We start from the raw sequence: 57,671 nt of genomic DNA on the forward strand, positions 1-57,671 counted from the left end.
AACGGCAACAGCCCCTAGTTACCCAACTGATAATTGGGTAGTTCCCATATATCACCGAACAAAGGCTCATTTGTGCAATAGCCGATTGGTTAGCTGTATATCATCGGTGAGATCTGGTAACCGTTATATGGCCGTCATTGAATCACTTTAGTTGACAGGCAGCAACGGGTCGGATAGCAGCCCACCAAGATTACCAAATCAACCCGCTTGTTTACAAATGAACTCAGTGGCAACGGATAATCCGTAAGAGCCGGGCAATTCGGCGGCGAATACTGTAGCAGCCATGTTCCCGGACACGGCATAGCCGTTCCCAGCCGAAAATTGAACGCTTAACCCGGCGTCATCAACGCGGAAAACGGCTTTGGGAACGTTCATGGCGACGCTGGGGGTGTTTATTTTGGCGTTTGGGGAGTTCCCAAAGGCGGATGGGTAGACCCCAAGTGTTTTAGGAACCTTCCTGGGTTTTCCAGGCAGGTTCGCGGTGCGTCCGGGAATCTCCCTGGAAGTTCCGGGAATGACCCCGGCGACGTTTTAAGCATTTATTTTTCCGTCGGGAACGGTAAAAATGCCGGCTAGAGGACAACCAACGCCAAGACGCGCATCCGATTCGCGGCCGCGCGCACCCTCGGCCAGTCAGTCTCTTTCCCTTTCGGAGTGGCGAGCGCGTATGCGCCGAACCGGTGCAATTCATCGGCCGGGGCAGTTCGGTTCAGAATGTCTAGGACCGATCGATTAGGGACGTCGAGCTAAATTCCGATAGCCCTAACTGATCACTGATTTTAGAGCTGTAAGAAAATGGCGTGGTTTAATGGTAAGCGTCCTTTAAACAACGTCGTTGATTTTTTGAATAAAGCCGTACGAGCTTGATTAGACCGTTGGGTTGACGAGATGCCAAGGCAGCAGGGCTTCGAAGTCTTCGATGTTTTTTGCCAATGGCAATTGACGGAACAACGCGACAAGATAGATGCGCGGCTCGATGTCCACCTCATTATAAATGGGCACTATCGTCGCTTCTTTCGACCTATTGATATAGACGCTGTTAATAGACTGCTTACCAAACAGAGGCTAGAAATTTTGAATTTTAATTCAACGAGAATTTAGCGATCATATCTTGCTGGATGTTGCGGACTCGGGCATTGAACTGGTCGGAATTCAAATCAACGAATCTCAACGGATCGTTTTTACAAAGCACGAATTCGCGTATCGTGTCGCGATTCCAGCACTGATAATTATCATGCACGGCTCTTAATACCGACTTTAATTTATTCACCGCATACAGCATGTCATCTTCCCTATCCGCGAAAGAAAACGTCATTAACTCCGCGATGGCTGACCTGACTTGAGTAAACGCATTATTCGAGTCAAATTCGATACTTTGTTTCATTCGGTTTATCCCTCTAATCGTTAGAAAATTGAATTCGGTTCTATTAGAGAAAAATATCGCATCGGGCTCTTAACTCAAACTTAACGGCAAGCCATGCCTAGGTTGCTTGTTTTGCGGAAAACGGACTTGAGGAGGGGCTTGATTCGCCATCCAACCAGTCGGGCTGTCTCGACATTCTGGCTACCCCGAACCTACCCCTGTCTGAACCGCTCGCATTCGATCTGCTCGAACGGCTGTGCATTCACCGCCAAGAAGGCCGAATTCACTGCGCTCGGCCGCCGGGCCACCGGCCCAGCCGTTCGCGAAGCCCAATTTTTGAACGGCTCGAGAACAGCTTTAGCAACGCGGGCTTGGAAGCCGCTGGCAAGCGGCTTGGAATCGGTTTAGTATTCAAGCAACGGTGACGATCGCGCCAATCGTTTCAACCACGACAGTCTGCTCTGCACTGTAAACAGCAGCTGGACAAACCCGATTCGGAAGGTAGAAATGATCGCGCCCGACCTGATTTCCCAAACCGTATCAGGGTCGGACGGCCTTTTTACGATTCGCTCCGAACTATCCCGGTAAGATTCCGGCTCCGTTTTTTATGCATAAGGCGTACGCCATTTGCCATTTTCACCATCAGTCAGTTTCTAAACCAATTTTAAAATGGACGTAATTCCCTTGGACGACCTGGACCGCATCGACCGGGCGGTCTGGAACGAACTGACCGGCGACGGCTACCCGTTTTTATACCACGAGTTTCTGACGGCATTGGAACACAGCGGCTCGGTTAGCCCGCGCGGAGGCTGGCGGCCGCAGCATTTGTTGGCGCTGGAGAATGGCCGGCCGGTCGGCTTGTTGCCGCTGTATCGCAAATCGCATTCCTGGGGCGAATACGTATTCGACCAACAGTGGGCCGATGCCTATCGCCACCACGGGCTGGCCTATTATCCCAAATGGTTGACCTCGATTCCGTTCACGCCCTGTCAAGGGCCGCGTTGGGCCGTAGCGCCCGGTGTCGGAAACGAAACGGTGCTGACAAGCTGGATTGAATACCTGCAAGACCGAGCCGAACGGGAAGCCGTCTCCTCCTGGCATTGTTTGTTCCCTCGGCCCGACGAGGCCGAAACATTGCGTGCGTTGGGCATGAGCATTCGAGAAGGTGTGCAATTTCAGTGGTTCAATCGCGAGTACCGCGATTTCTCCGACTTTCTCGATACGATGACCGCCGCCAAGCGCAAGATGGTCAAACGCGAGCGCCGTAAGGTCGAAGAGCAAGGCATCGTCATGCAACGCGTCGCCGGCGCCGACATCACCGACGAGCAATGGCAAGCCTTTTACCGCTTCTACACGGCGACCTACATCAAGCACCACTCGCAACCCTATTTAAATCTGGATTTCTTTCGAGAAATCGCGCTGACCATGCCGCAGCGAATATTGCTGATCCTGGCGATCAACGGCGACCGCTATGTCGGCGCCGCGCTGAGCTTGATCGGTGCCGATACCTTATACGGCCGTTATTGGGGTTGCGACGAAGAATTCAGCGGACTGCATTTCGAAGCCTGCTATTACCAGGGCATCGACTATTGCATCGCCAACGGCCTGAGCCGTTTCGATTCCGGCGCCCAGGGCGAACACAAGATTGCCAGAGGCTTCGAACCGATTACCACCTATTCCGCCCATTGGCTGCGCGATCCCGGCTTCGCGGACGCGGTGGAACGTTTTCTGGAACGGGAGAAGATCGGCATGCAGCGCTACAAACTCACCGCCCAAGGCTATCTGCCGTTCAAACACGCTGGTCCGGATCGGCAGTAAACCTCCCCGCTGATCCAGCCTCGCTAGCCGAGCCATTGACCGCTTAGATTCGAATCGGCGATACTGCCTTTAACCGTGCAATTATTATGGGAAATAGGTGCGCCGAGTGCGTTTTCCGATGGTTGCACTCGATTCGATATCAACAGAGGCATTCAAACTATGACAGATAAACTGATAGCCATCGCCGTGGACACCGATGGCCGCGTCGCTTCTCACGCGGGCAGAGCGTCGCGCTGGCTGGTCTACGTCGTTACCAAGGAGTCCCGCGCCGACCTGGCCTGGACGCTGGATTTGACCGACATCGGCAGTCTGCACGAATGGCATGTGCGTGGCGACGGCAATCGCCATCCCTTGCATACTGTCGATATCGCGATTGCCGGATCGGCCGGTGACGGCGTGATCCGCAATCTGGCGACCCGCTCTACCGAGTTGCTTACCACCGGCGAGACGTCGCCCGATCAAGCCTTGGCAGCCTATCTGGCCGGCACGCTGAGCGAAGGCCCGGCCCATGATGAACAACATTGCCTGAAAGATAACCATTGAGCCGGCGATTGCAAACCGCCCCGCTGGCCGCCAGCACGCCGCGACTTGCAAAGCCATCGCGGAAAAAACATGGCTTATTGCATTCGCGGGCCGGGTCCGCATCACTCGAATCCGCCCGGATTGCCGGCGGCCGCTGGGGCTGGCGTCGCTAGCCCGCGCCGGAATCGCTCACCGTCAAACTTTGAATCGGTAGCCGACGCCCGATTCGGTTAACAGATGTTGCGGCTGAGTGGGATCGGCCTCCAGTTTTTGGCGCAATTGACTCATGTAGATCCGTAAGTAATGCGCGTTTTCTTGAGAGGACGGTCCCCAAACCTCTTTTAATATCTGCCGATGAGTCAGAACTTTACCGGCATGCTTGATCAATACCGCCAGTAAACGGTACTGAATAGGCGTCAGATGCACGTCCTCGTCCGCGACGCTAACCAGACGGTTTTGCAAATCCACCCGCAGGTTGCCGGCCGTAAACACTGCTTCGCCGGCACCTTCCGCGCCGCGATTAGCGTGTCTGAGCGCGACTCGAATCCTGGCCAGCAACTCGCCGAAACCGAAGGGTTTGGTCAGATAATCGTCGGCGCCGGCGTCCAACGCGTCGATCTTGTGTTGCTCGTTGCTGCGCGCCGACAATACGATGATAGGCACCGCCGACCAAGCCCGCAAAGAGCGAATCACGTCAACCCCGTCCATATCCGGCAGGCCCAGGTCCAAAATCAATAGATCCGGCTTGCGCACGCCAGCCTCGACCAGGCCTTGCTTGCCGGTCTCGGCCTCGAACACCGCGAAACCGTGCGTGGTCAAACCGGTGCGCAAAAACCGCCGTATCGACGGATCGTCCTCGACGACGATGATGACCGGCTCGATTTTAGCCATGCCGGCTTACGGTCGCTTCGACCATCATTCTTCTAACTCCAGGCTGGGCGGTGGTTGGTCCAGCGGCAGTATAAAGGTAAAAATCGCGCCGCCGCCAGACCGATTGCGGGCGAAAATCCGGCCGCCATGGACTTCGACGATGGCTCGACAAATCGCCAAACCCAAGCCGGCTCCGCTCTGGGCGGCTTCGTGGCGAACCTGGAAGAACTTTTCGAACAGCCGCTCTTCCTTGCCGGCCGGAATACCGGGCCCACGATCGGCGACGCTGAGCTCGACAGCCTGATCGCTGGTTTCCACGCGGATATCCAAATCGCTACCCACCGGCGTATAGCGCGCCGCGTTTTCCAGCAGATTGATCAACACTTGCTCGATCATCACCGCATCGGCGTAAACCATCGGAATACCGGCCGGCAGCGATACCCGCACCGGTCTGCCGGCCAGGCGTTTTTGCAGCACGGTCAATGCGGTGCCGACGACTTCCTCTAACGGATGCCATTGCCTGTTCAGTTCCAGTACGCCGGAATCCAGGCGCGCCATGTCCAGGATATTGTTAACCAAAGTCGACATCCGTTCGGCTTCGTCGACGATGGCCCGGCTTAATTCCAATTTATCCGACGGCTGCAACTGGCCGGCGTCTTCGGCCAATGTGGTCGCGGAGCCGATGATAGTCGCCAGCGGCGTGCGCAAATCGTGGGAAATCGCGCTCAGCAAGGAGTTGCGCAAACGTTCGGCCTCGACTTGCAACAGGGTCACGCGGGCCGTTTCCGCGAAGCGAATGCGGGCCACGGATTGGCCGATTTGGCGTAAAAAGGTTTCCAGCAACTTCTGCTGCTCCGGCAAAAACACCCGCCGCAGATTGACCGGCCGCATCGCCAGCACGCCGACGACTTTATCGTCGTTTTGAATCGGAAAATAAATCGCCTCGGCGCCGGCCAAGGTGTTGGTGCCCTGTCCGGCCATTTCGTTGTGATCGAAGACCCACTGCGCGATGCCCAGATCGGCGCCCGGCAGAGACTCCGCCAATGCCGCGCCGCGCGGATGCTCGATTCTATCCTCTGCGTTGGCAAACAAAATCGCGTTGCGGCTGCTGAATTCGGAATACAACTGGCGGACCGCGATTTTGACGACATCCGCTTCGTTCTGGGCGCCGGAGAGTTCCTTGCTCATCGCATATAAGGCCGCCGCCCGCCGTTCCCGGTGCGCCGCCACCTTAGCCTGCGAACGCACATTGACCATCAGATTGCTGATCACGATGCCGACCACCAGCATCGCCAGCAAAGTAATCAAATATTGGCTGTCCGATACCGAAAAACTGTAAAACGGTTGAACGAACAAAATATCGAATACGCCGACACCCAGCACCGACGCCAAAATCGATGGTCCCCGGCCGAAGCGCGTGGCAACGAACACTACCCCCAATAGAAACACCATGACCAAGTTTGCCAGTTCGACGCTGCCGAACAATAAATAACCGACCGCGGTACTGAACGCCGTCACGCCGACCGCCCAGGCGTAACCCAGATAGCGCCGGCGCGTCTTGGCCGGGATGCGCTGCTTGAGTCCCGGCAGCGGGCTTTTTCTGAACAGCGACGGTTCGGCTTCCGGCGCATCCATCTCGCCGCGACGCGGACTACCCAACAAATAAATATTGATATTGTGGGCTTGAGCGATCAACACATCGACAACCGAACCCAATAACCAGCGCCGCCAACCGCGCCGACTGGGCTTGCCCACCACGATTTTGTTGATATTGCGTTCCCGGGCAAAGCGGATGATCGCCTCGCTCATTGCCGGCGCACTGAGCGTGACGGTTTCCGCGCCCAACTGCTCGGCCAGTCGCAAGATCCGCAACACCCCGTCACGCTTGACCGCCGGCAGCCGGGCCAGCTCGGGCGTCTCGACGTAAGCGACGATCCATTCGGCTCGCAACCCGGCCGCGAGGCGCTTGCCGGCCCGTACCAGCCGTTCGGCCAACGGATTGGGCCCTATGCACACCAGCAAGCGCTCGCCAACCTGCCAGACTTCGCGGATCGCATTGTCTTCTCGGTAATCCAGCATCTGCGCATCGACTCGGCTCGCGGTCTGGCGGAGCGCCAGTTCGCGCAACGCAATCAAATTGCCTTTGCGGAAAAAATGCTGTATTGCCTGTTGCGCTTGTTGCGGCAGATAAATTTTGCCTTCCTTCAATCGGAGCAATAGCTCGTCCGGCGGTAAATCCACCAGTTCGACTTCGTCGGCATCTTCGAATACCGTGTCCGGCACGGTTTCCCAAACCCGAATCCCGGAAATCTGACCGATGTCGTCGTTCAGGCTTTCCAGATGCTGCACGTTCAACGCGGTGTAGACGTCGATGCCGGCTTCCAGCAATTCATGAATGTCCTGCCAACGTTTCGGATGGCGGGAACCGGGCGCGTTGGTGTGGGCCAGCTCGTCGACCAGAATGATGGCCGGTCGCCGCTTCAGGGCCGCGTCGATATCGAACTCGCGCAGAACCGCGCCCTTGTATGGTACCGGCCGGGTCGGCAAACACTCCAAGCCGTCCAGCAAGGCCTCGGTTTCCTTACGGCCGTGGCTTTCCACCAAGCCGACGATCACATCCAACTGCTCCGCGCGCCGCTCCCTGGCCGCCAACAGCATCGCGTAAGTCTTGCCAACTCCGGCCGCCGCGCCGAAGAATATCTTCAATCGGCCTCGCTTGGCCTTGGCCCGGTCCCGAGCAACGCGGGCCAGCAATTGGTCGGGATCCGGGCGTTCTGGATTCATTTGAAAATGTAGCGGATCTTGATTTGGGAGACAGCAATCAGTGTACGGACTAGCGGATAAAAATGCCGTAAAGATTCACGCGGTAAGCTGTGAACGGCGGGCCATCCGCGCAATCCCCACCCATATCGAAGCAGCGGCGGGAAAAGCGCGAACTAAATAGCGTTGCCTCAGCGCCCACGGAGCAAAATCAAGCCCATCTTCACCTTATCGCGCAGCGTCTTTTGACTAAGACAGGTATGTAGGCATAACTTCTGGCAAGCGATGGTTTCCTTCCGAATGTCACGGGCCGCCGGACCGCGCCAGATCTGCTCGGCGCTCTGTTGCGTCAAATTTCCGATCACCGGGAAGTAGAAGCAGGTTTGGACATCGCCATTGGTCCGAATAAAAAAGTCGCGCATACCGACTCGGCAAGGCATGGCCTCGGGTGGCGCTTTTTCCTCGCGAAAATGTTTGACCATCTGGTTGATGACCGTTTCGCTGTTCATGATCGGTTCTCCGGCACGCTTGAGCGCGATCAGCGTGTTCTGCACCCGCTCGAGTTCCGGCCAGTCTGATTCTTCGATCCACAGTTCGTCGTAGGTTTCCGGGGTCCAGCGATCCAAGGGCTGAAGGTTCAGCGCGGTTGCGCCGACTTCTTGGGTCCATTTCACCATTTCCGGCAACAAGCGGAAGTTTTTGGCATTCACCGTGGTTTTAATGACGATAGGAAAATTCAGCCCGGCCTTGTCGCGGGCATCGCGAACGTATCGAATACCGTTGACCAACCTCTCGAATAGCGAGGGATAGCCGCGCAAGTAGTCGTGCAGTTCCGCACTCGGCGCGTCGCAGGAGATATTCAAATTGAACGGCTGGGTTTCCACCAACCGGGCGGCGTTCTTCCGGTTCAGCGTCGATCCGTTAGTGGTTACGCCACTGTGAATCCCGTTTTTGCGGCAGAAATCCATCAAGTCCAGAAAGCCCGGCTTTAAGAAGGGTTCGCCGCCGCTGAAGTTGATGGAGTAGGTGCCGACGAACGCCCGAATACTCAGCAAGGCGGTTTGCCATTGTTCAATCGTCATTTCCGGTTTGTACTCGGGCAAACGCCAAAACTTGCAATAGCGACACTTCACGTTGCAGCGTTCGTTGATCAACGCGTAGAAGCTGACGGGCTTGGTCAAATCGGCGCCGCTGCTAAGGTACAAGGCCTCGGCCAAGTGGTTATAACCGTGTTTGACGGCCATATGGGCCAGCGAGGTCGTTTTCATCGTTCAAGCTCCAATTTGAACCGACCGGCAAATGGCACGAGCCGCCAGCGGGACCGAGAGATGCGTGTCGCCAAACGCGCATCTAACGCCCCAGCGGATTCACCACAGACTATAACTTGTTTAAGACAAACTCGCTATTTTCAGCCTACATCCGGCGTATCTCGCCCCCGCGATTAATGTCTGATTTTGTAGCCGCTCTTGAAGACCCACCAGACGAAGCTCAGACAAATCACCAGTAAACCGCAAATCATTCCGATACTGACGCCGACGTTAAGGTCGGCAACACCATAGAAACTCCAGCGAAAACCGCTGATCAAGTAGACCACGGGGTTGAACAAGGAAATCTTCTGCCACAGCGGCGGCAGCATGTTAATCGAGTAAAACGCGCCGCCCAGAAAGGTCAACGGCGTGACGACCAACATCGGCACCACTTGCAGTTTCTGAAAACTGTCGGCCCACAGACCGATGATAAAGCCGAACAAGCTAAAGGTAATCGCCGTCAGTAACAGAAATCCGACCATCCACAGCGGATGAGCGATGTCGTAAGGCACGAAACAACGGGCCGTCGCCAAAATCAGCAAACCCAGCATCACCGATTTGGTCGCTGCCGCGCCGACGTAGCCGAGCAATACTTCGATCCAGGACACCGGCGCCGACAGCAATTCGTAAATCGTACCCGCCCATTTAGGCATGAAAATACCGAATGAAGCGTTGGAAATGCTCTCGTTCAGCAAATTCAGCATCACCAGACCCGGAATGATGAAGGCAGCGTAACTGACGCTGTCGATGTCGCCCATCCGCGACGCGATCGCCTTGCCGAACACGATGAAGTACAGCGACGTGGTGAGCACCGGCGCGGCGACGCTCTGGGCCAGTGTGCGAAACGTGCGCGCCATTTCAAAACGGTAAATCGCGCGAATGCCGTAAACGTTCATGCGCTAGCCTCCTTGGGCTGGTGAACCAGACTGACGAAGATATCTTCCAGCGAGCTTTCGCTGGAGCGCAGATCCCTGAATTCGATGCCGTGCTCGGCCAACGCGTTGAGCAGTTCGGCAATCCCGGTCTCCTCGGTCTGACTATCGAAGCTGTAAACCAAAGCCAAGCCGCTCTCGGCGATTTCCAGCGGCCAGTGACTCAAGCCGGCGGGAAGCTCGTCTATCGGCAAGCGTAGCGTTAACGTCAATTGTTTTTTGCCGAGCTTGCGCATCAAGACGGCTTTATCCTCGACCACGATCAGTTCGCCCTTGCTGATAACACCAATGCGGTCGGCCATGTCTTCGGCCTCTTCGATGTAATGGGTGGTCAAAATGATAGTGGTGCCGCGCTCGCGCAATGCGCGCACCATGCGCCACATATCGTGCCTGAGCTCGACATCGACGCCAGCGCTAGGCTCGTCCAGAAACAGAATCGACGGTTCGTGGGACAGCGCCTTGGCGATCAGCACCCGCCGCTTCATGCCACCGGACAGGGCCATGATTTTTTCGTTGCGCTTATCCCACAACGACAGATCGCGCAAGATCTTTTCTATGTAGCCGGGGTCGGGCGGCTTGCCGAACAAGCCGCGACTGAAGGAGACCGTGGCCCACACCGACTCGAACGCATCGGTATGCAGTTCTTGCGGCACCAGGCCAATGCTGGCCCGCGCCGCCCGATAATCGCGGGCGATATCGTGACCGTCGGCGACGACGCTGCCGGCCGAGGCTTTAACGATACCGCAAATGATGCCGATCAGCGTGGTTTTGCCGGCCCCGTTCGGACCGAGCAACGCGAATATTTCGCCGCGGCGGATATCCAGATCGACATTCTTTAAGGCTTGAAAACCCCCGGCATAGACTTTATTGACGCCGCGCACGGCCACGATAACGTTGGTGGACTGGGCTTCCGGCGGCGGGATGTTGGGCAAGGTCCGTGGCATGGATCGGTTCGATGGAAAGTGGTTGGGAAGGCAATCGACCAGTGATTCCGCTTCCGGGTTCCGGCAATTTAGCGAAGCGGCGGTCTACCGATCAGATCGAAGGAAGAGGTTGCAGCTAATTCAACACCTTAGGCTGCCTGACGATTCGCACCGCAACCGGCGCGGCTTGGGAAGAAAACAGACCGCAACTCATCGAGAGACAAGCGGAACGATGATGTTGGCCGTCGAGCGGCGCTCGACAGCCAACGTTACGAATCAGAGTTTTTTGTCGATCAAGACTTGGTCGTCGATAATCAGCTTGGAAACGCCGCCCAGCGACAAGTGCAAGGTGCAGGACGCGGTTTTAAAATTGGAGTCTTTCTCGCCGACCCATTCCATCGTCACGTAAGTAGCCTTATCCGTGGAGGTCTTGGACGGAAAGAACACTTGCGTGCCGGTTTTGTTCTCGATCAGTTTCGGGCATTTTTGGTTGGCCATTTCCTGCATCGCCACCAGGGCGCGGATTTGCGCCGCCGCCTCTTTTTCTTCGTTGGATTGATCCTTGCTGACGCCGACCAATATGAAGCCGACCACGAATACGCCTACCATAGCGATCATCAATTTCTGTGTCTCACCCATTGTAGCTCTCCTCTCTCTATTGTAATTATTTTCGGCGAATCCGAAGTATTGCCCTTCGGATTCTATGCTAAATGGCTGGCAGCGGCAATCGAAGTCGACCGCCGTTATTGCGGGTCGACCTGTTCTATCCAATTGCCCAGGTTATAGTAGTTGGTGATACGGGCGACCTTACCGTCGCGAATGTCGAAAAATGCGCCGGCCGGCAAGCGATAGGTCTGGCCGTTGGCTTCCGGCAGACCTTCGTCGGTGTTCAGGTATTCGCCCAAAACGACGAACTCGGCCGCGCCGCGGGTACCCGTTTCATTGGCCATCACCACCATGTCCACCAGTTGCTCTTTATAGTGGTGATTCATTTTTTGCATGAACTGACCGAAGGCTTCCTTACCTGTTTCGCGATCGCCTTGGTTGATGTCATGCACGACATCGTCGGTCAGCAGGCTCAGAAAGCGGTCCATGTCGCCATTGTTGAACGCTTGGTAGTAGTTCTGAATCAATTCGATCGCTTGCTTTTGCATGGCATTACCCGTCGGGAAAGGTGTTGAAAAGCCGGCGATTCTGCCAGAAAACCGCTTTTTTTTCAGCTTAAAATTCGACGCCCTGCTCGGCTTTGATGCCGGTTTCGTAAGCATGCTTGATACGAGTCATTTCAGTGACGGTATTGGCGACCGCAATCACTTCCGGGGCCGCGTTGCGGCCGGTCAACACCAAATGCAGCCAAGCCGGTTTTTGGTTTTTTATGAAATCGGCGATTTCCGGGCCGCCGATCCAGCCGTAGCCGCAGCAATAATTGATTTCGTCGAGAATGACCAAATCGAACTCTTCCGAAAGGATTTTTTGCTTGGCGAATTCCCAAATGTCGCGGCTAGTCTTGATGTCCTGCTCCGGATTTTTGGTATCCCAGGTGAAGCCGTCGCCCAACGCGTGCCACTCGATATTGTCGAAACGTTCGGCCGCGCGTTGCTCTCCGGTCTGCCATTGGCCCTTGATGAATTGAATCACGCAAACCTTCATGCCCCAACCGGCCGCGCGGAACACCATCCCGAACGCGCTGGAGGATTTGCCCTTGCCCTCGCCGGTGTGGACCAACACCACACCCTGTCTTCTATCTCTGGTTTTCATGGTCTCTGCTTCGTGATCTCCCGGCGACGCCAGGGTTCACGTGCATTGTAACAATTAAACGGCGCGGGACGGACTAAGCTACCGGCTAACGCTTGAGCTGCTCACGAATGGAAACCGAACAAAACCAACGCCAAACATCCGACAGAGAAACCCATCTAGCCAGCGACCGCCGGCGCTCTAAAGTGCCTGGGTGACTCGTCGTTTGTCGCTGACCAAGGTTCCGAATAGCGCCAATCCGCCGGCAAACAGCCAAACCGCGGCCGGTAGCGGCACCGGCGCATAACCGTATCCGCTGTCGGTCAGCAACTGATAACGATTGTCGGCAATCCCCAAATACACCAATCCGGTGCTCCCGAAATTGGCGGACGATTGGGTCGCCGTGGGTTTGAAGTAGCTGCTGGCGCTCGCGCCCACTTCCAGGAAGGCATCCAGCGAAATCAACGTATTCACCGGCACCGAAAACGTCGCGACGCCGGTGCAAGACGGCGTCCAAGAGCAGTTGAAACTGCGCGGCGTGTATCCATTCTCGGAGAACGAGATGCTATCGCCGGTACCGAGTTGGACGCTGCCGCGAGCGGTCGCCGAACCGGACAATCCCCCGGATACCAGATACGTCAAGGTCAAATCGATATTGCGGCCGCTCGGTCCCGCCACGCTAAAGTGATCGGAAAACGATACCTTGCTGCTACCGCTGGCGACATTGGCGGCATACGCGGTCGCGCTGGCGTTGGCGGTGGCTTTCAAGATACCGGCGCTGACGAAGCCGCTGGCGGACGAGCGATACGTTTCAAGGTTCGAGCCTGGACCGCTCCTCGGATCGGGTACTTGATACAGCGCATCCACCGCGTACGCGGAGGGGCCGTTAACGTTATCTATCACCTTGAAGTCGGAATCGTAGGACGGGCTGCCATAGGCGGCGTTGGCGCTAGCCGTCACGGTTAACGAAGTGTTGTAGGCATTAGCGGCCGGCGCGTAAACGAATGGGGCGCACAACGGCAACAAAAGCACAAAGCGATTCATAAATTACCTCGGTATTGATGGTTAGTAATTGGAGATGGGATGGCCGACAAGGCGTATGCGAGTAAGGATTTCGGGTGCATCAAATCCGCACGGATGTTGAACGCTGCCGGAGACGAAGCCAGCCCGGCGCCAATAGTGCCGATCCGAACAACCAGGCCGAGGCCGGTAGCGGCACTTGAGAAACGCCCGAGACGTTCGCATAGGCGTGGCTAGTCACCTTAAAGGAGATGCGGCCGATACTCGTGGTCGGTAGGGTGACCGATAAGGTCCCCGACGCCTGGGTCGGCACTTGTCCGACCAGATTGGCGTTCAGGAATAGATCCTTACGGCTGGACATAGCCTGGTTGGGGTCGCCGAAATCGTTGACCACCAGCAACACCCAAGCCGCCGCTACGTCATTCATCTCGCTGCCCGGCACCAAGCCGATACTCATGCTGTAATCGACCGAAAAGGTGGTCGCCCCCGTTCCGGACCCGGTGAAACTGCCGGTGCGATAGCTCTCGGTCGTCACCGCGTCGCCATAGGCCGGATCGCTGTCCTGGGAATAGGCATGCAGCAAGTCCGGATCGACATCGGCTTTCGAGATCAGGGAACGAATCCCGCTCCCTGTTTGCAGGCTGGTTAACGGCGTCACCCAATCGGATGAATAGGTGCCATCGCCGTAAGGGGTGTCCAGGCGAGTATCGACGCGTGACGACCTGTCGTACCAAGCGATTCCGGCGTTGACATCGGTGCCGGACGTCACGCGAAAACTACGCCAGTCCACGCTTACCTCCGCGGTCGAGCTGGCGCTGCCGGCCGCGGCGCCGTGATTGAATGCCATCAAACTCAGGATGGAAATTGCGAGTACGGTCTGTTTGAGTCTCATCGTATTGCCCTTGGTATAACCGTTAACGGTTGAATGGAAGCGAAAAGCCACTACCGCGATCAAGCGCTACGAATTTGGCATATCGTCGCGACTTTATCACTCAATTTGGTATCTATTTTAGATACCATAGAAATACCAGTTACAAATTTCGGTGTCAATCGTGGATTATTGATTTCGATCCGGTAATATTTCATGGATTCTTTTGCTGCTGGGGAGTAAGCGTGTCCATCCTGGTGTTAGGCAGTTACGTCCAGGCCCATTGCCTGAACGTCGAACATTTGCCGGCGCCCGGCGAATCCCTGGCGGCCGAGAGCTTGCTTTCCGAACACGGCGGCAAGGGTTTCAACGTCGGCGTCGGCTTACATAGACTCGGCGCCGAAGTAAGTCTGCTACTGCCGCTAGGGCGCGACGCAGCAGCGGACAGCGCGTCGCGATGCTTGATGGCCGAAGGCATGAATGTGGACTGGCTATTGCGGATTGGTGACCAATCCGGATTTGGCGTGGGCTTTATCGGCCCGAGCGGCGAGAATTTTCTAGCGGTCTATCCCGGCGCCAACGCGCTGTTGGACGCCGGCCATGTCCGGCAAGCCATCGTCGCCCTGCCCGGTTTGGCGTTGATGTATGCCCAATTCGAAATTCAGGACGCGCCGATCCGCGCGGGATTCGAAATCGCCCGCCAACGCGGCATGGCAACGATGTTGAATCCGTCACCGTGGCGAGCGCTGGATCCTGAAATATTGGCGTTGACCGACATTCTGGTGCTGAACCAAACCGAAGCCGCCCATTTGTTTAATCTCAACAATGACGGGATAGAGCCGGCGCAATGCCTACTTGAATTGGCGACCAGGGCAAAACGAATCGGCTGGTCCGGCAAATTGCTGATCGTCACCTTAGGTGACCAGGGTTGCGTGGCTTTGAGTGACGGCCGCGTCTGCCGGCAAGCGGCCTGGCCTATCGTTGCAGCGGATACCACCGGAGCCGGCGACGCCTTCAATGCCGGATTGGCGATCGGTTGGTTGGAAACGCATCGGGCGGAGGACGCGCTGTTAAAGGCTAGCGCGTGCGGCGCTTGGGTCGCGGCCCGCCCAGGCGTCCTGAAGAGTTTGCCGACCGGCGCTCAGATCGAGCGCTTTATTGCGACCAATCCGATACCAATAAACCAATTAGTCCGGCCGAATTTTTAGATTGACCCGATAGGTGTAGGCGTCGCCGCGAAAAGTGCCTTCGACATATTCAACGATCTGGCCGTTGTCGGCGTGGGTTTTCCGTTTCAACAGCAAACAGGGTGCCGGCTCGGCGAACCCGAACACCGCTGCTTCGACGTCGTCGCAAAGCACCGCCTCAATGGTTTGCTCGGCATGCACCAAACCCAAATCGCAAACGGACTCCAAATACTGGTAGGCTGAACCTTCGCCATCCCAATCGGCCAGCGCCGGCGCCACGGTTAAATCGTACCAGGCCACTTCGCGCGACAGCGGCATGCCGTCGCCGAGGCGCACCCGTACCAAACGTAGAAACCGCGCCGATGCCGGCCGATTGAATAGCGAGGCGATGGTCCGATCGACAACGACCCGGTGCTCCAGGATTTGGGTGGATGGCGTGATCCCGAGCTCGCGCATTTCCTCGGTAAAGCCTTTCAACTTCCCCATCTCCGGATTGATGCGCGCCGGCGCCTTGACTTTGGCGCCGGAACGGCCGTGGCTGGCGATGCGATCCTGCGCCCGCAATTCTTCATAGCAGCGTCTGACCGTGGTCCGACTCAGCGCCAAGGCTTCGGCCAACGCGCGCTCGGACGGCAAACTGAAGCCGTCTTCCAATTCGCCGGACTGAATCATGTCGGCGATGCGTTTTTGCAATTGCTTGTATACCGGCTCCGATACGCCGGCATTCGGACGAATTTTCTCGATGAAGGCCGCACTGTCGTTGGCGGCCAAAGAACCGGTACTGATGCCGTCGGACGCGATTGCCACCGTTCGAGCCTCCCGATACTTAGCGTTTGCCTAGCAGGTTTTGCACTTTGACCAACAATATCGACGCCGCCAAGACTAAGGTCACCGCATTGGCGGCAATAATCGCCACATTGCGCAAGTACAAACCATAGATCAACCACATCAATACCCCCAGCGTGAACATACTGTACATGCCCAGCGATAGCGAACCGGTATCGCGGGTTTTGATCGTCATGATCGCTTGCGGTAAAAACGACAGCGTGGTTAGCATCGCGGCCAAATAGCCGATGAATTCGTAAGAAAATGCCATGGAAACTTACGGTTGAGAACTTAGTGGAGTGTTGGTTGGAAAACGCGGCTTGAATCCTTCGACGGACAGACAAACTCGGGCGTAAATTTAAACCGCGAACACTGCGGCCACGGTCTTGAATTTAAATGGGCGGCCGGAAAAGGAACTGAAAACCGGTCGTGCAAAATACTACAGATATTCCCGGAGATAATAAGCACCGGCCAGCAGCACCAGTAGCGAAAACGCCACCAACCAGAAATAGCCGAAAAACATCATGACTTTAACTGGGGTTTCGACGGATTTGCGCCGGACAATCAACCAGCCCGCCAAACCGGCAAAGCCGGCCACGCCCAGAAAGCCGGCGATGGCGGGACTCATCGCGGCGGCGGCGCCAGCACTTCGCGGCTACCGTTGGTTTCCGGCGGCGTCACCACGCCGGCGTTTTCCATCTCCTCGATAATCCGCGCCGCCCGGTTGTAACCGATTTTGAAGCGGCGTTGCACGCTGGAAATCGACGCCTTGCGCGAATCGGTAACGAAAGCCACCGCTTCGTCGTACAGCGGATCGGTTTCGCCGCCCTCGCCGCCCTCGCCGGCGATTTCGCCGCTGTCGGTGCGTTCCTGGGTGATTTCGTCCAGATAATTGGTCGGCCCGGTTTTCTTCAAAAACTCGACGACGGCATGGACTTCGTGGTCGTCGACGAAGGCGCCGTGCGCCCGCAGCGGAATGCTGGTACCCGACGGCAGGAACAGCATGTCGCCGTTACCCAGCAAGGCTTCGGCGCCGCCTTGGTCGATGATGGTCCGCGAATCGATCCGCGACGACACCTGGAACGAGATCCGGGTCGGCACGTTGGCCTTGATCAAGCCGGTCAACACGTCCACCGACGGCCTTTGAGTCGCCAGAATCAAATGAATACCGGCGGCCCGAGCTTTTTGCGCCAGCCTGGCGATCAATTCCTCGACCTTTTTACCGACCACCATCATCATATCGGCCAGCTCGTCAATGACGATGACGATGCTGGGCAAGGTGGTCAATAACGGATAATCGTCGGCCGGAATCGGCGTTTGCGGGTAAAACAGCGGATCGCGCAATGGTTGGCCGGCGGCATCGGCTTCCCGAACCGCATGGTTGTAGCCGGCCAAATTGCGCACGCCGACCTTGGACATCAATTTGTAACGGCGCTCCATCTCGGCCACGGCCCAACGCAATGCATTTTGGGCGTCCTTCATATCGGTGACGACCGGCGTCAACAAATGCGGAATGCCTTCGTAAACCGACAATTCCAGCATTTTCGGGTCGATCATAATCAAGCGCACATCTTCCGGCTTGGCTTTGTAGACCAGGCTCAAAATCATCGTATTGATCGCCACCGACTTACCGGAACCGGTGGTACCGGCCACCAGCGCATGCGGCATTTTGCCCAAATCGGCGACCACCGGCGTGCCGGAAATATCCTTACCCATCGCCAGCGTCAATTTGGATTTAGCTCGGTCGAATTCGTCGGACACCAGCAAATCGCGCAATGACACCATCTCGCGTTCCTGATTCGGAATCTCCAAGCCGATCACCGACTTGCCCTCGATCACTTCGACGATACGCACGCTGGTCACCGACAGGCCACGCGCCAAGTCCTTGGCCAGACTGCTGATCCGGCTGACCTTAACGCCGGCCGCCAAACGCAGTTCGAAACGGGTAATCACCGGGCCGGGCAACACGGCCTCGACCTCGGCGGCGATGCCGTAATCCTGCAATACATCTTCGACCTGGCGGGAAATTTCTTCCAACTCGACTTTGGAATAGCGCTTAACCTTGATGTCGCGTTTTTCCAGCAAGGATAGCGGCGGCAAGGCGTTCAAAAACTCGCTGGGTTCGTAATTCTCCAGCGGCTTGGCGTCCTTGCGGCGGGCCGGCTTGACGGCCGCTGGCGCGCTAGGCGGAGTTTCGACCACCTGAATCTGCGGTTTGCGGGCGGTACGTTCTTCGGCTTTGCCGGCGTCGGCTGGTTTGGCTTTGCGCTGAATTTCCGGACGCTCCGGACGCTCGGTCGCCGGCCGTTCGCCGCGATAACGGCCGGGCGCGGCCACCGCCTGACGGCCCACCACCGAACAAGCGGTCATCGCGCCCTTGCCGATCAAGGTCATCATCATCAGCCAGGACAAGCCGGTGAACAGGGTCACCCCGGTCATGAAGATCGCCAGCAACAACAAGGTCGAACCGGAATTGCCTAGCAGATGCACCAGCGCGTCGCCGATTTCCCTGCCCAGAATGCCGCCGGGACTTTCCGGCAGATCGACCTTGGTGCGCAGAAAATGTAGATGCAAGAATAAAATCGCCGAACCGGACAGCATTGTCGCCAGAAACCCGCTCCAGCGCATCGCAATCAGCCACTGGCCGCCCGGCTGCTGTTTGCCGCCGTGAAACAGTATGAATCCGTACCAAAAAATCATCACCGGAATCAGGTAGGCCATCAAGCCGAGAAAACTCAACACGAAATCGGCCAACCACGCGCCGAATAGGCCGCAGGCATTGGCGATTTGTTGATAAGACGTGCTGTGGCTCCAGCCGGGATCGTTGGAACTAAACGTCAATAGTGCAATCAGGAAAAACAACGCGCAACTGGTGCAGCCCAGCAAGGCGATTTCGCGATAACCTCGCGCGGCTTTTTCTTCAACAACGGCAACCATGACTAAAAGCTCTCAATAAAAGCGTCCCAAAACAGGATTATAGATGATAAACGTCGAGACCACATTAGATTGCCCGCAACCGCCCCAAGCAATCGGCCCCGAAACGGACTAACCACGCGGAAGTCTCTCCGAGCGATTTCAGTATACGCCGAGTTTCGCGAAAACCTAACGGCCGATAGCCGCCGCTGACCCCGCGTCGGTTCCGCCCGCCACAAACCCAGCAAAACCGCGGTTTCGCCACCTGCCAATAACCCTTATAATCCGATCATCCCTCACCCGACTCAATGGAGACCGTTAACATGGCCGAAGCCAAACATTGCAAATTGTTAATCCTGGGCTCAGGCCCCGCCGGCTACACCGCCGCCGTCTACGCCGCCCGCGCCAACCTGAATCCGGTGATGATCACCGGCATGCAACAAGGCGGCCAGCTAACCACGACCACCGAGGTCGACAACTGGCCCGGCGACGTAGACGGCGTGCAAGGACCGGAATTGATGGACCGGATGCTGCGCCATGCCGAACGCTTTAATACCGAAGTGATCTTCGACCACATCCACACCGCCGACCTGTCGAAAAAACCGTACACGCTGACCGGCGACTCCGGCGTTTACACCTGCGACGCACTGATCGTCGCCACCGGCGCCTCTGCAAAATATTTGGGCCTGCCGTCCGAGGAAGACTTCAAGGGCCGCGGCGTCTCGGCCTGCGCGACCTGCGACGGTTTCTTCTACCGCAACAAACCGGTCGCGGTGATCGGCGGCGGCAATACCGCGGTCGAGGAAGCCTTGTATCTGGCCAACATCGCCTCGGAAGTGATCGTGGTTCACCGTCGCGACAAGTTCCGCTCCGAGAAAATTCTGTCGGACAAACTGATCGAGAAATCCAAATCCGGCAACGTCAAAATCGAATGGAATTACCAGCTCGACGAAGTCCTGGGCGACGACATGGGCGTCACCGGCATTCGCATCAAAAGCACGGCCGACGGCAGCACCAAAGATATCGACGTACACGGCGTATTCATCGCGATCGGCCATACGCCGAATACCGACATCTTTACCGGTCAACTGGAGATGGACCACGGCTACATCGTCGTCAAGAGCGGCATCCACGGCAACGCCACCGCGACCAACGTGCCGGGCGTATTCGCGGCCGGCGACGTGATGGATTCGCACTACAAACAAGCAATCACCTCGGCCGGTGCCGGCTGCATGGCCGCGCTGGATGCCGAAAAGTACCTGGACGAACTAACCGGTTAAAGCCACTTCCGATCGCCCCGCTTTGAAAAGCACACCGTTCCGGCAGGGATAGCCGGAACTTGGCCTCCGCCTTAGGCGCCCGAAGACCACTACACCCTGGCATTATTGGCGACTGGTATCATGGGGACAGGCCGAAAATGGCAACGTAACTACAGGCTGTCGCACATTTTGGGATTACCGCTGGCAGCAGCAAATCATTCGCTGAAAATCTTGGAAACGGAGCGAAGGCGAAGTAGAGATTTTTAGTTCTCAATAGGCGTAGCGTCAGGCGGGTTTTCGCAATGAAACCTGAAAGGCATCGCGACACGCCGTCAAGTCATGCGAGAACCTATGTTTCGCCCCCTTGCTGGGTCGAAACGACGCGACGCGAACGAATCTAGACCGTCGCAGGCCTAAGCGGTCGCGTCATTTTTACCTGATTTTTCGACCCAGGATGCCCGAAAAATCTTTCGCAAAAATAGCGAATCGCCGGCATCAATGCGATTACATTCAGTCGCGGTAACTGACGTTGTTGGCGATGTTAACCAGTAAAGGAGTAACGGCGTGTCCGAGGTAAACGGCGTCGGTTTCATCACGTTGGCGGTCGTGCAGCCAAAACCGTTGAGCGATCAAGCACCCTGCTCACTCGAAACTGTCCTTTCTGAGGTTGCGGTAGGCCGCGACGGCATAGCCGGCTTCCAATGCGGCGGCTGCGGGGCTATCGGCACTGACGCCGCCAGCGCCGGGCACCGGGGCAATCCGGCCGGCGTTTAGCCGGTATACCATCGCCACCGAAATGCCGTGGTCCGGCGCGATCAGGCTGTAGCAGGTGTTCAGCCAATGCGGCTCGGGTGGCGGGCGGCCCTTCAGCAAATCGACCACGGCGCGCGCGCAGACCTTGGCTTCGGAATTGGCGGCGAACGCTGACTTGGGTATCGGCGCGTAATCGGCGGCATCGCCGATTACGTGAATGAATTCGTTGAAGCGCGAACGGCTGGTCCAGGGATCGACCGGGCACCAGCCGCCGCCGTCGGTCAAGCCGGCTTGGGCGGCGATGCGGCCGGCGCGTTGCGGCGGAATGATGTTCAGCACGTCGCCGGTAAAGCGGTCGCCGAAATCGGTGACCACCGCTCGGCCGGCGGCCTCCAAGCGCACCACCGGATTGTTGGCGATCGACAGCCACTCGATGCTGGCGGCCGGCGTGCCGTAGCCGAAATGCCGCCGCCAGCCGGATTCGAACAATTTTTGTTTGGAGAAGCTCGGCTTGGGATCGAGTATCACCACCTTGGCGCGCGGCTTGTATTGCTTCAGCCAGAACGCGATCAGGCTGGCTCGCTCGTAGGGTCCTGGCGGACAGCGGTAGGGATCGGGCGGCGCGCAAATCAGCACCCGGCCGCCGTCGGGCATCGCCTGGATTTGGCGAATCAACAATTCGGTCTGAGGGCCGGCTTGCCAGGCGTGCGGAAAACGCTCGGCCATTTCGGCATCGTAACCAGCGATGGCTTGCCAGTCGAAATCGATGCCGGGCGCCAACACCAGCCGGTCGTAGCGCAAGCTATCGCCATCGGCCAGCACCAGTTTACGCCGGTCGGCGTCGATCGCGGCCACTCGGTCACCGATCAGGCGAACTTGGTAATCATCGACCAAGGCCCGATAATCGACTTGCAACCGCGCCGGTTTCAACAGTCCGGCCAAAGTCCAGTTGCTGGCCGGACAGGTGATGTAAGCGGATTTGGGTTCGATTAAGGTGACGTCGATCGTCGGGTCGTAGCAACGAATGAATTTGGCGGCGGTGGCGCCGGCAAAGCCGCCGCCCACGACCACGACATGCGCCCTTGCCGCGCCGCCGATCGTCCATGTTTGACAGGCGCTCAGCGAGCCGGCCGTCGCGACGGCACCGGTTCGCAGAAATCGTCGGCGCGACCAGTCCGCCATCTAGCGTTTTCCCAGGTAATCGGCCACCACCGCTAATTCGGCGTCACTGTAGCCTTTGGCGATCCGATTCATCAAGGTCGCGGTTTTGCGGTCGTATTTGAAATCCAATAAAGACTGGCGAAGTTGTGCGGCCGACTGGTCCGCCAGCGCGGGCATGCCGGCGTCGCCATCCTCTCGCGCATGGCAAATCGTGCAATTGGCGGCGATCGCCTCGGCGGCGAAATCGGCGCGCGCGGCGGTGGTCAACACTAGCAGCAGTAAGCCGACAGCCGCCCGCATTCGCTTAGTTCGCGGCTTTTTGCCGGAAAACCTCGTACAGCAACACGCCGGTCGCGACCGATACATTCAGGCTTTCCACTTGGCCCACCATCGGTATCTTTACCAGAAAGTCGCAATGCTGGCGGGTCAGATGGCGCAGGCCGCTGCCTTCCGCGCCCATCACCAAAGCCAGCGGCATATCCAGTTTCATCTGGTAGACGGTTTGTTCGGCTTCGCCAGCCGCGCCCATGATCCAGACATTTTGGTCCTTGAACCAACGTAGCACCCGAGCCAGATTGGTGACCTGATAGACCGGCACCGTCTCGGCCGCGCCGCTGGCTACCTTGCACACGGTCGGCGTGATGCCGGCGGCATTGTCCTTGGTAACGACTACGCCATGCACGCCCACCGCGTCGGCGGTACGCAAGCACGCTCCGAGATTATGCGGGTCCTGGACTTGATCCAAAATCAAATAAAACGGCGTTTCGGTCAGCGCGTCGAAATCCTGTTTTAGCTGATCTTCGCTGCGCATCGCCGGCAATTCGACCGCGACCACGATGCCTTGGTGATTTTTGCCGTCGGCCATCCGCTCCAGCTTTTTGCGCTCGGTTTTCTCGGGATTGACACCCAACTCCGCCAAGGCGTCGAGCAGCGGTTTCAAGCGGGCATCCTGGCGTTGGCCGTCGATCCAGGCGCGGCGGATTTTGTCTGGAGAATGTTCCAAGGCGGCCTGCACGGCGTGCACGCCGAAAAGCTGAGTCAAACTCATGATTTACGGCGCCGTCTGGATCGGGTAGATTTTTTGGCGGGTTCGGACTTGGCGGACTTGCCCTTGCCCTCGGTCGTTTTGGCTTTGCTGGATTTGGCCTTTTTGGGTTTGGCGTTCTCGGCCTTCTTGCCGGCCTGAATCAATTCGAAGTCGATCTTTTTGTCGTCCAAATTGACCCGTACCACACGGATGCGCACCGCGTCGCCCAGCCGATAGCGCACGCCGGTTCGTTCGCCGTAAAGCTGATGCTTGCCGGAATCGAACTGGAAATAGTCGTTGTGCAAGGAGGCGATATGCACCAGGCCTTCGACGTAAACGGTCTGCAATTCGACGAAAAACCCAAAACCGGTGACCGACGAAATCACTCCGGCGAATTCCTCGCCGATCTTGTCCATCATGTACTCGCACTTCAACCAACTAATCACGTCGCGTGTGGCGTCGTCGGCCCGGCGCTCGTTAGCGGAACAATGCTCGCCCAAGGCCATCATGTCGGAGTAATTGTACGCAAAGCTATCCGGCGCCTTGCCGGCCAGTGCGTGGCGTATCGCCCGGTGCACCAGCAAATCCGGATAACGGCGGATCGGCGACGTGAAATGCGCGTAAGCGTCCAGCGCCAGGCCGAAATGGCCCTTGGTTTCCGGGCTGTACACCGCTTGCGACATCGAGCGCAGCAAGATGGTCTGGATCAGATGGGCATCCGTGCGGCCGGCCACCGATTCCAGCAAGTGCATGTAATCCAGCGGGGTCGGTTGAGCGTGGCCGCCGAGATGCAAACCCAGCTCGTTCAAAAAGGTCTTCAGCGCTAGTAATTTCTCTGGGCCTGGGCCGTCGTGTATCCTCAGCAGGCGCGGCAACTTTTTGCGGGTTAGGAATTTGGCCGCCGCGGTGTTGGCGGTAATCATGAATTCTTCGATCAATTTATGCGCGTCGTTGCGGACCAGCGGCACGATCTCGGCGATTTTGCGCTCGGGCCCGAACACGATCTTGGTTTCCTGGGTGTCGAAATCCATCGCCCCGCGCAGTTCCCGTTGCCGGCGCATGGCCTGGTACAGGCTGTACAGCGTTTGCAGATGCGGCACCAAATCCGCGTATTTCTTGGCCAGTTTTTGATCGCCGTCGACCAGTATTTTTGCGACTTCGCTGTAGGTTAGCCGGGCATGGGAACGCATCACGGCCTCGAAAAACCGCGAACGCACCACTAGGCCGTCCTCGCCGATCAGCAACTCGCAAACCATGCATAGCCGATCCACCTTGGGATTCAGCGAACACAAGCCGTTGGACAAAATCTCCGGCAGCATCGGGATGACTTTTTCCGGGAAATACACCGAGGTGCTGCGGTTTTTGGCTTCGTCGTCCAGCGCGGTACCCACCTTGACGTAGTGCGATACGTCGGCGATCGCCACCAATAACTTCCAGCCTTTCTTGGTTTTTTGGGCATACACCGCGTCGTCGAAATCGCGGGCGTCCTCGCCGTCTATCGTCACCAACGGCAGGTGGCGGACGTCTTCCCTGCCCTGCTTGGCCGATTCCGGCACTTCCGCCTGCAAGCCGCCAATCTCGGCCAGCAAAGCCTCCGGCCAATGGTTGGGTAGCTCGTGCGAACGGATCGCCATTTCGATTTCCATGCCGGGTGCCATATGCATGCCCAACACTTCGACGACCCGCCCCAAGGGCTGGTAGTGCGCGCTGGGTTGCTGGACGATTTCGGCGACGACGATCTGGCCGTTTTTGGCGCCACCGACATCCTCCTTGGCGATCAGGACCTCGTGAATGATTTTCTTGTTATCCGGCACGACGTAAGCGACGCGCCCCTCGGTGAAGAACCGGCCGACCACTTGGTGGGTATTGCGCTCCAGAATCTCGACGACGGCGGCTTCGCGGCGGCCCTTGCGATCGATGCCGGTTACCCTAACCGCGACCCTGTCGTTGTGCATCAGCGGCTTCATTTCCCTGGGCGACAAAAACAAATCGTCGCTGCCGTCTTCCGGTTTCAGAAAGCCGAAACCCTCGGGATGACCGAGTACCCGCCCGTTAATCAAGTTTTGACCGTTGCCGATCATGTATTTTTGCCGGCTGTTGAATACCAACTGGCCGTCGCGTTCCATCGCGCGCAAGCGCCGGCGCAGGGCTTCGAGAGCGTCGGCGGACTCTAACCCGAATTGTTGAGCGATTTGTTGACGCCGCAACGGCTTGCCGGTTTGCTGAACCAGCTGCAGTATCAGTTCGCGGCTGGGAATGGGATGTTCGTATTTTTCGGCTTCGCGCTCGGCGTAAGGATCGACGAACGTTTTGGAATCAGTGGGCTGATCGGAATTGGATGTCATTGATTAGTCGTTTCGGTGTCGGGTCATGCGGCCGGGGTCGCGCATGGGGCGCCCGGCAAACGGATGTTTCAAATAAAGTCATAGCCTTTCTTCTTGCCGTGGGCCGACGGGATATTTTCAAGTATCTGCCGACATTCGAATTGCCAATAGCCCAAGCCTATATTCTTCCGGCCATTCAAAATAATTGGAAAATTCTCGCTCCCCATGTACATCCGTAACAAGTCGCCATCCTTGAGCATGAAAGAATCCATGATAATAAAGCTTTTTTCGCCTTCTTGGTCCTTTGTACCATAAATCAGGGCTTTTTTGCGTTCGGCGTCGGGTTCGGCATCCAGCGCGTGATAAGCCACCGGAAACGCTTGATGGGCAATCACGACCAACTCGAACACCACTTTGCTGTCTTGCTTGGGCAGCAGAATCTTGCAAACCACGCCCAAGGCCCGCAGATGCGGCAAGCTATCGGTTTTTCTAAAACTGACCAAACTGCCGATCGACAACAAGCCTTCCTGCTGCAATACGCAGGACAAAGCCCGCTCGGATTCGCTGTGTGCCGGAATTTCCGGTGTCGCTTCATAGCCGGCGGCGATCCGGCCGGTATCCAGTAAATCGTGCGTCGCTTCCAGGCCGATGACTACGTAACGATCCAGCCGATCGGCGAAATAGACAGTCCCTTGCGGTTCCCTGCCCTGCCAGCGCTGCAGCAAATACTCGAACAGTTCCGGCGACAATTTGTTATGGCTGCCTGGATCGATGTCCAGCGAACTGAATCTGGCTTCGTCCTTGCCGCAGTATTTATCGGTCAACTTGTAGATCTTAACCAATTTGGTCAGATCCAAATACAATAGGGCCGCCTCGCCGCGTCGGTCCGCCGTCTTGGCGGCCGGCTGAAAGGCCGGGGCAAGGTCTTCGTCGATCGAAATCAGACATTGCACGGCTTGTCCGGCAACCGGTTTGGCTTCTATGTTCACCAAATCGCTAATCTTATCGATGAACTCGTAAACCAGTTGGAATTCCTTCTGCATCAGGCCGGACGGGTAGGCCAGACTGAGCAGCAAAATCTGCTTGTAACTGTCGGCGACCGAGGAATGCTTGGTAAACAGGCCGCGCTGGTCGGCGACCTTGGTATCGTCTTTGCCCAACTTCACCGCCAGTTTGTACAGCGAATGCAGATCTATCCAAATCCAGTCCGGAATCGGGTAACTCATCATGTACTGGCTGACGACGATGCGGCTCAATCCCTTGATGGTCCGCTGTATCGCCAAGGCCACGGTCTTGCCCTGCAGCCAGCCGACATCGCGCCGGGTCAGGTCCCTGACCACGCTCCAATAACCGATCGTAAACTGGCGCTCGACGACGCACACCAGCCCGAAAATTTTTTTCTCGATATCGCCTTTCGGAAAGCCGAATTTGATCAGACGCGACCGCAAATAATCGTCGATCAGAAAAAAACTGTCCCTGAGCTGCTCCAACGCTTGCAAGCGCTTGGCAGCCGGCATTTCCACCGAAATCAATTCGGACAGCAATTCCTGAAACAAACGAGCGGCCAGACCCGGATTGGCGGCGGGCAACTCGGCGATCCATTGTTGCAGGGCGGTTTCCGAGAAAGTCGCCAGCAAGCGGGGATCGTTTTTTTGTTCGGGTATGACCAGAAAAAAAGAGTTCTTCACGCAAAGTCCAAATTCAATACAACGGCGCTTCCAACCGTTGTCCGGCGAAACTCCGGCCGCCCGCGGTTGCTGACGGCCGCGCCGGCGGCACCAATCAGTACCATTCCAGGCGGGCCGATCGCGGCGAGCGCGGAGCCGACCGGGCGCGACTTGGGTTCATTAGAACAAACCTTCGTCGTCTAGCATTAAGTTCTGTAACGCGCCGATATCCCTTCTCAGTTGTTTACGGGCCAGCAGCTTTTGTTGCACGGCGTCCGGCAACTCGGTAAATATCACCAATTGTTTGGCCACCAAAACATCCACCAGATCGTCGATAACCCTAACCATATCGACATCGGTTTCGGTCAGCGCGCGCTTGGCCCGCATGCCCGCATCGCGGTAAAACGCGGCCAGTTCGGGATCGTCATCCGCCAGCCAATCGCCAGAGGCCCCGGTATCGTCGAGGCGCCGGATCGCCCCGGCGGTGTCTCGGGTGACGAACGGCATGTGCCGGTAAAAACGGCCTAGCGCGGCGAAATCGTCAGCGCGCCCAGCGTGACGCCGATGTCGATGCCTCGCCCCTTGCCGGATAAGGCCAACGAAATTTCGCCGCGCGTCAAGACTTGCGCGTCCACGGATTTGGTAGCGCCGGCGTGCCCTTCCAAGGCCACGAAGTTACCGTAGATCTCATTGAGATTTTTGACTTCCGAAAATACTCCGGTGCCTTCGATTTCCGATTTGCCTATCGTGAAGCCGATACTCTTGGACGCCAAGGCGACTTGGGCGCGCTGGCCGTTGCTGCAACTGATATTGCCGATACCGTCGTATTGTTTGTAGACCAGCGACCAGCCGCTCAATTTGTAGGTCATCGTGCAAGAGGTCAGCGGTCCCGCCGCGGCCGAGGCCGATAGCGCCGCGCATGCGATGCCCAGCACTAGCGGTAAATAGTTGAACGTTCCGATTTTCATTGTTTTCTCCACGTGTTAAACCCCAATTTCCAGCCGGCCACCCGCCGTCGAGTCAGCCGATTATAGTACAAAGCCGTTTCGCGCTCGGTCAGGGCAAGGCCCCCAAGGACAACACCGAGTTCAGGCCGTCGGCGGTTTCGGCTTGACTCAATTCCGGCGCCAAGATGTAAACCCGCCCTCGTTCGACCTTGCCCTGCATGGTGACGTATTGGGCGATGTGATTGGCCCGGTCCACCGCCAACTCGGTCAAGCGCTGCGGATCGGGATGAAAGATACCTTCCAGGCGCTGTTGAGCGACGCTGTAAAAATCTGCATTCGGATCGCTTTTCAAGCGTGGCTTGCCGAACAGGCCGCGATCCAATTCCTCGGGAAACACTTCGCCGAAAAACTTGGCCAGCAGACGCCGGTATTCGTCGTCCGACAACTCGAGATACTCATGGCGGATTTTCTGGCCCTGATCGCGCAACTCGCCGGATTTCATTTTTTTCAGAACATCCTTGACCGCATCGTAACGCATCGCCGGCCAATCCTGGGTTTCATAAGCCTTGCCCTTGATTTCCAGCGTCAATTCCGGTTTGGTGGTCAAGGCCTGCCCAAGTTGATCGAGTTTGGCGGACTCCTCGGCCGCCAGTTTGGCGCTACCCGGACCGAACTTTACGACACTGTAATCCTTATCCTCGCCGAGCAGTGCCCCAAACATCTTGAACGGCGAAGCCACCGCCTTGGCAATCAGATTGACCAATACGTCGCTAACTAGTGCCCCAAGGCTGAATTTCGGATCTTCCAGACTGCCGGAAATCGGGAAATCCAGATTGATCCGGCCGTCGGCGTCTTTCAGTAAGGCAATGGCCAGATGCAAGGGTAGCGACATCGCTTTCGGATTCTCGACGTGGTCGCCCAGCGCCAACTGATCGATGAACAATTTGTTCTGGACCTCCAATTGGCCCTTGCTGATTTTGTACTGTAAATCCAGCGCCATCTGGCCTTTTTCGATTTTATAGCCGGCGAATTCGGCCATGTAAGGCGTAATCAGCGGTAAGGGCATGTGGGTAAACTTCAGGCCGACATCGGTATTGCCGGTTTGGAATTGGTATTTGCCCTTGATATCGACCGACGCCAGATCGTAAACCTTGCCTTGCAAATCCAGTTGCGCGTAGGCGTCTTTCTCGGTCGAAAAACCGCTGACTTCGCCATTCAGGCGTTTCATTTCCGCGACGAAAGGCAAGATCAGCGAATAATCGGCGAAATCGGAGCGACCGTTTTTCATCTCGATTTTGCCGATGACCAATTTCGGTTCCGGGGATTTCACGTCCGGCTTGGTCGGTGCTTCCGCCACTTTTGACCCGTTTTGCTGAGCCGGCGACTTGACGACGCTGAGTTCGTCAACATTGGTCGTACCGTCTTTCTTGATGTTGAAGCGAAAATAGGGCCGTTCGAACACCACCCGGTCGATTTTAAAATCCTGCTGGTTCAGATCGATGTCGATGCCGGCTAGGGTCAGGTCCGACCACTTCAAGAAATCCTTATTCTTGATTTGATCGCGGGTTACCAGATTGTCGATGTTGGCGTTACCGGTAAAGGTAAGTTGAAATTGATCAGTGGTTGTCAGTTGCAGATTGCCGTCAAGATTGACGGCGCCATCCACCAGTTCCAGATTCAAATAGGGATCGAGATAAGCCTGAAACGGCTTGATCAGCAAGTTATCGAGCGTTACCTGCCACGCGGCACCGAAGGGTTGCAAAACGGTATCGCCGGCCAGTTTCAAGGACGCCTTTTGGTTAATACGGGTAGCGAAGGTCAACGGTAACTTGCCTGGATTGGCGCTATCGAAACCGCGCACCGCCAAGGCCAGTTCGGTCAACTCCAGCGTCACCGGCTTGGTCAGACTGTAATCGGTGAACTCGATGCGGTGATTGCTCAATGCCACGTCGTCGACCTTAACTCGCCAAGGTTTGGCGGGCTCCGCGGGCGTCGGGGGAGCGGCGGCCGGATTGGACGCGTTGGCGCTTGATTGGCCGGGCTCGGCAAACAAGGCTTGGTAGTTCACCACGCCATCGGCTTGCAGCCAAACTTGGATCGCCGCATCGTCGGCGGCGACTTTAGCGATGGTCAACTGCCGGTCCTGCAGATCGACGGCCACGCCGCTAAGCGTCAACGACGGCAAGTCCAGTAACGAGCGATGCTGGGCCGGCTCGCTGATCGCCCACTTTTTAAGGTCGATAACTCCGTTGTTTAGCGCCAAATTGACACCGCCGTCGTGCTGGCTCAGATGATAATCGGCGGTGACCGACAACTGGCCGGCGTCGATCGTAACCGGCAGCACGTCCTTCGGCGCCAATTTCAGCAATTTCGGGACGACGATACCCTCCACCCTTAGGCTGCCGGTCGAGACCAACGGCATCAACGTCAATTGTCCTTGCCAATTCAGCGTACCGCCGGACGCCAAGCCCACCGCCAAACGCCCGCTAGCGCCATTCTTTCCGTTGACGGTACCCAACTCGGCGACTTCCAACTGCAGCGGCATCAGCGTTTCGGCGGCATCCTCGCCGGCCAACGCGTCGCGCCAACGGATTTCGCCGGCATCGATCGCCAGCCGGTGAATCAACAGTGGCGGCGGCAAGTCTTCTTTAGCGGGCTCGGACGAAGGGTCCGGCTCGGCTTCGGCAGGCCGCAGATCGGCCAAATTCAAGCGGCCGTCGGCGCGGCGCTCCAGGTTGATGGTCGGCTTGCCGAATTCGATCGCCGTTACCGCCAAACCGCGCATGCCTAGCGACTCCATCGCCTGAATATCCAGAACCAGACTCTCCAAACCGAGTAAATCCTTGCCGTCGGCACCCGTCAAACGTATCCCCCGCAACTCGGCCCGCCATTCGAAAGGATCGAAGGCCACCGTCTCGATGCCGAACTGAGCGCCGGTGGCCTGGTGAACGATTTCGGGCAAGCGGGTTCTCGCCCAATAGGGCAAAACATAGTATCCGGCCGCCGCATACAAACCGACCAAGCCGACCAGCGTGCCGCCTATCCAATACCCGGTGGAGCGTTTCAGGACCATGGCACCCCCGTGTTAATGCAGTCGATTCAGAAATTCGGCGTCGATGCGACAGCCGCCGAGATCGGGATAATCGGCCAGATTCTGTTCGAAATCGCGAAACGACGGATGCTGAAACGCCAAACGCACGATGCGGCCCTGAGCCAGTTCGAATTCGAGCGCGCCGCCTTTGTCGCGAGGACTGCCCGGCTTGGTGGCGAACAATAGAATGCCGATATGGGCCAGCGGCTGACCTTGTTCCTGGGCCGGCCTAGCGCAACTGTAACTATCGACGTTCAGACCGGCGAACACGCCGGCCAATTGCGCGGCACTAACGACCACGCCTTCGTCGGGAATCGGCGGTAGTTGCAGCAAGGTTTCCAGGCCGAAATTACTCAAATGGTTTTGCAGCAATACGCTACCGTTGCCGGCCTTTTCGGTATTCAATAGCGGATACAGTTGACGGGCCACTTCATCCTTATCCGGGCTTTTCAGGGCCGCCAGCAATTGTCGGCCCGCCGACTGCACCGGATTCAAGATGCCTTCCTTCTTTTGCCTAGAACTGGCCAGCGCATCCCAGTCCTGCTCGGTATTGACCGCCAGACGCATGCTCTTCATGACCCAATAATCTTCCGGCGCCAAACAGCCGGAAAAGTTGGTGGAACGGTATTGCTCCAACAATTTGGGTCGGATTTCATCGGTCATCGCCCGCTGCATCGAGATATTGAAATTCTTCCAATCCGGCGATTTATTCAGAAAGTAGTAGAGCAAGGCGTTGCGGTCGAATTTATTGAACCCCAAGTCCTTCATGACCAGTTTCAGCCGCCGGCACTGAGTCTCGACATCGCTGTAATCCCGCCAATCCGGTTGCAGATTCGGCCGATCGGCGGCATCGATTTGAGCCAGCAATTGCTGGAGACGCTGTTCGCCGTTGGCTGTTTGTATCGGCGCCCGCCACAGTTCTTCCAGAGACAGGTCGTGAGCGTCCGGCGTCGCGTCGCCAACGGTTTTCAGCAGCAGGGACGACACCAATTCCGGATAAATCCGCAATTCGCCCAGCATCTTGGTTTCCGACGACCAAATGTTCCAACCGCCTTCGAGCACTTCGTAAACCGGCAAGCGGGTTTGATTGAGACCTGCGCTGTCGGCGTTAAGTACGACGCCGGCCGGCAGCGTGTGGGTCTCGGAACTGAGCTTGCCGGCCGGCGTCGGCGCTTTCGCGACGACGGGCGGATTGCTTTCCACCCAATTGCCGGCCAACTTCCCCATCACCGCCATGCCGGTACCGACGCCGGTCAACGCGAACAAACCGCTGGCGGTGTTCAGATCCTCGACCAGCTGCGACAGATTAGACTCGTGGCTGTTACTGGTCAGAAAGCGGTATTCAATCTGGGTGTCCTTGGCCGAATCCAAGCGTAACCACGGCGTCAAATTGGCCTTTTTGGTCTCCAGTTTGAAATTGCACCGCCCGGTCGTCGCCTGATAAAGAAATCCGCTGGCTTCGCGCTGCAGCTTCAAGGCGTCGTTATGCACCGCGAACACGACGGCGGCCGACAAATCGCCGTTTTCGTAATGACCGCCCATTTCATTGCAACCGCCTTTCAATGCGCTGTCGCCCTTGAACTCGAACTCAGACAGCCACTGCACGTAGTAATCGTCGCCGGAAACCGTCGTTTGCCCTCGCAACGGCTTGACGGCTACCGATTCGGTTTTCGGATAATCCACCGCCAATTGCCGAGTGGTGGCGCAACCGACCAGCAATCCACTGGCCAGCACCGCTTGCGCGATTATGAAAAAACAGCGTTGCGACATTCAAAAACCTTTTGGAATCTTGCGTGGGTGAAAGCGTACCGGAAAACTAAACGCCGGTTCTTAGGCCGAACTTAACGCCCGGCCGCCGTTTGACAAACACCGGCTTATTCCGGCGCGCGCACAACGCTGGAATAATAAAGTCTTGCGGGAAGTGTGGCTATCGTTTTGTTGAACGAGGTCCGGTCAAGCCGAACCCTCTTTGAAACGATGAATTTGCCGGCGTTGCTTTTTGTTGGGTTTGAAGGGACGCTCCGAGACTGGGAACGCGGCTTGCTGCTGTTTGTGCAATTCCACCAATTGTTGCCGTTTGGCGGCGCTGGCCGCGTCTTCGACATACAATTGGGCCGCCTCTTGGGCCGGACGGCGTTGCCGATTCAAACCGGTGACAAGAATATCCCAGGTATACTGATCCTTGGTGATGCTGATGCGATCGCCGAGCCGAACATCCCGGCTGGGCTTGCAGCGCTGGCCGTTGACATGCACCTTTCCGCCGCTGACCGCGTCGGACGCCAAGCCGCGGGTCTTGAAAAACCGTGCGGCCCATAGCCATTTATCGATACGGAGTTCGTCTTGCTCACTCAACGGGCAAACCGCTCTCAGCCCAAGCCTTGAAACCGCCGGCCATGCTGACCGTCGCCGAATAACCCATCTGCTGCAATACCTGAGTCGCCAACGCCGACCTGCCGCCTCCCTGGCAATACACCACGGTCGGGGCTTGTTGCCGACCTTGGAAAGCGGGATGTCCGCCAATTTGGAATTCAAGTACGCCACGTGGAATATTGACCGCACCCGGCAAATGGCCGGCGGCAAATTCGTTGGGCTCGCGGACATCCAGAATCAAATTTGTCGTCAAGCGTTCGCGAGCGGCGGCGACGTCGATCTCCGAAATCTGCTGCTTGGCGGCGGCGACTAAATCTTGCGCGGTAATAGCCATACGGTTCCTCGTTGGGCTGATTAAGTTAGGCTTCCATGTGCTTCTTCAATTCCTTGGGAATAGAGAATACCACTTTTTCCTCTATACCTTTATTCTCGCGGACCAGGGTGTCGGCGCCGCCCCAAGCTTTCAATTGATCGATCACTTCCTGTACCAACACTTCCGGCGCCGACGCGCCGGCTGTGACGCCGACGACATCCACGCCCGACAACCATTCCTGTTTCAGGTCGCGGTACGTATCAATCAAGTGCGCGGATTTGCCGAGCTGTTCGGCGATTTCCCGCAAACGGTTGGAATTCGAACTGTTGGGCGAGCCGACCACCAAAATCAGATCGGAAATTTTCGCCAGATCGTGCACCGCATCCTGACGGTTTTGGGTGGCATAGCATATGTCGTCTTTTTTCTGCTCCTTGATCGACGGAAAATGCTCGCGTAGCGCGTCGACCATCACCTTGGTGTCGGTCATCGACAACGTCGTTTGCGTGACATAGGCCAGATTATCCGGATTATTGACTTTGAGGTTTTTAACGTCATCCGGCGTTTCCACCAAATAGATATTGCCGTGCTCGGTGCATTTTTCGTACTGCCCCATCGTGCCTTCCACCTCCGGATGTCCGGCGTGGCCGATCAGAATCACTTCCCGGTCCTGCTTGGCATGCTTGGCGACCTGCATGTGAACTTTGGTCACCAACGGGCAGGTGGCATCGAACACCGTCAATTGTCGCTCGTCGGCTTCGCGCTGCACCTGCTTGGAAACCCCGTGCGCGCTGAACACCAGATAGGAGCCGACCGGCACATCGCTCAAATCCTCGATAAACACCGCGCCTTTTTCCTTTAATCCGTCGACCACGGTCCGGTTGTGCACGACCTCATGACGCACATAAATTGGTGCGCCGAAGGTATCGATGGCTTGATCGACGATTTCAATGGCCCGGTCCACGCCGGCACAGAATCCACGAGGGTTTGCGAGTACGATTTGCATATTCTTGAGTGTTTTACTAGGTTAAGGCATTGGAATTCTAATCCAATTTTGTCTCGGCGACGATAATTCCATCGCTATCGGCATAGAGGTAATGATCTTTTTTGAAATTGACCCCGGCAAACGTGATCATCACGTCACGGTCGCCTTGACCATGCTTACGACTACGCATTGGATGGGTATTCAGGGCCATTACGCCGATCGGCAGTTGCGCCAACAGTTCCGCGCCGCGCACGCAACCGTAGACGATGATGCCGCTCCAGCCGTTTTCGATCGCCAGAGCTGCCAAGGTATCACCGAACAAGGCACAACGCTTGCCGCCACCGCCATCGATCACCAACACCTTCTCGTTGCCATCTTCCTCCAATGCGCTACGCACCAAGGAATTGTCCTCGAAAACCTTCAGCGTGGCGATTCGCCCGCAAAACCGTTGGCGCCCGCCGAAATGGCGCAGCATGGGTTCGGCGACCTGGAAATTCTCCGCATCGCCGAAGCGATCGCATAAATCGGCGGTCAGAAATGCCAAATCGGCCTCCAAGTCCATCAAAAATAACGCGCCAGCAAGCCGTAGCGACAGTCTTCGCTAGGCAAGGGAATTCGCACTTCGTAACCGCCGCCCAAGGCCTCTTGCATCGGATTGCCGTATTTATCCAACATCCGATCGACAACGATATCCCGATTGCCGCCCGGCAAAATCATTTCCAACCGATCGCCAACCGCGAATTTGTTTTTGACGCTGACATCGGCCAGACCGGTGTCGGAATCGTAGGCGGTGATTTCGCCGCAAAACTGTTGCTGATGGCTCTTGGAATAACCGGACAGATAATTCTGATGCTCGTGCGTATGATGACGCTGATAAAAACCATCGGTGTAACCGCGACTGGCCAGATTGTCCAGAACACCCAGCAATTGCGGCTGAAACGGCCGGCCGGCCAGCGCGTCGTCAATCGCCTGACGGTAAGTCTGCGCAGTACGCGCCACGTAAAAATGCGATTTGGTCCGCCCTTCGATTTTCAGGCTATCCACGCCGATCTCCACCAAACGCTGCACGTGTTCGATAGCGCGCAGGTCCTTGGAGTTCATGATATAAGTGCCGTTCTCGTCCTCCATGACCGGCAACAACTCGCCGGGCCGACCTTCTTCCTCGAGAAAATAAATCTGATCGGCCAGCGGATGACGCTCGGCACCACCGCAGCTCGCGCCACTCAATCCGTGACTGAGATCGTTCATCGACAACACCGGCCTGTCCGCCAACACGTAATCGCCTTCGGCGGTTTCGTCGGCCGGCTTGGTGTCGTATTTCCAACGGCAGGAATTGGTACAAGTCCCCTGATTGGGATCTCGATGGTTGAAATAGCCGGACAACAGGCAACGCCCGGAATAGGCGATGCACAACGCACCGTGCACGAACACCTCCAACTCCATGTCGGGACATTGCTGGCGAATCTCGGCGATTTCGTCCAACGACAATTCCCGCGACAGAATGATCCGCTCCACGCCCATGCGTTGCCAAAATTTGACGCTGGCATAGTTCACGGTATTTGCCTGGACCGACAAGTGCACCGGCATGTCAGGCCATTGTTCGCGGGTCATCATGATCAGGCCTGGATCGGCCATGATCAGCGCGTCCGGCCCCATCGCGATAATCGGTTGCATGTCCTTGACGAACGTCTTCACCTTGGCGTTATGCGGAATGACGTTGGCGGCCAAGTAAAATTTCTTGCCGATCGCATGTGCCTCGGCTATCCCCTTCGCCAGATTGTCCGCTAGGAAATCGTTATTTCGTACCCGCAAGCTGTAACGCGGCTGCCCGGCATAAACCGCGTCGGCGCCGAACGCGAACGCATAACGCATGTTCCGAATCGTGCCGGCCGGGGAAAGAAGTTCGACGTGTTTCATGTCCATCTCAAAAATCAGGTGAGAGGCATTTTAACAAATTATCCCAACCCACATCCAAAGAGGGTTCTCGACAATCCACGCGGATCACGCTTTGCGGTTTGCCAGCAACTCGCGATAAATATCCAGATAGGCCTCAACCATGCGCTCGGCAGTGAAATGTTGCCAATATCTAGCCTCGGCCGCGGCACCCATTTTCGCGACTTCCTCGGGATGCTCCCACAGATAAGTCATCGCCTGTCTAAGTGCTATCGGATCGCTGGGCGGTACGACCATTCCGGTTTCACCACCGATGTTGATAAACGTCGTGCCGGTGCCGATTTCGCTGGAAATCATCGGCTTGCCGAACATCGCGCCTTCCAGTAGAGAGATGCCAAACGCCTCGGAGCGCAGATGGGAAGGGAACACCACCGCATAGCACAGAGCCAGCAAGGCCACTTTATCCTCATCCGGCAAGTGCCCCAGAAAGTGCACATTACTCAAGCCCAACCGCGCCGCTTGGGCCTTCAATTCTTGCTCGATCGGCCCCGCTCCGACGATCACCACCGGATAATCGACACCCCGCATGGCTTCCAACAAGATGTGTAAACCCTTGTAGTAGCGCAACACGCCGACGAACATAAAAAACCGTGGAGCCAAACGCTCCCGCCACGCCTGTATGTTTTCTGTCGAAGGTTCCGGATAGCTGGCTTTGTCTAAACCGATTGGAATGACCCGAACTTTATCGGCAAACGTTTCCAATACGTCACTGGTCGCGAAGTAATTCGGTGACGTCGCGACGATCCTGTCGACGCTACCTAAAAACCGCCGCTTGAGCGGGCGATAAAGCTTCAACAGATTCCGTTGTCGAATGATGTCTGAATGGTAGGTTAATACAGTGGGTTTGTTGACGGCCGTCGCAAAATGCACAACGTCCATGAACGGCCAAGGGAAGTGATAATGAACGATGTCGGCCTTCCTGGCCAGTTGGGCAAACCGTAGGAGGGCCGATACCGAGATGCTGGTCGACGCAATTTGCAAATCCATTCGAGCCCGGTGCGCCAAATAGCCTTCGATCACAACCGTGCGATCCACTTTCTCCGGCGTTAACGACAATACGTCAACCTGCACACCGCGCATACTAGCGCCTCTGGCGATTTGGTGGATGAGTTGTTCCACCCCTCCCATCGTGTCCGGAAACGCCGTCTTGTAAAAATGTAAAACTCTCATTCCGTAAATTATGCACCGTTATCGAGTAACGAGCATAATCGTTCGAGAAACTTTTCTTCGGAAAAGCCCGCCGCCCGTCCTTCGCAAGCTGCACGCATCGACGCCGCACGTTCGCGACTCATCGCGACGACCGCATCGGCAATTTGCCCGGGACTCGGGTCGGCCGGCAGCAAAAACCCGGTTTCATTATTGACAATAGTTTCCAGCATGCCACCTTCGGCAACGCCAATGACCGGCTTGCCGGCGGCCATCGCTTCGACGGCCGACATTCCAAAATCCTCATCCAACGGAATGTAAATACAAGCCCTGGCGTTGCCAATCAATTCGATCAAACCCGCTTCGCTCAACCAACCGGTGAAATGAATATTGTCGGCACCTTCAGCAAGCCGCTGCAAATAAGCCAACTGCGATCCGCCGGAAGCAACCACCAGGCGCTGACCCGGCAAACCCATAAATGCCCGCACTACCCGCTCGACCCGCTTGTTCGGCTCCAAGCGACCCAGCGACAAAAAATAATCGCCGGCCGACTGCCAACGAAAAGCGTCAACGTTAATCGGCGGATACAAAATCTCGGCCTTGAGTCCGGTTTGCCGATAAATCCTCCGTTGCACATGCGCCGAGTTGGTCAGAATCAAATCCATCCGCGCGACCGACTGCAGATACGCCTGACGATAGAGGTTTATCAGCAAACTCACCGCCCAACGCAAAACTGAGGGTGCGCGCTGCAAATACTCGTCTTTGCGGTCGAATGCGAAGCGCGGCGGTGTATGGCAATAATATACCCGTTGCCCCGCGCGCTGAGAACGAACCGCCAACGGCGCGTAAATCCCGCTATAAATAACCAACTCGGCCTGTCGAACCGTCGGCAACCGCCTCGCGAAAGTCCAAAGGGCTTGCGCAATTCTTGGCCAACGCGTTTGGCAAGAAAGCACTTGGATGTCGACACCACTGGTGTCGGCACTGTCCGTGTAATCCGGATATAGCGCCGACACCGCCAAACCGAAGCCCGGCAAGCCTTTGGCCATCGCAACCACCAAACGCTCGGCGCCACCGTTTACCTGCATGTAGTCGTGCAAAATCCATCGGCGCGGGGTATGCTCCGCTAGCGGCCCACTCATGTGTCGTAAATAAACGGTTTTCCGTTCAATATCCCATCGCAAATCAAGTCAAGTCCAGGATCGGCCCCCGGCATCAATTGCTCCAGCCTGGTGACATTGACTTTATATGGACCGAAACGCGAGATCGGCGCCAGACACTTCAACGGTATCATTCGCCTGAAAAAGAAATGATATGCGTACTTGCGCGCCAATTCGACTTGTTCCGGCGGCAAGCGCCTGGCCAACGGCAAGCTTTCCAACACTTGGCGATACTGATCCGGATCGGAAACGTCGATTGTAAAACCTTTACCGCGACACCACGCTTCGCCGGCAACGACGACCGGCAAGCCGGTGCAAGCCAATTCCAGCGCCGTTTTCGTGCCAAAGACCAAGGCGCTATCGCATAACGACATCAGCGCATAGGTAGAGATCTTATCCTCGGGCAACACCAGTTTGATATGATCGGGCAACGAACCGTAACGGACCGCAATCTCGTCAGCCACTTTTTGCCTGGACGGCACGGTACCTTTGACTTCGGCGGGATGAACTCTAATGACCCATTGCATATCCGGGCGCGAGATAAAGTAGTCGATACTGGCGAACAGCCATTCCAGCATGGATGGAAACGCCGACTGCCGAAAATGCAATTGCGCGTCCCAAATCACGTTCGTCAGCAAGCCGACGATGGGCTTGCCGCGTTCCAACCCCAGCCAGTCGGCAATCCGACTGCTATCCAACTCCGCGGCTGACTGGAAGCTGATCCAATCGTTGCCGCCTGTCCAACGACTATGCAAATAACCCATGATTGCTTGTTCCTTGTCCTCGGACCAAGCCAAATCATTCCAATACTCGGCCGGCTCGTCGATCATGGTGTAATGATAAGTGTCTGCGTGGCTAAACAACACTGTGCACTTGCGGTATGCTGGACCCCAATTAACGACCCTAACGCCAGCTTCGCGGCAAACCTCGCCAACGATGCCTTGCGGCACGTAAATGCCGTGATGGAATACTGCGATGTCGGGTTTATTATCCAGGATCAACCTATTTAATACGCTAGATGTAATTCTGGCAGCATTTAAATACCTATCCAAGACTCGCTCGGCGCCAAGACCGTCAGGCAAGGTACCCCGTCCATAAAAACGCAATGCTCCTGCAAGCGAGTGTTTGGCAAACGCGGGAGAATCCGGTATGGCGCGAAGAGTTTCGTCTGGGTTCATGTACTGACTGTAGTACACAAGCGGTAATTCCAGCGGCTGAAGCATATATCTAGCGGGCTTATAGCAACTTCGACAAATTTCCGAATTTACCCGCATTGTGACAAACCGCTTTTCAGATAGCCATTGGCTATCACACTCTTGGCACGCTGGCAATACGCCATCGCAGAGCAAAAAACGCACTTTGGCCCCTCGTAGCGTGAGAGCTACACCAAGAACGCTTTCCAATCCACTGCACGGCCAGTTGGCTCCGGTACTGGTGGCTACTAACACAGTCGGACCACTAGACGATCTTTTCAAAACCGCTTTCCATTCGGTTAAATCGTTCAACCATGACCAATTGGGCCGAATACCGGTATGAGGCCGAAGCGAACGCAGCAACCGCTGCGCCAAAACTGATTTAAATAAATTTCCCACAACTCTGTCCCACTTCTATTGGGGCAGATTCACTCTTCTAATACTGGAAATTGCGAAACTCTCGATTGCTCCATAACCAAACCGAGCACGATAATCTTGCTGCAATTCGTCAGGCTCCCATTCAATGACAACATCCTCTTTTCGATAGGGATAAGTTAAGGGATTATTAACATAACTGGCTTCTCCAATGTCCGACATTTTTCTCTGCATCCGATTCACATTGTAAAACAACGCACCTGCGGAACAAACTCGATAAATCTGATTCAAATAATAATTTCGGGTTTCAATATTCATTTCCATCATTGAATTAAAATTCAATGCCACGTCAATAGTGGCAGACGAAACGAACTCTATCGCTGTTGTTTCCAAGAAAAAAAGTCCAGGGGCGGAATTGTCAGCGACAGAATTTAAAGACGCCTGAAGCATGGGAAAGCTGGAGGTTAAATTAGCCGACGAAGTTAACAGCATCTCTGAAAGATCGACGACAAAGTAACGCAGACTTGGATTGTCGTTAATAAGTAATCGTGCAAAAAAACCCGAACCAGCACCGATTTCAAGGATCGAGACAATGGGCTTATGAGGCAAAAAGGATTTAAGTTTTCGGTAATACCACCAATGGCGAATTGTGGTCATCGATGAAATCAAACCGTGTTCCCTAACAGCTGAAAGATACTCCTCTAGCAATTTTTTTCGCCACAAGAACCACAAACCACCAATGTGCTCGACGTCTCGCTTTTCGCCAGGAAGTGACGCGTGAAAACTTTTTTGCTGTTTAGGCAAGACATTGGTAGCAAAATCAATCAGCATCTCGGTATTTAGCGACTGAGAAACCCTCTCTTGATCATAAGCCAATGCTTGCAAAATAGATTCGATTTGTTCGCTCGTAATGTTTGATAAATCACTATCAAAATCCGAAAGGCAAGGCGCGAGCCTCTCTAGCTGATATCGCCAAAAAGCATTAATAGATCTATCCGAGGCGAGTCCCTTCCGTTGAATATTATCTAATAACTCCTTGAATATTTCCAAATTCACAGTTGTCCTCCCGAACAGATACGTCTACCGAATGTAATATGCGAAACAAAAAATCGACTCAAGCAATATCCGATTATTTTTCCCGCATAATCAAATAGGTAACCGGTCTTCTATGACCAACGCTCTTTGTAGAGACTATCTTCCCAACAAATCGTTCAACAACACTGTTTCCGCATTGACGTCGCGATTGGACTTATTGTAACGTCTCATGTGTACACCCCAGGGTAAATTACCCCAAAAAAACTCTTCCCATCCCAACTTCGTTGTATTAGGAAGACCAAAACTCTTGAAACGCATTTCAGTAAAATAACCAGGCATTTTCGGAATGTAGCTCCAACGATCAGGCACCAAACTTTCGATTTTTCGCCCCCAAGCCTTAGTAAGGAATTCGGGTTTAGAGAAATCCCGCTCCAAGGATACCGATGGAGGCATTATCTCCAGCCTTTCTCGTTGAGACGCGTAAAGTTTCTCAACCAAATATCCGGTGTCGTTAGCAGCCCCAATAATCCTTCTGTTGAGAGTCATCCCGACCATGCGAACCGCTACCGCTCGCATCCTTGATTTAATTTTGGTTGCATGTTGAACCGCTCGAATCGTTAGCTTTAGACCTCGCGGAATTGGTTGCCGAGCCTCGGCGTAGCAATGACAAAGTTCCTGCAACGCAGTCCGAACGATCTCCCATAAAACCGGCATCCAATTTCGCGGAACAAAAACCACTTCTCCATTGCCAGCCGTTATTGACTTTTTTTCAAACTCTTTAGCGACACCGTTACGCCGATCAGCTTTTTGACCCCGCACAATCAAATCTGGAGTGAAATCCAGCTCGTTGGGTTTAATAACACTCAGGTCGACAAACATACAATGCACACAGGGAAAATAACGATGCTTGGAATACCATTTCGGATGCCACGGAACCCCCATAAACCAAAGGCCGGCTTCTGCCATATGTTGAAGTGCATCCGTAATCCAATTGTCTCGCACCACGTAAAAGTCAGGATCTAAAATCATTAGATATCTGGTATCGATCTCTTGTTCACGTAAGAACCGATTCAAGGCTGTCGCGTGCTGATAACTACCGCGACAAGCGTCTGGCTTACGATAATCCGAAGGTTCTCCAGTGTGAACAGTAACGTTCGGGAGCTTTAATTCCAGTTCGGGAAAACCATGAAATCTACCATTGTCTAAAACGTGGATATGGTAGGACGCTTCCGGATTTTTACGATGAATGTACTCGATGTTACGCAGCACCAACGCTTCGTCACCCGGACCAGCAACCGTGACGATAGTTAATTTGGCGATCTGACTCATGCGTTACCTCCCTCGAAACGAGATTTGCGACGCCCGAACAAATGCCGATAGTCTAGATGAGAGCCGGCCGCCTTCTTAACCGGCTTTAACATGCGTTGCAAAAGTTGCCGCGCCATTTTCTTGGGGTCCGAGGCCCATGGTATTTGGCTAGGCACATTGAGGACCGTATAAGGCATGGACAACACCTCAAAAGGTTTTAGTTGGTATCCCTGCGTGAGAAGCACTGCCACATCCGACAATTGGTTGTTGTGCGCGGAACGAGCCCGATTATGGCTATACAGGAATTCGCAACCATTTTCCCAAAACCAGCGGGCGTAGCCAGTCACTTGTTCGGAAGTCATTTCCTGAAATGAAATCATATTAATACCCAGGTCGATGCGTTCTGGCTTGAAATCGTCTATAGAAAAATGCGGCATGAATACGAAATCGTAGTGCTCCAACGGCAACGGAGGAACCTTATGCCCACCCTCGCCGTAGACAAAACATTTTGCTTCAGGAAACAGGGTTTTCAAATAAACCCCGGAGAACAACATTGTCTGAGGCAAATCGACGATGACATAAGTTGTATTGGGCAAAAGCCTCTTAAATTGGTAACCAAAACCACCCCACCCTCCGCCGATTTCAACTACCACTGGTCGGGTTCCGGCATTTTTCAATGGTACGAGCGCGCCCGCGCGATCCAATGCAATCAAGGATTCGTAAAATTTTAAAGTATCGATGTTTACTAACACGCCGTCGATTTCATGCCCAAACCCACCTAGAAGCGGAGCTTCGGCCACGAACAAATCACTCGCGTCGACAGCTCTGAGAGCTGCAAGCTTTTGCCGATAGGGTTCGGCCTTGTGAGCATGATGGTGTCGGTATTCGTAAGATTTCAATCCGGTTATATGGTAGCTGTGCTCGCGTAATTTACGAATAATTAACGGAGAGGCATCCAACAAATAATCAAAGCCGGCAAGCTCTTCTTCCCAATAATGGCTCGGCAAAGCGGCTTCGCCAGAAGACTCGGCTAACATTTGCAATACGCATTCCCGGACCAACAAATAGTTCTGATATCCGAACTCCTGCTTGGCGGACTCGACAACCTGACCAAAATTGCGATCATAGCTACTCAAATTCACTTTTTACCCTCTCCAATGCTGAAAGAAATTGATCTTGCGATTGCCGAGACCATTTTTTATTTTTTGCCAATATTTCCAATGCCACCGCTCCCAAGTCGCCAGCAGCGTGTGCTAAACCATAGGGGCGAGCAAAAGCACGTACAAACTCTTCGCGAGCCGCGCATTTCTTATCGTCTCCGTCCAGTAGCGCGGCCATGGCCGCCACACATTGAGAACCGTCCCCAACAACTTCCAGCGCTCCAGACCTGAATAAGTGGCCAAAGTGAATTGCTTGATCCTGGGTCTTTTTGTATCGCTCGGTCACGATAGCGACACACGGTTTGCCCAAAATAATGTTATCGATCATTCCGGATGTGTTGATCCCAATCGCGGCAACCGCAAGCCGTACCGAGTCGACGAAATCGGCTTGAGATTCGTCCGACTCAGGTAATGCGCCAACTTTCGGCCACAACGCCAAACCTTGCCGGCCATCCAGTCTCAAGTAATTTTTTGAATTGGCCGGATGGGGTCTCACGAGAAGCTGGACTTGATTTATCGCTGCGTTGGGATGGCTTTGCAACGCACTTAAGATATCTTCCACCAGCCAGGACTCGTCGTTAGCTATATTCGATGACGACCCCAAATAAAGAAAGAACGGTAGGTGAGGGTCGAGTCCGACTTTATGACAGAACGCTTGCCGATCCGATATGTGACTTTTCGCGGCAAACCATTTATCGAAAAACATCGAACCAATTTTTAATACGTTTGACGCAGGGATGCCGTGAACTTCGACAGCTTCCCGCGCATGCGCGTCATTCCAACAAAACAACAGGTCCGGCTTAACGTGAAATAGCCCCTTGGTGGTCAGATTGTCCCAGCTCAATGTCACGATCGCCGTAGGTACGCCGAGTACCTTTCCCGCCTTTACGTATTCGATTTCCTCGTCGAAGCGCATATTTCCGGGAGACACCACAATTAAATCCGGGGCGGAACGGCGAATGTCCGCGACTACCTCGGGCGCCGCCGGCGCCGCTGCCTCAAGCAAGCGAAATAAACCATCAATAAGAGGGAGTTTCAGCAAGGCTTGTACAACCGACCTGGTTATCCAGCCCCTTAACGCCGATGGTAAATAATTTGCCCATCGATTTAAGTAAAAATCGGATTGATTAGGTCGGCGCAGATAGCTGGCGTAAGAACGCAACTCACGCATTCCGAAAATATAATCTCGTAATATGCCGCCCCGGCGCACTGCCCAACGCCAAGAAAAATTAGCGTGACCTGCTGCGACAAACTTTTGTAACGCGGCATCGGGCTGGTTTTGGCTCCATCTTTCATCGAACAATGCCTCGACTTGGTAGCCCTTGCGGCATATACCTAGCAACAACGAGTCATAGTAGGAAAAATGAAATACCGAACGCCCAACAAATAATACTTTCATAAATTCAGCTCAATTTCCTAAAGAGGCTCCACTCCGTAATTTTATCCTTTCCGGAGTTCAGTATTAACTCGCAACTCGAAGAGAACCGTCGTACCACCTCAAATTCCGGAAAAAATGCATTATCACAGCGCTCAGGTACTGGAGAAATCAAAACCATCCCTCCTTTTTTTACGACCGTCGGCAAACGCTCTCTATAAACAGCTGCTCTTGCAGAATCCAGATGAACTGACGAATATGCATCGATCACAAAATCGAAAGAAGCTCCAAAAACATCTAAATTAATCTCCGAATCATGTAAGACTCTCGCCTTTTTATGAGACAAACCATACAGCGGAAGCTCGTATCGCAACAAAGCGTCGATAGAGTTATAGTGAGCCTCCACACCGAAATAACGGCCATATTCTAGATAACCGACTAGCCATATAGCTAGTCGCCCGGCACCACACCCAAAATCTAATACATTGAATTGCGGTTTGATACCACATTCCAAGGCTGTATCGAACAAACATTTGCCTAACGCCCAAGGTCGACCATAAAATTGGTGATGGGTCTCCAACAGATGATCGACACTCGGTGGCTGCTGTGTTGCATCACTAAAATACATTTCCGGCTTGTTAGTTATTGGCCTAGTTTTCCAATCCACAATTTCTATATCCAAAATCATTTTCTCCTTATCGGGCCTAAACTAGCAATAAGCGCCATAGCATCTTCGTGCAACTCACCACAGTATTGACGAATATAGCAAATTAAATCGTCTGCCAAATACTTCGATCGATCAAGTGAGTTTTGTAAAACTGTGTAGTTTGAAGTATCAAACGAACTATTGCTGCTGATCGGCATCCCATTGAATGTTGGCCTAATACAGTCAATTGATGCGATAGGAGAAATATTCAGAAAATCGCATAAGTTGTTAATTATTTCAAATGAGTTGGCAACTAGCTGCTCAAATGATACTAAGAAAACCTTTTCTGGGCGAGACTGAAACTCAGCTAAAGCTCTTTCAGTTGAGTGGTGCCATAAATTACATGCTTCTTCAACATTTCCATAAACTTCAGGCATATATCTGGAAGCAGACGCAAACCAGGACACTGGATCACGCACCACGCTAACAAAATAGCCATCAGGGTAATCACTAAAAAAACCGGTTATATTGTCTGGATCGAAACTTACTCGCGCTACAAATGTTACCCAATACTTAACTGTTTTCGGATCGCGATATAACCCCGCGTAATCAAGCCAAGCGTTGAAATAAGACGTGGCGTAAGCATCTAAAATATCACGCTGCGACTGTACCGACTTCTCTTCGAGCAATTGCTTAAACAACTGTTTCTGCAAGGTTCCCAAAAACAGAAAGGGCAAGGTTGCATGGCTATATTTTCCAGGTTTCGAATAGCCATCCCTTGCGTGAAGCAATGCGGGATGTTCCCAAAGCTGATCGAACCAATCGTCAGCAGATAGTTCCAAGTTAAGCTTTGGCCAAAAACGCTTATTTGGCCGACCAATATGCAATTCAGAAGGATGAACATGCAGTTGCGGGTGTTGATCCAACAATTGCGTGAGCAAAGTTCCCCCACTACGCTGGACCTCAGATATCAATACCAACGGTTGATTCACCGGAACAACAAAGCGAGTTCTTTGCTCCGAAATAACGCTGTCGTTATTCCACGGATCGATTAAATTTGCGCGCCTGACCGTTTCGAACATTTTATTATCCAAGTTATTCAAGATGAATAATTTCAGTATGCCAATTTAATAGCGGTCGAAAATAACCATGCAATGGGCGACAAAAGTCTGTCTGCGCTGTATTTAGATCGTAAACTTCATTAACTTTGAACGAAACTACTTCACCAGTTATGGCATGCTTTTCCAAGGGAACATGCGTAAACACCGCGCCACCGACGACGAAAGTCTGCGCGCCGAGTACATTACCGGGAATTATCGCTTTACTTCTATAGATTCCAGCCTCGCGCCGCTGTTCTCTCCATTGTGTCGATGTGTCAATTGTGGCAAACAACAAATTCAGTTTTTCATCAAAACACTGAAAGCGAGGTCTCAAAGTCCTACCATCTTCATAAACGACATATTCCATTTCAAGGTGTATTGGTTCAACGATGTCGAATTCCTGTTTCTCAACACCCTTGGCATCGGTAACACGCACCATGCAAATTCTCACCACCTCGTCGCCCGGCGCGTTTTCAAGCTCCCAATCCACCCGGCCGAGATAGCTATGTCGCTCAGTTATAGACTCATCGTCGATGTCGGATTCCTGCGGACTCTCTCCGGCCAAGTCTTCGGCAATGTACCTATTCAATACTCGACTGACATCTCCATCGTCAATCAACCTCCCCTCACGCAGTAGCAACGCGCGGTCGCACAAAGCCTTCACCCGAGCCACGCTATGCGAAACGAACAGCAAAGTCGTACCCGCATCGCACATCGCTTCGATTTTCTCCATACATTTAGCGCGAAATGGAACGTCGCCTACCGCCAACACCTCATCGACAACCAACATCTCCGGTTGCAAATTCAATGCTATGGCCATGCCTAAGCGTGCGCGCATTCCTTTTGAATATCGCTTGACCGGTGTATCCATGAACTCTGGAATCTCGGTAAACGCCACAATATCGTCGTATATAGCCTTAATTTCGTCAGCGGATACACCGAGCAATCCGCCATAGACAAAAATATTCTCCCGACCAGTCAACTCCGGGTGAAACCCAGCGCCAACCCCCATTAACGGGATAATCCGACAATGAAAAGACACTTCACCTTCGGTGGGTGCCATAATTCCAACCAAAATCTTTAACAAGGTACTTTTGCCGGCACCGTTACGTCCTAGTATCGCAACCCGCTCACCACGACGCAGGTCAAAACTGACATTTCGCAAAGCCCACAAGAATTTAGTCGAACCACTTTGCTCGTAGCGAGCATGGTTGATTGCGCCCCGCCCCTGCCTCCGCTCCCGAAAATATTGTAAGGGATTGCCTACCATTCGTTTCATGGCGCGTAGAGCCGGCACTAACCCAACGAACTCGCCCATTTGGAAACGTTTGCTGACACCGTCAGCCTTGAGCAACACCGAATTAGATGACATCGGCAAAAGACCTTTCCAAATTATTGAAAAACCAAAGCCCACCGATCAACAACAGCACCGTGACAGCCGCCGACATCGATACGAAAACGGTGTTTGGAGCCGGTAACCCCAATAGTGCCCAACGAAACGCGCCGACAATCGTCGCCATGGGGTTGAGGTTGACAATAAACACAAATTTTTCCGGCACCGCGGCCATGCCGTAACCGACCGGCGTTAACAACAACAAAGTCTGAATCAAATACGTCGTCACGAATTTAACATCGCGCAACCAAACCGCAATTGCCGCTAACCATAACCCAACCGACAACCCGACCACGACAACCGCCACGACCAACAAAGGCAGCCAGCAAACTTCAATTGGCGGATAAACTTGGTAAAACAAAGCTAACCCTGCAAATACCAACAAACTTATCGAAAAATCAAACATCGCAACGCAAACTGCTATCAGCGGAAACAATAGCCGTGGGCAGTAAAGCTTCTCAACCAACACTTTGTTGGACGTAATACTGCTTGCGCAACCTTGAATGACATTTGCAAACAGGTCCCACGCAATTAAAGCCGCAAACACAAATATCGGGTAAGGAATACCACTGGCAGACAAATTGGCTACACCTCCAAACAAATAAGCTAATACCACCATCAGCACCAAGGGCCGTGCCACGGCCCAGAAGCCACCAAGCGCGGATTGCTTGTAACGCAAGCGAATATCACGCATAACCAGCATGAGCATCAGATTGCGCCGAGCCCACAACTCACTGGGGCTCACCGCTCGCCACCGGCTGTTACTCATCAACTAACCCAAAACTAAAAATCGGAACTAGCGCGGCAGCATCCAGCCCGACCTCAGCCAACACTTGCGGGTTACTGCCACTAGGCGGTACACCAGTTAAACCCACCATGGCCAGTTCGACATCCTCATTGACCACTCCGGCGAGAGCGGCCCGCAACATCGAGCCAACGCCCGCTGGTAGATATTGATTATCCAAACATACAATCCGTTTCGCACCGTTAACGATCCCTGTCAACCAAGTGGGATCGACCCGATTCAACCAAGGAAAGCTAATCACTTTGACCGCCAAGCCTTCCATGGCCAAGGTTTGCGCCGCCAATACCGCCTGACTAAGCAACACCGGCCCATAACCGAATACAACGACCTGCTCGCCCGGCGTCAACGCAACACCGCATCCAACCTCAAGTCTATAACTTGCAGGCAAGACATATGGCGTTTCCCACGGTAACGACACCAAACGGATATAACAACTACCCGGCGCCTCGTTGATGCACCAATCCAATAACGGCCCGACTTCGGCTTCGCAACTAGGTTCGACGATGGTCAGGTCGGGGATCGCCGCCAGCGCGGAAATGTCGCGCACCGCTTGGTGCGAATGGCCGGGACCGCCGGGTACCACGCCGGCCAGCGAACCGACGTAAATGATCTTGGTATGCTCTGTGGCGTTGTTATAAATCTGCTCGTTGGGACGGGCCGATAGGAAGCAAGCGAACGAATGCACGATGGGCAACAAGCCTTTCAGCGCCATGCCGCCGGCCATCGACACCATATCCTGCTCGGCGATGCCGCATTCGAAGAAACGCTCTGGATATTGGTCGCGAAACGGGATCAGGCCGGTGTCCAACACCAAGTCCGCGTCCAGCGCGACTAGATTGGGATGTTTGGCGGCTTGTTCCAGCAGCGCACGCGAATAAGCCGGAATCAAACGTTGAGCGGTGTCCGGCGGCGGCGCGGTAGGCTCTCGCTCGATGGCTTCGAACTCTAGCGGTTCCAGCCCTAATTCGGCGACGCGGAGCTTCAATCGATCCATCAACTCCTGCGCGGCGCGGCGGTAAGACGGGCCGTCCGGCGCTCCGCTGTGAAAACGGTACATCGCCACGTCGGAATCCAGCGAGGTGTGCTCCATGAAGGACACACCCTTGCCTTTTACCGTGTCAGCGATGATCACTTTCGGCCTGGCGTCGTCGCGAATCCCGGCCAGAGTCGCCGCCAGCGCCCCGACATCATTGCCGTCGCACCTCGCCACTCGCCAGCCAAAGGCGTTCAGCTTGGCTTCCAAATCGCCCAAGTCCGAGACATTTTTGACAAAGGTATCCGACTGCAATTTGTTGTGATCAATGATCGCGGTAATCTCGTGTAAGCCGTGATTGACCGCCGAGGCCAACGACTCCCAAAACTGGCCTTCCTGCAACTCGCCATCGCCGGTCAACACCATGACGCGACCTTCTTGCTTCAGTAAGCGGTTGGCTTGCACCATGCCCTTGGCCTTGGAAATGCCCATGCCCAGCGAGCCGGTGTTGGTGATCATGCCAGGCGTGCCGACGTCCGGATGGCCAGGCAAACCGTCAATGCGCCGCAATTTGTGGATTAATTCGAACGGCAGTTTACCTAAGGCCATCAGCACTGAGTAATAGCCCGGCGCATCGTGACCCTTGGAACTGAAAAACAAATCGCCCGCCGCTTTCACGTTGTCGGCGATATCCAATTCTTCCAATAGCAACCAGCTGAATATCTCCATGCTACTGAAACTGCTACCGATATGGCCGGAACCGGCGCGAGCGATCATGTACAGCGTATTCAACCGACACATGTCGGCGAGTAGCGCCACGCGCTCGGTTGCCGGCAATTCCGTACGGCGTATACGCTCGAACTGCGGGTAATCCAAATAATACAGGGTGCCGTCTACGGCTTGTCCGGCTAAATCGCCCATCTAAACTCCAAATTGTTATGCGTCGGCCGAGTACGGCGCTATGTCGATCATCGGTAGGATGGCTTGACCGTTCGCCAACAAACGTTCTGCCAGCCACCAATCTTCGGGTTCGTTGATGTCATAGCCTTCCAGGCCTTGACTGATAAACGGAATGACCGCCTCGCCGGCGATACTGTGTTGTTCCAGCGGCACGCGGGTCCAGGCCAATTCCAGACTGGCATCCTGCGCGTAGACCTCGGGCAATGCCGCGTATTGGCTGCTGTGCCAAGGCGTGTCGCCGTTGCTGAACGGCATCAGCGGCAACATCCGTTGTCCGCGCACCACCCACATTTTGCCTGGATGCTGCTTGCATTTTTCGATGGCGCGCAACGAGTCGGCACGAGGATCGGCGACAAAAGTCTCCCAAGCGCTGCGAATGGTAGTCGGCAAACGAAACGGACTGGTCGGACGCAGAATGCTGAACGCATCGAATGTTCGGCCTTGCTGATTTAGTTGCTCCAGCATCCAAACCACCCATTCGATATCAGGCGACTTATCGCCGGAAATTGCGGCATCCCGCAAGAAAGGCACTTCGGCGCCATAATGTCGGGCGACCGCGGCATACTGCTCGCTGTCAGTCGCGCAAATCACCGCGTCGAATACACCGCTGTCTATAGCGGCGCGTACCGAATATGCCAACATCGGATGACCTGCCAATTCCAGCACGTTTTTGTTCGGCACCCGCTTGGAACCGGATCGAGCCGGAATGAACGCTACGGCGCGCGGTTTGGAAGCGCTCATAACTGATCGCTCCGAACCAGAAAGGAAATATTCTTCAACTCTGAATACACATCCAAAGCCTCGACGCCCGGCTCGCGAGTGCCGTTGCCCGACGCGCCAAAGCCCCCGAACGGCATGTGCGGCTCGCTGCCGTAAGTCCCGATATTGATATTCACCACCCCGGCCCTGACCCGTTGGGCAAACCACATCGCCCGATCGACGCTCCCGGTGTGGATCGCGGCAGTCAAACCGTATTCACCGGCGTTCGCTAAGGCCAAGGCTTCCTGCAAGGTATCGACCGAATATAGAGTCGCGACCGGCGCGAAAATTTCTTGGCAACTTAAGCCACTATTTGGGTCGACACCCTCGATCAGGGTCGGCTTGACGTAATAGCCCCCTGCCAATGCTTCAGAATCCGGCGCCCCGCCGCCGCATAAAATCTTGGCACCAGCGTTGCCGGCCCCTGTTATCGCCGCGAGGGCCGCCGCGTGCTGGCGGGGATTGATCAGCGGGCCCAAATCGCAACCGGCTTCGACGCCCAACTTCAGGGATTCGGCCTTGGCGACCAGTTTTTCGACGAAGGCCGGGTAAATCGAACGAAACACGATGATGCGGCTGCCGGCGGCGCAACGTTGGCCGGCGTTGCTGAACGCGGACAATGCCGCCCAATGCACGGCTTGATCCAGGTCGGCATCGTCGCAAACCACAAACGGATTTTTGCCGCCCAATTCCAGCGAAACCCGCGCCAGCCGCTGACCGGCGGTCGCGGCTATCCAACGACCCACCGCAGTAGAACCGGTAAAACTGATTACGTCCACACCAGTATGCTCTACCAAGGCCGCGCCGGCCGGCTGGCCCAGGCCTTGAATCACGTTGAATACGCCGTCCGGCAATCCGGCTTCTTTAGTCAATTCGGCAAACAGTAAAGCAATACGCGGCGAATCTTCGGCGGCTTTTAACACCACACTGTTGCCGCAAATCAGTGCCGGAAAGGTTTTCCAGGCGATGTTGGCGATCGGCGTATTCGCCGGCACGATCAAACCCGCGCATCCGCGCGGCTGACGCACGGTGTGACTGTATTTGCCCGGCATGCCGGAAGTCAACGAGCGGGCATACAAACGCATGCCCTCGCCGGCAAAGAATTCGCCTTGCATGATAGCGCCGCCTACCTCGCCCTTGGCGTCTTGCGGCGGCTTGCCGGTCTCGACCGCGATGCAGTCGGCCAGTTCGTTGGCGCGTTGCTTCATCAACGCCACGATGTCGGTCAGGACTTGGCCGCGCCGCACCGGTGTCAGGCCCGACCATTCGGCAAGAGCGGACTTCGCGGCGACCACCGCATGGTCGACGTCGGCAGCGCTGGAACTCGATACTCGATACAACAAACGACCGTTATGCGGATTAAACTTATCCAGCCAAGCCTGGGATTGCGCGACAACGGGGCGTCCCGCTATCCAATTTAAGATGTCCGTGACTGATTCGCTCATGCTTTAAATTGCGGTCCAGCCGCCGTCCACCACTAAGTTAGATCCGGTCATATATTGCGATGCGGGACTGGCAAGAAACAGCACCGCACCGTTGTACTCCTGCTTGTCAGCCATGCGTCCGACCGGAATCCGCCCGCAATAAGCGTCCAAAAATGCCTGCTCCTGCTGGTTGAAGACGCCGGCTATCGTCAACGAATTGACCCTGACGCCCGCTTTGCCCCAATAAGCCGCCAAATAGCGGGTCAGGTTTAAAATGCCGGACTTTGACGCCGAATAGGCTACCGGTTTGAAAAACACCTCGCCGCGTTGGCGACGGTATTCGTACAGACTTTGATCCGGCGACACCACGCCGTAAATTGAGCTGACATTGATGATGGAGCCACGACCGGCCTTCGCCATCAAAGCTCCAAACACTTGACAGCACAGATAGACGCCTTTCAAATTGACGTCGATCACCTTGTCCCAGGAAGCTTCCGGGTAGTCTTCGAACGGGCCGTTTTCTTCCGGTGGCGCCGACGGTGGCGAATCGATCGCGGCATTATTGATTAATACGCTAGCAACCCCAAAGCGCTCGGCAATCTCGCTGGCCGCTTGTTCCAGAGTGGCCTTGGCAGTGACGTCCACCGGGTAAAATCCAAAATGTTCTGGGAATTCGGCCAGCAAAGCCTCGCTGGCCGGCGAAGTCCTGGCATCCAAACCAACCACACGGGCACCCCGTTCCAAGAAGGCCCGCGCGTATTCCGAGCCGAGTTGGCCGGATACGCCGGTAATCAATACCAGTTCCCGACTGACGTCGAACAAATTATCGGCTGACATGAATCATATCCTCCTCAGCCTTGGACTCGGCCTGTTTGGCTTGGACAATGGCATCGCAGATTTCCCTAACCGCGCCGAAACCACCGGGTTTAGCGGTACTGGCAATGACGTAAGGCAAGACGTCAGGGTAGGCATCGGCCACCGCTACCGGTAAACCGACCACTTTGAATGCGGGGATGTCGTTGATATCGTTACCGACAAACAGGGTCTGCGCCGGATCGACACCCAGGTTTCGGCACGTGGAAAGAATTGCCGCCGCCTTGTCTTCGATCGCTTGCAGACAATCGATTTTCAGCTTCTTCGCTCTCGCGGACACCACCGGATTGGCCTCGGTGGAAATAATGAAGGTTTTGACGCCACTGTCGCGCAAGCGGGAAAGGCCCAGCCCATCGCTACGCCAGCAACGGACCGATTCCTTACCCTCTTGATCGACGAAAACCGTGTTGTCGGTAAACACACCGTCGAAATCGAATACGACGAGTTCGACAGCGCTCAACAGTTGTCGACTAATATTCAATCGTCACCCTCTTTAAGCCGCGTCGATATCGGAATACTGTAAGGCCTCTCCCTTTGCGATATCCCGCTTGGCCACGCAACCGATGACCCGATTGGCTTCCCGCACCGGAATGTATTGAGTCCGAAAAATCCGCCCGGACAGGGCTTCCAGATCGATGGCCTCGCCGGCCTTGATATCCCGGTAGGCGACCAAGGACTTGCCTAGCTTTTTAAACACCCGTTCCTGACCCAGCGACTCCTCAGCCTTGCGCGGCATCATCGCCGGTACCCGGTGGATATCCCGTACGAACTTACGAAAACCCTCGTGCTCCAGCGCGAAACTATGGTCGGTACCTCGCCAGGCACGATTCAGCGTGACGTGTTTTTCGAACACTCTGCTGCCCTTCATGTATGCAATGGGACCGGACAAGGTGCCGTTAAAGTGATCGGACAAGCCAATCGCGCATTGTGGAAATTCCTTAATCAACAGTTCGATGTTTTCCAATCCCAAGCGATCGTATTCGCAAGGATATTCGGAAACGCAATGCAACACCGCGACTTGACTGTTGTGTTCCAACAGCAAATTGACGCTGGCGCGAATTTGATCGATTTTGCCTCCGCCGATACTGATCACGACCGGTTTGCCTTTTTGAGCAATACGTTTGATGAACGGCAAATTGCCCAAGTCAAACGACGCGACTTTCATCAAATCGACGCCAATGTCTTCCAACAATTCGAGGCTCGGCTCGTCAAACGGGGTCGACATGAACTTAACGCCATGTTCCGCGCAATCCTGTTTCAGGATCGACAGCCACTCCGGTTTTAATTCCAGCTTTTCGCGATGTTCGCCGTAAGTGTCGGCAAATGCGTTTTCGCTATCGTAGGATGCTTCGTAAGCGTCTTGAGAAAATAAATATCGATTGTTACGAGTTTGAAACTTGATGGCGTCGGCACCGGCTGACGCAAAAACCCTGATGTATTCCCTGGCAACTTCCAAGTCGCCTTGATGATTTTGACCGACTTCAGCAATGATAAACGCCTTATCGCCCAGTTTCTCTTTTCCAAACATTAGCCCTCCAGATCAGTCGGCGGATGATACCATCCGACTGTACTTTTGGGCAATCCGAAAACTGCATTTGGCGATCGATCGGTGTGGCGCGTTATTACTTGAAGAACCTAACGAATGCCGGATGTTTCACACCGAACGTTCGCGATTAACGATCATAAAGACGCCACATCGCCCCGGCAAATCGAAGTTGTTAGCATGATTCACGCGATTGACAGTGTTCCGATACCTGATTGGGACTGCATCCGTTGACTGTCGCAGTGATAAAGATTGAACTCACGAAAAAATCTCAGCCAGACCCAAAGCGCCTGCCTGCTGATCCTTGCCCGACAAAATCGGCAACTGACCGCCTAGAGGCCACTCAATGCCGATCTCGGGATCGTTCCAAATAATGGCCCGCTCCGCCGCCGGCGCATAGTAATCCGTCGTTTTATATAAAAACTCCGCCGACTCGGACAGCGTCAAAAACCCGTGAGCAAAACCGGCCGGTATCCACATTTGCCGTTTATTTTCCTCCGACAGTATCTCGCCAACCCATTGCCCGAAAGTCGGAGAGCTTTTACGAATATCGACCGCGACGTCAAAAACCTCACCCTGGATCACTCGAACTAATTTGCCTTGCGCATTTGGCGGCAATTGATAATGTAAGCCTCGGAGTACGCCTTTTTGTGACTTGGAATGGTTGTCTTGAACGAAAGATGTGGATAGACCGGTCGCGGCCTCAAAAATTTTCTGGTTAAAGCTTTCGAAGAAAAAACCTCTGTCGTCGCCAAAGACTTTAGGCTCGAACAGGATGACGTCAGGTATTGTTAATCGGGTCGCTTGCATGGCTGAACTTATTGAATATTAAGATTAAAATTATTGCGTAGTTATTGCGATAAAATCGGAAGCAAAGTCGTTATCTTTTAGCGAAACCCTTATTAATTCATCACAAAACAGTGAACGCGCCGAAACTCCAAAAAGCTCGGATACTAAATCACTCAAATTATTGAAATGCTCGGCAATTATGGCGTAATTGATTTCGTAATCATGTGCCGCAAAGCTTCTGGCGGCACGACACAACTGCCAATTTTCCACCGAAATGATCACGCCAACTTTCTGAAAGAAACTCAACAACTTCAAAAATCGATCGCTGGGTTCACCGGAAAGCAAACACGCGTGGCGCATCGCTGCTGCAAGCAAATCTTGTAATTTGGCGAAGCGCTCGTTAATGGCAGCCAGCGTTTCGAACAAGACGATATTCCTTCTGTATACTTCCAACTGCATCGCCGTTAAAGGCCAAGCGATTTTATAGCTAGACGCGAGCAAAAAATACACGAACGCTATATCGCTTCCAGCAACTCAGCTAAATACTGCTTTTCCGCGTCGAGGCTAGTTGGATTCACGCGTTAATTTTACTGCATTATTGCAGGCGATAATTTGAAAAGGCGTAGCGTCTTGATTCGTAGCCTTACAAACCAAGTTAACCGGCATACTTAGCAGCGATTCCGGTTGCATTTGTAGCTCTTAGCACGCTGAAGCAGAGGCAATGTGGACGAGGTCTCGATTAATAAATCAATATCGCTGTCTTTA

The 57,671-nt window shown here is 54.8% G+C and carries 53 protein-coding genes; 4 read left to right on the top strand and 49 right to left on the bottom strand.

Annotated features, from left to right (window positions below):
- Nucleotides 1-867: 867 nt before the first annotated feature.
- Nucleotides 868-1,002: a transposase domain-containing protein gene (locus tag A1355_RS25805; RefSeq protein ID WP_231883724.1), complete on the bottom strand. Its 135-nt coding sequence runs from the start codon at nucleotides 1,000-1,002 to the stop codon at nucleotides 868-870.
- 79 nt (nucleotides 1,003-1,081) lie between these two features.
- A complete protein-coding gene (locus A1355_RS18590) occupies nucleotides 1,082-1,384 on the bottom strand; it encodes a hypothetical protein (RefSeq protein WP_064030776.1) in 303 nt (100 codons plus the stop codon).
- A 648-nt stretch (nucleotides 1,385-2,032) separates the two neighbouring features.
- Between A1355_RS18590 and A1355_RS18595 the strand changes: the two genes are divergently transcribed.
- Together A1355_RS18595 and A1355_RS18600 are read left to right on the top strand one after the other, a co-directional pair.
- On the top strand, nucleotides 2,033-3,181 hold the full coding sequence (locus A1355_RS18595) for a GNAT family N-acetyltransferase (protein ID WP_064030777.1): 1,149 nt from the start codon (nucleotides 2,033-2,035) through the stop codon (nucleotides 3,179-3,181).
- 159 nt (nucleotides 3,182-3,340) lie between these two features.
- Complete coding sequence (locus A1355_RS18600; protein ID WP_064030778.1) at nucleotides 3,341-3,724, top strand: NifB/NifX family molybdenum-iron cluster-binding protein; 384 nt, start codon at nucleotides 3,341-3,343, stop codon at nucleotides 3,722-3,724.
- Between the two features lie 174 nt (nucleotides 3,725-3,898).
- On the opposite strand, the gene kdpE is transcribed toward A1355_RS18600, so the two are convergent.
- From kdpE to A1355_RS18650, 10 genes are all read right to left on the bottom strand, one after another.
- Nucleotides 3,899-4,594 carry a two-component system response regulator KdpE gene (gene kdpE / locus A1355_RS18605; RefSeq protein ID WP_064030779.1) on the bottom strand — a complete coding sequence of 232 codons (696 nt, stop codon included), beginning with the start codon at nucleotides 4,592-4,594 and terminating at the stop codon, nucleotides 3,899-3,901.
- 24 nt (nucleotides 4,595-4,618) lie between these two features.
- Nucleotides 4,619-7,357, bottom strand: a complete 2,739-nt coding sequence (locus tag A1355_RS18610; RefSeq protein ID WP_064030780.1) for a sensor histidine kinase — start codon at nucleotides 7,355-7,357, stop codon at nucleotides 4,619-4,621.
- A gap of 167 nt (nucleotides 7,358-7,524) precedes the next feature.
- On the bottom strand, nucleotides 7,525-8,601 hold the full coding sequence (locus tag A1355_RS18615) for a radical SAM protein (RefSeq protein ID WP_064030781.1): 1,077 nt from the start codon (nucleotides 8,599-8,601) through the stop codon (nucleotides 7,525-7,527).
- 173 nt (nucleotides 8,602-8,774) lie between these two features.
- Nucleotides 8,775-9,536, bottom strand: a complete 762-nt coding sequence (locus A1355_RS18620; protein ID WP_064030782.1) for an ABC transporter permease — start codon at nucleotides 9,534-9,536, stop codon at nucleotides 8,775-8,777.
- Nucleotides 9,533-10,516: an ABC transporter ATP-binding protein gene (locus A1355_RS18625; protein ID WP_064030783.1), complete on the bottom strand. Its 984-nt coding sequence runs from the start codon at nucleotides 10,514-10,516 to the stop codon at nucleotides 9,533-9,535. Before A1355_RS18625 ends, A1355_RS18620 begins: the two co-directional genes overlap by 4 nt.
- A gap of 255 nt (nucleotides 10,517-10,771) precedes the next feature.
- Nucleotides 10,772-11,134, bottom strand: a complete 363-nt coding sequence (locus A1355_RS18630; RefSeq protein WP_064030784.1) for a hypothetical protein — start codon at nucleotides 11,132-11,134, stop codon at nucleotides 10,772-10,774.
- A gap of 104 nt (nucleotides 11,135-11,238) precedes the next feature.
- Nucleotides 11,239-11,649, bottom strand: coding sequence for a ketosteroid isomerase-related protein (locus A1355_RS18635; protein WP_064030785.1), 411 nt, complete (start codon nucleotides 11,647-11,649; stop codon nucleotides 11,239-11,241).
- 67 nt (nucleotides 11,650-11,716) lie between these two features.
- The gene (cobO, locus tag A1355_RS18640; RefSeq protein WP_064030786.1) at nucleotides 11,717-12,253 is read right to left on the bottom strand and encodes a cob(I)yrinic acid a,c-diamide adenosyltransferase; all 537 of its coding nucleotides are present in this window, start codon (nucleotides 12,251-12,253) and stop codon (nucleotides 11,717-11,719) included.
- A gap of 177 nt (nucleotides 12,254-12,430) precedes the next feature.
- A complete protein-coding gene (locus tag A1355_RS18645) occupies nucleotides 12,431-13,273 on the bottom strand; it encodes a hypothetical protein (protein WP_064030787.1) in 843 nt (280 codons plus the stop codon).
- A gap of 79 nt (nucleotides 13,274-13,352) precedes the next feature.
- Nucleotides 13,353-14,141 (bottom strand): hypothetical protein, encoded by a 789-nt coding sequence (locus A1355_RS18650; protein WP_157197949.1) that lies wholly within the window; start codon nucleotides 14,139-14,141, stop codon nucleotides 13,353-13,355.
- Nucleotides 14,142-14,362: 221 nt separating this feature from the next.
- Between A1355_RS18650 and A1355_RS18655 the strand changes: the two genes are divergently transcribed.
- A complete protein-coding gene (locus tag A1355_RS18655) occupies nucleotides 14,363-15,325 on the top strand; it encodes a ribokinase (protein ID WP_197471848.1) in 963 nt (320 codons plus the stop codon).
- Here the strand turns inward: A1355_RS18655 and A1355_RS18660 are convergent.
- The 4 genes from A1355_RS18660 to A1355_RS18675 all read right to left on the bottom strand — a co-directional run bounded on the left by A1355_RS18660 (nucleotide 15,305) and on the right by A1355_RS18675 (nucleotide 19,066).
- Nucleotides 15,305-16,111: a GntR family transcriptional regulator gene (locus tag A1355_RS18660; RefSeq protein WP_197471849.1), complete on the bottom strand. Its 807-nt coding sequence runs from the start codon at nucleotides 16,109-16,111 to the stop codon at nucleotides 15,305-15,307. The genes A1355_RS18655 and A1355_RS18660 overlap by 21 nt on opposite strands.
- Nucleotides 16,112-16,130: 19 nt before the next feature.
- Nucleotides 16,131-16,400: a SemiSWEET transporter gene (locus A1355_RS18665; RefSeq protein WP_064030789.1), complete on the bottom strand. Its 270-nt coding sequence runs from the start codon at nucleotides 16,398-16,400 to the stop codon at nucleotides 16,131-16,133.
- Nucleotides 16,401-16,568: 168 nt separating this feature from the next.
- The gene (locus A1355_RS18670; RefSeq protein ID WP_064030790.1) at nucleotides 16,569-16,757 is read right to left on the bottom strand and encodes a hypothetical protein; all 189 of its coding nucleotides are present in this window, start codon (nucleotides 16,755-16,757) and stop codon (nucleotides 16,569-16,571) included.
- Nucleotides 16,754-19,066 (bottom strand): DNA translocase FtsK, encoded by a 2,313-nt coding sequence (locus A1355_RS18675; RefSeq protein WP_064030791.1) that lies wholly within the window; start codon nucleotides 19,064-19,066, stop codon nucleotides 16,754-16,756. Before A1355_RS18675 ends, A1355_RS18670 begins: the two co-directional genes overlap by 4 nt.
- Before the next feature lie 299 nt (nucleotides 19,067-19,365).
- Between A1355_RS18675 and trxB the strand changes: the two genes are divergently transcribed.
- A complete protein-coding gene (trxB, locus tag A1355_RS18680; RefSeq protein WP_064030885.1) occupies nucleotides 19,366-20,322 on the top strand; it encodes a thioredoxin-disulfide reductase in 957 nt (318 codons plus the stop codon).
- A gap of 621 nt (nucleotides 20,323-20,943) precedes the next feature.
- Here the strand turns inward: trxB and A1355_RS18685 are convergent.
- The 33 genes from A1355_RS18685 to A1355_RS18845 all read right to left on the bottom strand — a co-directional run bounded on the left by A1355_RS18685 (nucleotide 20,944) and on the right by A1355_RS18845 (nucleotide 57,332).
- On the bottom strand, nucleotides 20,944-22,236 hold the full coding sequence (locus A1355_RS18685) for an NAD(P)/FAD-dependent oxidoreductase (RefSeq protein ID WP_064030792.1): 1,293 nt from the start codon (nucleotides 22,234-22,236) through the stop codon (nucleotides 20,944-20,946).
- Nucleotides 22,237-22,515, bottom strand: a complete 279-nt coding sequence (locus A1355_RS18690) for a c-type cytochrome (RefSeq protein WP_064030793.1) — start codon at nucleotides 22,513-22,515, stop codon at nucleotides 22,237-22,239.
- Between the two features lie 4 nt (nucleotides 22,516-22,519).
- On the bottom strand, nucleotides 22,520-23,263 hold the full coding sequence (gene rlmB, locus A1355_RS18695; protein WP_064030794.1) for a 23S rRNA (guanosine(2251)-2'-O)-methyltransferase RlmB: 744 nt from the start codon (nucleotides 23,261-23,263) through the stop codon (nucleotides 22,520-22,522).
- Nucleotides 23,260-25,587 (bottom strand): ribonuclease R, encoded by a 2,328-nt coding sequence (gene rnr, locus A1355_RS18700; RefSeq protein WP_064030795.1) that lies wholly within the window; start codon nucleotides 25,585-25,587, stop codon nucleotides 23,260-23,262. The genes rlmB and rnr overlap by 4 nt, the downstream gene beginning before the upstream one ends.
- A 68-nt stretch (nucleotides 25,588-25,655) precedes the next feature.
- Nucleotides 25,656-27,254 (bottom strand): hypothetical protein, encoded by a 1,599-nt coding sequence (locus A1355_RS18705; protein WP_064030796.1) that lies wholly within the window; start codon nucleotides 27,252-27,254, stop codon nucleotides 25,656-25,658.
- Between the two features lie 159 nt (nucleotides 27,255-27,413).
- Nucleotides 27,414-27,740: a hypothetical protein gene (locus A1355_RS18710; RefSeq protein ID WP_064030797.1), complete on the bottom strand. Its 327-nt coding sequence runs from the start codon at nucleotides 27,738-27,740 to the stop codon at nucleotides 27,414-27,416.
- A gap of 17 nt (nucleotides 27,741-27,757) precedes the next feature.
- A complete protein-coding gene (locus A1355_RS18715) occupies nucleotides 27,758-28,201 on the bottom strand; it encodes a DUF1134 domain-containing protein (protein ID WP_064030798.1) in 444 nt (147 codons plus the stop codon).
- An 88-nt stretch (nucleotides 28,202-28,289) separates the two neighbouring features.
- Nucleotides 28,290-31,253: a DUF748 domain-containing protein gene (locus tag A1355_RS18720; RefSeq protein WP_064030799.1), complete on the bottom strand. Its 2,964-nt coding sequence runs from the start codon at nucleotides 31,251-31,253 to the stop codon at nucleotides 28,290-28,292.
- Between the two features lie 12 nt (nucleotides 31,254-31,265).
- On the bottom strand, nucleotides 31,266-33,041 hold the full coding sequence (locus tag A1355_RS18725; protein ID WP_064030800.1) for a hypothetical protein: 1,776 nt from the start codon (nucleotides 33,039-33,041) through the stop codon (nucleotides 31,266-31,268).
- 183 nt (nucleotides 33,042-33,224) lie between these two features.
- Nucleotides 33,225-33,623: an RNA-binding S4 domain-containing protein gene (locus A1355_RS18730; RefSeq protein WP_064030801.1), complete on the bottom strand. Its 399-nt coding sequence runs from the start codon at nucleotides 33,621-33,623 to the stop codon at nucleotides 33,225-33,227.
- Nucleotides 33,616-33,975 carry a rhodanese-like domain-containing protein gene (locus tag A1355_RS18735; protein WP_064030802.1) on the bottom strand — a complete coding sequence of 120 codons (360 nt, stop codon included), beginning with the start codon at nucleotides 33,973-33,975 and terminating at the stop codon, nucleotides 33,616-33,618. Before A1355_RS18735 ends, A1355_RS18730 begins: the two co-directional genes overlap by 8 nt.
- 25 nt (nucleotides 33,976-34,000) lie before the next feature.
- The gene (gene ispH / locus A1355_RS18740) at nucleotides 34,001-34,957 is read right to left on the bottom strand and encodes a 4-hydroxy-3-methylbut-2-enyl diphosphate reductase (RefSeq protein WP_064030803.1); all 957 of its coding nucleotides are present in this window, start codon (nucleotides 34,955-34,957) and stop codon (nucleotides 34,001-34,003) included.
- 37 nt (nucleotides 34,958-34,994) lie between these two features.
- The gene (gene rraA / locus A1355_RS18745) at nucleotides 34,995-35,480 is read right to left on the bottom strand and encodes a ribonuclease E activity regulator RraA (RefSeq protein WP_064030886.1); all 486 of its coding nucleotides are present in this window, start codon (nucleotides 35,478-35,480) and stop codon (nucleotides 34,995-34,997) included.
- Between the two features lie 17 nt (nucleotides 35,481-35,497).
- Nucleotides 35,498-36,853, bottom strand: a complete 1,356-nt coding sequence (gene yegQ, locus A1355_RS18750; protein ID WP_064030887.1) for a tRNA 5-hydroxyuridine modification protein YegQ — start codon at nucleotides 36,851-36,853, stop codon at nucleotides 35,498-35,500.
- A gap of 84 nt (nucleotides 36,854-36,937) precedes the next feature.
- Nucleotides 36,938-38,059, bottom strand: a complete 1,122-nt coding sequence (locus tag A1355_RS18755) for a glycosyltransferase family 4 protein (RefSeq protein ID WP_064030804.1) — start codon at nucleotides 38,057-38,059, stop codon at nucleotides 36,938-36,940.
- Between the two features lie 8 nt (nucleotides 38,060-38,067).
- Nucleotides 38,068-39,177 (bottom strand): glycosyltransferase, encoded by a 1,110-nt coding sequence (locus A1355_RS18760; RefSeq protein ID WP_064030805.1) that lies wholly within the window; start codon nucleotides 39,175-39,177, stop codon nucleotides 38,068-38,070.
- Nucleotides 39,174-40,061, bottom strand: coding sequence for a capsule biosynthesis protein (locus A1355_RS18765; protein WP_157197950.1), 888 nt, complete (start codon nucleotides 40,059-40,061; stop codon nucleotides 39,174-39,176). The genes A1355_RS18760 and A1355_RS18765 overlap by 4 nt, the downstream gene beginning before the upstream one ends.
- A 741-nt stretch (nucleotides 40,062-40,802) precedes the next feature.
- Entirely contained in the window at nucleotides 40,803-41,819 is a 1,017-nt protein-coding gene (locus A1355_RS18770; protein ID WP_064030806.1) for a putative sugar O-methyltransferase, read from the bottom strand.
- Nucleotides 41,820-41,954: 135 nt separating this feature from the next.
- Nucleotides 41,955-43,127, bottom strand: a complete 1,173-nt coding sequence (locus tag A1355_RS18775; protein ID WP_064030807.1) for a hypothetical protein — start codon at nucleotides 43,125-43,127, stop codon at nucleotides 41,955-41,957.
- Nucleotides 43,124-44,248, bottom strand: coding sequence for a putative sugar O-methyltransferase (locus tag A1355_RS18780; RefSeq protein ID WP_064030808.1), 1,125 nt, complete (start codon nucleotides 44,246-44,248; stop codon nucleotides 43,124-43,126). The genes A1355_RS18775 and A1355_RS18780 overlap by 4 nt, the downstream gene beginning before the upstream one ends.
- A complete protein-coding gene (locus tag A1355_RS18785; protein WP_064030809.1) occupies nucleotides 44,235-45,665 on the bottom strand; it encodes a hypothetical protein in 1,431 nt (476 codons plus the stop codon). Before A1355_RS18785 ends, A1355_RS18780 begins: the two co-directional genes overlap by 14 nt.
- Nucleotides 45,666-45,669: 4 nt before the next feature.
- Nucleotides 45,670-46,323 (bottom strand): class I SAM-dependent methyltransferase, encoded by a 654-nt coding sequence (locus A1355_RS18790; RefSeq protein WP_197471850.1) that lies wholly within the window; start codon nucleotides 46,321-46,323, stop codon nucleotides 45,670-45,672.
- A 2-nt stretch (nucleotides 46,324-46,325) separates the two neighbouring features.
- Complete coding sequence (locus tag A1355_RS18795) at nucleotides 46,326-47,369, bottom strand: sulfotransferase (protein WP_157197951.1); 1,044 nt, start codon at nucleotides 47,367-47,369, stop codon at nucleotides 46,326-46,328.
- 13 nt (nucleotides 47,370-47,382) lie between these two features.
- Nucleotides 47,383-48,759: a polysaccharide ABC transporter ATP-binding protein gene (locus A1355_RS18800; RefSeq protein WP_082885642.1), complete on the bottom strand. Its 1,377-nt coding sequence runs from the start codon at nucleotides 48,757-48,759 to the stop codon at nucleotides 47,383-47,385.
- Nucleotides 48,749-49,489, bottom strand: a complete 741-nt coding sequence (locus A1355_RS18805) for an ABC transporter permease (RefSeq protein ID WP_197471851.1) — start codon at nucleotides 49,487-49,489, stop codon at nucleotides 48,749-48,751. Before A1355_RS18805 ends, A1355_RS18800 begins: the two co-directional genes overlap by 11 nt.
- A 52-nt stretch (nucleotides 49,490-49,541) precedes the next feature.
- Nucleotides 49,542-51,479: a transketolase C-terminal domain-containing protein gene (locus tag A1355_RS18810; RefSeq protein WP_064030813.1), complete on the bottom strand. Its 1,938-nt coding sequence runs from the start codon at nucleotides 51,477-51,479 to the stop codon at nucleotides 49,542-49,544.
- 15 nt (nucleotides 51,480-51,494) lie between these two features.
- Nucleotides 51,495-52,259: an acylneuraminate cytidylyltransferase family protein gene (locus tag A1355_RS18815; protein WP_064030814.1), complete on the bottom strand. Its 765-nt coding sequence runs from the start codon at nucleotides 52,257-52,259 to the stop codon at nucleotides 51,495-51,497.
- Nucleotides 52,256-53,722, bottom strand: a complete 1,467-nt coding sequence (locus tag A1355_RS18820; protein ID WP_064030815.1) for an aldehyde dehydrogenase family protein — start codon at nucleotides 53,720-53,722, stop codon at nucleotides 52,256-52,258. Before A1355_RS18820 ends, A1355_RS18815 begins: the two co-directional genes overlap by 4 nt.
- Nucleotides 53,723-53,725: 3 nt before the next feature.
- Nucleotides 53,726-54,538: an SDR family oxidoreductase gene (locus A1355_RS18825; RefSeq protein WP_064030816.1), complete on the bottom strand. Its 813-nt coding sequence runs from the start codon at nucleotides 54,536-54,538 to the stop codon at nucleotides 53,726-53,728.
- Entirely contained in the window at nucleotides 54,525-55,055 is a 531-nt protein-coding gene (locus tag A1355_RS18830; RefSeq protein ID WP_064030817.1) for a KdsC family phosphatase, read from the bottom strand. Before A1355_RS18830 ends, A1355_RS18825 begins: the two co-directional genes overlap by 14 nt.
- A 12-nt stretch (nucleotides 55,056-55,067) precedes the next feature.
- A complete protein-coding gene (locus tag A1355_RS18835) occupies nucleotides 55,068-56,102 on the bottom strand; it encodes an N-acetylneuraminate synthase family protein (protein ID WP_064030818.1) in 1,035 nt (344 codons plus the stop codon).
- A gap of 273 nt (nucleotides 56,103-56,375) precedes the next feature.
- Complete coding sequence (gene rfbC / locus A1355_RS18840; RefSeq protein WP_064030819.1) at nucleotides 56,376-56,927, bottom strand: dTDP-4-dehydrorhamnose 3,5-epimerase; 552 nt, start codon at nucleotides 56,925-56,927, stop codon at nucleotides 56,376-56,378.
- 30 nt (nucleotides 56,928-56,957) lie between these two features.
- Complete coding sequence (locus A1355_RS18845; RefSeq protein WP_157197952.1) at nucleotides 56,958-57,332, bottom strand: hypothetical protein; 375 nt, start codon at nucleotides 57,330-57,332, stop codon at nucleotides 56,958-56,960.
- Nucleotides 57,333-57,671 lie beyond the last annotated feature (339 nt).

This window comes from Methylomonas koyamae (assembly GCF_001644025.1).
GTDB lineage: Bacteria > Pseudomonadota > Gammaproteobacteria > Methylococcales > Methylomonadaceae > Methylomonas > Methylomonas koyamae_A.

What these genes read in the sequence shown, in the direction of transcription:
- A1355_RS18665 (WP_064030789.1), bottom strand. Translation starts at nt 16,400, where the DNA reads ATGGCATTTTCTTACGAATTCATCGGCTATTTGGCCGCGATGCTAACC.
- A1355_RS18760 (WP_064030805.1), bottom strand. Translation starts at nt 39,177, where the DNA reads ATGAGTGGGCCGCTAGCGGAGCATACCCCGCGCCGATGGATTTTGCAC.
- A1355_RS18630 (WP_064030784.1), bottom strand. Translation starts at nt 11,134, where the DNA reads ATGGGTGAGACACAGAAATTGATGATCGCTATGGTAGGCGTATTCGTG.
- A1355_RS18835 (WP_064030818.1), bottom strand. Translation starts at nt 56,102, where the DNA reads ATGTTTGGAAAAGAGAAACTGGGCGATAAGGCGTTTATCATTGCTGAA.
- A1355_RS18725 (WP_064030800.1), bottom strand. Translation starts at nt 33,041, where the DNA reads ATGTCGCAACGCTGTTTTTTCATAATCGCGCAAGCGGTGCTGGCCAGT.
- A1355_RS18720 (WP_064030799.1), bottom strand. Translation starts at nt 31,253, where the DNA reads ATGGTCCTGAAACGCTCCACCGGGTATTGGATAGGCGGCACGCTGGTC.
- A1355_RS18805 (WP_197471851.1), bottom strand. Translation starts at nt 49,489, where the DNA reads ATGCTCATGCTGGTTATGCGTGATATTCGCTTGCGTTACAAGCAATCC.
- A1355_RS18650 (WP_157197949.1), bottom strand. Translation starts at nt 14,141, where the DNA reads ATGAGACTCAAACAGACCGTACTCGCAATTTCCATCCTGAGTTTGATG.
- cobO (WP_064030786.1), bottom strand. Translation starts at nt 12,253, where the DNA reads ATGAAAACCAGAGATAGAAGACAGGGTGTGGTGTTGGTCCACACCGGC.
- trxB (WP_064030885.1), top strand. Translation starts at nt 19,366, where the DNA reads ATGGCCGAAGCCAAACATTGCAAATTGTTAATCCTGGGCTCAGGCCCC.
- A1355_RS18625 (WP_064030783.1), bottom strand. Translation starts at nt 10,516, where the DNA reads ATGCCACGGACCTTGCCCAACATCCCGCCGCCGGAAGCCCAGTCCACC.
- kdpE (WP_064030779.1), bottom strand. Translation starts at nt 4,594, where the DNA reads ATGGCTAAAATCGAGCCGGTCATCATCGTCGTCGAGGACGATCCGTCG.
- A1355_RS18615 (WP_064030781.1), bottom strand. Translation starts at nt 8,601, where the DNA reads ATGAAAACGACCTCGCTGGCCCATATGGCCGTCAAACACGGTTATAAC.
- A1355_RS18690 (WP_064030793.1), bottom strand. Translation starts at nt 22,515, where the DNA reads ATGCGGGCGGCTGTCGGCTTACTGCTGCTAGTGTTGACCACCGCCGCG.
- ispH (WP_064030803.1), bottom strand. Translation starts at nt 34,957, where the DNA reads ATGCAAATCGTACTCGCAAACCCTCGTGGATTCTGTGCCGGCGTGGAC.
- A1355_RS18735 (WP_064030802.1), bottom strand. Translation starts at nt 33,975, where the DNA reads ATGGCTATTACCGCGCAAGATTTAGTCGCCGCCGCCAAGCAGCAGATT.
- A1355_RS18645 (WP_064030787.1), bottom strand. Translation starts at nt 13,273, where the DNA reads ATGAATCGCTTTGTGCTTTTGTTGCCGTTGTGCGCCCCATTCGTTTAC.
- A1355_RS18610 (WP_064030780.1), bottom strand. Translation starts at nt 7,357, where the DNA reads ATGAATCCAGAACGCCCGGATCCCGACCAATTGCTGGCCCGCGTTGCT.
- rfbC (WP_064030819.1), bottom strand. Translation starts at nt 56,927, where the DNA reads ATGCAAGCGACCCGATTAACAATACCTGACGTCATCCTGTTCGAGCCT.
- A1355_RS18755 (WP_064030804.1), bottom strand. Translation starts at nt 38,059, where the DNA reads ATGAGAGTTTTACATTTTTACAAGACGGCGTTTCCGGACACGATGGGA.
- A1355_RS18620 (WP_064030782.1), bottom strand. Translation starts at nt 9,536, where the DNA reads ATGAACGTTTACGGCATTCGCGCGATTTACCGTTTTGAAATGGCGCGC.
- A1355_RS18785 (WP_064030809.1), bottom strand. Translation starts at nt 45,665, where the DNA reads ATGAAAGTATTATTTGTTGGGCGTTCGGTATTTCATTTTTCCTACTAT.
- A1355_RS18825 (WP_064030816.1), bottom strand. Translation starts at nt 54,538, where the DNA reads ATGTCAGCCGATAATTTGTTCGACGTCAGTCGGGAACTGGTATTGATT.
- yegQ (WP_064030887.1), bottom strand. Translation starts at nt 36,853, where the DNA reads ATGAAACACGTCGAACTTCTTTCCCCGGCCGGCACGATTCGGAACATG.
- A1355_RS18675 (WP_064030791.1), bottom strand. Translation starts at nt 19,066, where the DNA reads ATGGTTGCCGTTGTTGAAGAAAAAGCCGCGCGAGGTTATCGCGAAATC.
- A1355_RS18710 (WP_064030797.1), bottom strand. Translation starts at nt 27,740, where the DNA reads ATGCCGTTCGTCACCCGAGACACCGCCGGGGCGATCCGGCGCCTCGAC.
- A1355_RS18810 (WP_064030813.1), bottom strand. Translation starts at nt 51,479, where the DNA reads ATGGGCGATTTAGCCGGACAAGCCGTAGACGGCACCCTGTATTATTTG.
- A1355_RS18635 (WP_064030785.1), bottom strand. Translation starts at nt 11,649, where the DNA reads ATGCAAAAGCAAGCGATCGAATTGATTCAGAACTACTACCAAGCGTTC.
- A1355_RS18715 (WP_064030798.1), bottom strand. Translation starts at nt 28,201, where the DNA reads ATGAAAATCGGAACGTTCAACTATTTACCGCTAGTGCTGGGCATCGCA.
- A1355_RS18815 (WP_064030814.1), bottom strand. Translation starts at nt 52,259, where the DNA reads ATGAGCGCTTCCAAACCGCGCGCCGTAGCGTTCATTCCGGCTCGATCC.
- rnr (WP_064030795.1), bottom strand. Translation starts at nt 25,587, where the DNA reads ATGACATCCAATTCCGATCAGCCCACTGATTCCAAAACGTTCGTCGAT.
- rlmB (WP_064030794.1), bottom strand. Translation starts at nt 23,263, where the DNA reads ATGAGTTTGACTCAGCTTTTCGGCGTGCACGCCGTGCAGGCCGCCTTG.
- A1355_RS18590 (WP_064030776.1), bottom strand. Translation starts at nt 1,384, where the DNA reads ATGAAACAAAGTATCGAATTTGACTCGAATAATGCGTTTACTCAAGTC.
- A1355_RS18775 (WP_064030807.1), bottom strand. Translation starts at nt 43,127, where the DNA reads ATGAGTCAGATCGCCAAATTAACTATCGTCACGGTTGCTGGTCCGGGT.
- A1355_RS18820 (WP_064030815.1), bottom strand. Translation starts at nt 53,722, where the DNA reads ATGAGCGAATCAGTCACGGACATCTTAAATTGGATAGCGGGACGCCCC.
- A1355_RS18595 (WP_064030777.1), top strand. Translation starts at nt 2,033, where the DNA reads ATGGACGTAATTCCCTTGGACGACCTGGACCGCATCGACCGGGCGGTC.
- A1355_RS18670 (WP_064030790.1), bottom strand. Translation starts at nt 16,757, where the DNA reads ATGAGTCCCGCCATCGCCGGCTTTCTGGGCGTGGCCGGCTTTGCCGGT.
- A1355_RS18800 (WP_082885642.1), bottom strand. Translation starts at nt 48,759, where the DNA reads ATGTCATCTAATTCGGTGTTGCTCAAGGCTGACGGTGTCAGCAAACGT.
- A1355_RS18600 (WP_064030778.1), top strand. Translation starts at nt 3,341, where the DNA reads ATGACAGATAAACTGATAGCCATCGCCGTGGACACCGATGGCCGCGTC.
- A1355_RS18685 (WP_064030792.1), bottom strand. Translation starts at nt 22,236, where the DNA reads ATGGCGGACTGGTCGCGCCGACGATTTCTGCGAACCGGTGCCGTCGCG.
- A1355_RS18795 (WP_157197951.1), bottom strand. Translation starts at nt 47,369, where the DNA reads ATGTTCGAAACGGTCAGGCGCGCAAATTTAATCGATCCGTGGAATAAC.